This window comes from Acetobacter estunensis (assembly GCF_019083805.1).
GTDB lineage: Bacteria > Pseudomonadota > Alphaproteobacteria > Acetobacterales > Acetobacteraceae > Acetobacter > Acetobacter estunensis_A.
This window is the reverse complement of record NZ_JAHRDV010000001.1, coordinates 456,875-513,159: the sequence shown is the minus strand read 5'-3', so window position 1 is coordinate 513,159 and position 56,285 is coordinate 456,875. Positions and strand designations below refer to the sequence as shown.

At 58.9% G+C, this 56,285-nt stretch carries 60 protein-coding genes, 2 tRNA genes and 2 pseudogenes (2 of these 64 running past the window's edge); 47 read left to right on the top strand and 17 right to left on the bottom strand.

Features of this window, described 5'->3' with window-relative positions:
* From KUA11_RS02590 to KUA11_RS17975, 37 genes and pseudogenes are all read left to right on the top strand, one after another.
* Positions 1-312 carry the final stretch of a terminase gpA endonuclease subunit gene (locus KUA11_RS02590; protein ID WP_217408688.1) on the top strand. The gene continues 1,842 nt to the left of window position 1, outside the view, so only the last 312 of its 2,154 coding nucleotides appear in the window; its start codon lies beyond the left edge, outside the window; it ends in the stop codon at positions 310-312.
* A gap of 12 nt (positions 313-324) precedes the next feature.
* Positions 325-1,086, top strand: a complete 762-nt coding sequence (locus KUA11_RS02585; RefSeq protein ID WP_217408689.1) for a hypothetical protein — start codon at positions 325-327, stop codon at positions 1,084-1,086.
* Positions 1,083-1,367: a gpW family head-tail joining protein gene (gpW, locus tag KUA11_RS02580; protein WP_368040891.1), complete on the top strand. Its 285-nt coding sequence runs from the start codon at positions 1,083-1,085 to the stop codon at positions 1,365-1,367. The genes KUA11_RS02585 and gpW overlap by 4 nt, the downstream gene beginning before the upstream one ends.
* Entirely contained in the window at positions 1,367-3,049 is a 1,683-nt protein-coding gene (locus tag KUA11_RS02575; protein ID WP_217408690.1) for a phage portal protein, read from the top strand. Before gpW ends, KUA11_RS02575 begins: the two co-directional genes overlap by 1 nt.
* Positions 3,046-3,858 (top strand): S49 family peptidase, encoded by an 813-nt coding sequence (locus KUA11_RS02570; RefSeq protein WP_217408691.1) that lies wholly within the window; start codon positions 3,046-3,048, stop codon positions 3,856-3,858. Before KUA11_RS02575 ends, KUA11_RS02570 begins: the two co-directional genes overlap by 4 nt.
* Before the next feature lie 23 nt (positions 3,859-3,881).
* On the top strand, positions 3,882-4,466 hold the full coding sequence (locus KUA11_RS02565; protein ID WP_217408692.1) for a hypothetical protein: 585 nt from the start codon (positions 3,882-3,884) through the stop codon (positions 4,464-4,466).
* Positions 4,466-4,873 (top strand): head decoration protein, encoded by a 408-nt coding sequence (locus KUA11_RS02560; protein WP_217408693.1) that lies wholly within the window; start codon positions 4,466-4,468, stop codon positions 4,871-4,873. The genes KUA11_RS02565 and KUA11_RS02560 overlap by 1 nt, the downstream gene beginning before the upstream one ends.
* A 7-nt stretch (positions 4,874-4,880) precedes the next feature.
* Positions 4,881-5,993, top strand: coding sequence for a major capsid protein (locus KUA11_RS02555; protein ID WP_254454580.1), 1,113 nt, complete (start codon positions 4,881-4,883; stop codon positions 5,991-5,993).
* Positions 5,994-6,000: 7 nt separating this feature from the next.
* A complete protein-coding gene (locus KUA11_RS02550) occupies positions 6,001-6,291 on the top strand; it encodes a hypothetical protein (RefSeq protein WP_217408694.1) in 291 nt (96 codons plus the stop codon).
* Complete coding sequence (locus KUA11_RS02545; protein WP_217408695.1) at positions 6,288-6,662, top strand: head-tail joining protein; 375 nt, start codon at positions 6,288-6,290, stop codon at positions 6,660-6,662. Before KUA11_RS02550 ends, KUA11_RS02545 begins: the two co-directional genes overlap by 4 nt.
* Positions 6,643-7,170: a hypothetical protein gene (locus KUA11_RS02540; RefSeq protein ID WP_217408696.1), complete on the top strand. Its 528-nt coding sequence runs from the start codon at positions 6,643-6,645 to the stop codon at positions 7,168-7,170. The genes KUA11_RS02545 and KUA11_RS02540 overlap by 20 nt, the downstream gene beginning before the upstream one ends.
* On the top strand, positions 7,170-7,361 hold the full coding sequence (locus tag KUA11_RS02535; RefSeq protein WP_254454581.1) for a DUF2635 domain-containing protein: 192 nt from the start codon (positions 7,170-7,172) through the stop codon (positions 7,359-7,361). The genes KUA11_RS02540 and KUA11_RS02535 overlap by 1 nt, the downstream gene beginning before the upstream one ends.
* Positions 7,358-8,839, top strand: a complete 1,482-nt coding sequence (locus KUA11_RS02530; protein ID WP_217408697.1) for a phage tail sheath subtilisin-like domain-containing protein — start codon at positions 7,358-7,360, stop codon at positions 8,837-8,839. Before KUA11_RS02535 ends, KUA11_RS02530 begins: the two co-directional genes overlap by 4 nt.
* Positions 8,840-8,848: 9 nt before the next feature.
* Positions 8,849-9,232: a phage tail tube protein gene (locus KUA11_RS02525; protein ID WP_217408698.1), complete on the top strand. Its 384-nt coding sequence runs from the start codon at positions 8,849-8,851 to the stop codon at positions 9,230-9,232.
* Positions 9,229-9,867, top strand: coding sequence for a phage tail assembly protein (locus KUA11_RS02520; protein ID WP_217408699.1), 639 nt, complete (start codon positions 9,229-9,231; stop codon positions 9,865-9,867). The genes KUA11_RS02525 and KUA11_RS02520 overlap by 4 nt, the downstream gene beginning before the upstream one ends.
* Entirely contained in the window at positions 9,864-10,037 is a 174-nt protein-coding gene (locus tag KUA11_RS02515; protein ID WP_217408700.1) for a hypothetical protein, read from the top strand. The genes KUA11_RS02520 and KUA11_RS02515 overlap by 4 nt, the downstream gene beginning before the upstream one ends.
* A 15-nt stretch (positions 10,038-10,052) precedes the next feature.
* Complete coding sequence (locus tag KUA11_RS02510) at positions 10,053-12,113, top strand: phage tail tape measure protein (protein ID WP_217408701.1); 2,061 nt, start codon at positions 10,053-10,055, stop codon at positions 12,111-12,113.
* A 6-nt stretch (positions 12,114-12,119) separates the two neighbouring features.
* Positions 12,120-13,418, top strand: a complete 1,299-nt coding sequence (locus tag KUA11_RS02505; protein WP_217408702.1) for a DNA circularization protein — start codon at positions 12,120-12,122, stop codon at positions 13,416-13,418.
* A complete protein-coding gene (locus KUA11_RS02500; RefSeq protein WP_217408703.1) occupies positions 13,415-14,554 on the top strand; it encodes a phage baseplate assembly protein in 1,140 nt (379 codons plus the stop codon). The genes KUA11_RS02505 and KUA11_RS02500 overlap by 4 nt, the downstream gene beginning before the upstream one ends.
* A gap of 6 nt (positions 14,555-14,560) precedes the next feature.
* Positions 14,561-15,073, top strand: a complete 513-nt coding sequence (locus KUA11_RS02495; protein WP_217408704.1) for a phage baseplate assembly protein — start codon at positions 14,561-14,563, stop codon at positions 15,071-15,073.
* A gap of 6 nt (positions 15,074-15,079) precedes the next feature.
* Positions 15,080-15,577 (top strand): phage GP46 family protein, encoded by a 498-nt coding sequence (locus KUA11_RS02490; protein ID WP_217408705.1) that lies wholly within the window; start codon positions 15,080-15,082, stop codon positions 15,575-15,577.
* Positions 15,577-16,689: a baseplate J/gp47 family protein gene (locus tag KUA11_RS02485; RefSeq protein ID WP_217408706.1), complete on the top strand. Its 1,113-nt coding sequence runs from the start codon at positions 15,577-15,579 to the stop codon at positions 16,687-16,689. Before KUA11_RS02490 ends, KUA11_RS02485 begins: the two co-directional genes overlap by 1 nt.
* Positions 16,686-17,279: a YmfQ family protein gene (locus KUA11_RS02480; RefSeq protein WP_217408707.1), complete on the top strand. Its 594-nt coding sequence runs from the start codon at positions 16,686-16,688 to the stop codon at positions 17,277-17,279. Before KUA11_RS02485 ends, KUA11_RS02480 begins: the two co-directional genes overlap by 4 nt.
* Before the next feature lie 3 nt (positions 17,280-17,282).
* Positions 17,283-18,179 carry a hypothetical protein gene (locus KUA11_RS02475; protein WP_217408708.1) on the top strand — a complete coding sequence of 299 codons (897 nt, stop codon included), beginning with the start codon at positions 17,283-17,285 and terminating at the stop codon, positions 18,177-18,179.
* 7 nt (positions 18,180-18,186) lie between these two features.
* Positions 18,187-18,384 carry a hypothetical protein gene (locus KUA11_RS02470; RefSeq protein WP_217408709.1) on the top strand — a complete coding sequence of 66 codons (198 nt, stop codon included), beginning with the start codon at positions 18,187-18,189 and terminating at the stop codon, positions 18,382-18,384.
* A 68-nt stretch (positions 18,385-18,452) separates the two neighbouring features.
* Entirely contained in the window at positions 18,453-18,722 is a 270-nt protein-coding gene (locus KUA11_RS02465; protein WP_217408710.1) for a hypothetical protein, read from the top strand.
* On the top strand, positions 18,719-19,351 hold the full coding sequence (locus KUA11_RS02460; RefSeq protein WP_217408711.1) for a glycosyl hydrolase 108 family protein: 633 nt from the start codon (positions 18,719-18,721) through the stop codon (positions 19,349-19,351). The genes KUA11_RS02465 and KUA11_RS02460 overlap by 4 nt, the downstream gene beginning before the upstream one ends.
* Positions 19,338-19,961, top strand: a complete 624-nt coding sequence (locus tag KUA11_RS02455) for a phage fiber-tail adaptor protein (protein WP_217408712.1) — start codon at positions 19,338-19,340, stop codon at positions 19,959-19,961. Before KUA11_RS02460 ends, KUA11_RS02455 begins: the two co-directional genes overlap by 14 nt.
* The gene (locus tag KUA11_RS02450; RefSeq protein ID WP_217408713.1) at positions 19,961-23,770 is read left to right on the top strand and encodes a hypothetical protein; all 3,810 of its coding nucleotides are present in this window, start codon (positions 19,961-19,963) and stop codon (positions 23,768-23,770) included. Before KUA11_RS02455 ends, KUA11_RS02450 begins: the two co-directional genes overlap by 1 nt.
* Positions 23,771-24,731: 961 nt before the next feature.
* Positions 24,732-25,025, top strand: coding sequence for a hypothetical protein (locus KUA11_RS02445; RefSeq protein ID WP_217408714.1), 294 nt, complete (start codon positions 24,732-24,734; stop codon positions 25,023-25,025).
* Positions 25,026-25,134: 109 nt separating this feature from the next.
* Entirely contained in the window at positions 25,135-25,689 is a 555-nt protein-coding gene (locus KUA11_RS02440; protein WP_217408715.1) for a twin-arginine translocation signal domain-containing protein, read from the top strand.
* A 76-nt stretch (positions 25,690-25,765) separates the two neighbouring features.
* On the top strand, positions 25,766-26,677 hold the full coding sequence (locus KUA11_RS02435; RefSeq protein ID WP_217408716.1) for a hypothetical protein: 912 nt from the start codon (positions 25,766-25,768) through the stop codon (positions 26,675-26,677).
* Positions 26,671-27,462 (top strand): hypothetical protein, encoded by a 792-nt coding sequence (locus KUA11_RS02430; RefSeq protein WP_217408717.1) that lies wholly within the window; start codon positions 26,671-26,673, stop codon positions 27,460-27,462. The genes KUA11_RS02435 and KUA11_RS02430 overlap by 7 nt, the downstream gene beginning before the upstream one ends.
* Entirely contained in the window at positions 27,455-27,604 is a 150-nt protein-coding gene (locus tag KUA11_RS02425) for a hypothetical protein (protein ID WP_217408718.1), read from the top strand. The genes KUA11_RS02430 and KUA11_RS02425 overlap by 8 nt, the downstream gene beginning before the upstream one ends.
* Positions 27,601-28,035 (top strand): hypothetical protein, encoded by a 435-nt coding sequence (locus KUA11_RS02420; protein ID WP_254454582.1) that lies wholly within the window; start codon positions 27,601-27,603, stop codon positions 28,033-28,035. Before KUA11_RS02425 ends, KUA11_RS02420 begins: the two co-directional genes overlap by 4 nt.
* A 251-nt stretch (positions 28,036-28,286) precedes the next feature.
* Positions 28,287-28,351 (top strand) — tRNA-Glu (locus KUA11_RS02415).
* An 80-nt stretch (positions 28,352-28,431) separates the two neighbouring features.
* A pseudogene (locus tag KUA11_RS17975) lies at positions 28,432-29,631 on the top strand (tyrosine-type recombinase/integrase).
* A 35-nt stretch (positions 29,632-29,666) separates the two neighbouring features.
* Here KUA11_RS17975 and KUA11_RS02405 read toward each other — a convergent pair.
* A pseudogene (locus KUA11_RS02405) lies at positions 29,667-29,880 on the bottom strand (IS701 family transposase); the annotation flags it as partial.
* A 124-nt stretch (positions 29,881-30,004) separates the two neighbouring features.
* Here KUA11_RS02405 and KUA11_RS02400 point away from each other — a divergent pair.
* The 4 genes from KUA11_RS02400 (at position 30,005) to sodC (ending at position 34,382) form a co-directional block, all read left to right on the top strand.
* On the top strand, positions 30,005-30,292 hold the full coding sequence (locus KUA11_RS02400; protein WP_217408719.1) for a hypothetical protein: 288 nt from the start codon (positions 30,005-30,007) through the stop codon (positions 30,290-30,292).
* On the top strand, positions 30,289-32,985 hold the full coding sequence (locus KUA11_RS02395; protein WP_217408720.1) for a CotH kinase family protein: 2,697 nt from the start codon (positions 30,289-30,291) through the stop codon (positions 32,983-32,985). The genes KUA11_RS02400 and KUA11_RS02395 overlap by 4 nt, the downstream gene beginning before the upstream one ends.
* A gap of 456 nt (positions 32,986-33,441) precedes the next feature.
* Entirely contained in the window at positions 33,442-33,579 is a 138-nt protein-coding gene (locus KUA11_RS02390) for a hypothetical protein (protein ID WP_217408721.1), read from the top strand.
* A 269-nt stretch (positions 33,580-33,848) separates the two neighbouring features.
* Entirely contained in the window at positions 33,849-34,382 is a 534-nt protein-coding gene (gene sodC, locus KUA11_RS02385; protein WP_217408722.1) for a superoxide dismutase[Cu-Zn], read from the top strand.
* 129 nt (positions 34,383-34,511) lie between these two features.
* Here the strand turns inward: sodC and KUA11_RS02380 are convergent, their stop codons facing one another.
* Positions 34,512-34,703, bottom strand: a complete 192-nt coding sequence (locus KUA11_RS02380) for a hypothetical protein (RefSeq protein WP_217408723.1) — start codon at positions 34,701-34,703, stop codon at positions 34,512-34,514.
* On the opposite strand from KUA11_RS02380, the gene KUA11_RS02375 reads away from it, so the two are divergent.
* On the top strand, positions 34,702-36,111 hold the full coding sequence (locus KUA11_RS02375; RefSeq protein ID WP_217408724.1) for an MFS transporter: 1,410 nt from the start codon (positions 34,702-34,704) through the stop codon (positions 36,109-36,111). The two genes, KUA11_RS02380 and KUA11_RS02375, sit on opposite strands and share 2 nt — an antisense overlap.
* Before the next feature lie 100 nt (positions 36,112-36,211).
* On the top strand, positions 36,212-37,030 hold the full coding sequence (gene cysE, locus KUA11_RS02370; protein WP_217408725.1) for a serine O-acetyltransferase: 819 nt from the start codon (positions 36,212-36,214) through the stop codon (positions 37,028-37,030).
* Here the strand turns inward: cysE and folP are convergent.
* From folP to ruvC, 13 genes are all read right to left on the bottom strand, one after another.
* Positions 37,018-38,064: a dihydropteroate synthase gene (gene folP / locus KUA11_RS02365; protein ID WP_217408726.1), complete on the bottom strand. Its 1,047-nt coding sequence runs from the start codon at positions 38,062-38,064 to the stop codon at positions 37,018-37,020. The genes cysE and folP overlap by 13 nt on opposite strands.
* Positions 38,065-38,151: 87 nt before the next feature.
* Entirely contained in the window at positions 38,152-40,086 is a 1,935-nt protein-coding gene (gene ftsH, locus KUA11_RS02360) for an ATP-dependent zinc metalloprotease FtsH (RefSeq protein ID WP_217408874.1), read from the bottom strand.
* 169 nt (positions 40,087-40,255) lie between these two features.
* Positions 40,256-41,497 carry a tRNA lysidine(34) synthetase TilS gene (gene tilS / locus KUA11_RS02355; protein WP_368040895.1) on the bottom strand — a complete coding sequence of 414 codons (1,242 nt, stop codon included), beginning with the start codon at positions 41,495-41,497 and terminating at the stop codon, positions 40,256-40,258.
* A 24-nt stretch (positions 41,498-41,521) separates the two neighbouring features.
* Positions 41,522-42,397: a tol-pal system YbgF family protein gene (locus KUA11_RS02350; RefSeq protein ID WP_254454583.1), complete on the bottom strand. Its 876-nt coding sequence runs from the start codon at positions 42,395-42,397 to the stop codon at positions 41,522-41,524.
* Positions 42,398-42,620: 223 nt separating this feature from the next.
* Entirely contained in the window at positions 42,621-43,100 is a 480-nt protein-coding gene (pal, locus tag KUA11_RS02345) for a peptidoglycan-associated lipoprotein Pal (protein WP_166318018.1), read from the bottom strand.
* A 239-nt stretch (positions 43,101-43,339) separates the two neighbouring features.
* On the bottom strand, positions 43,340-44,710 hold the full coding sequence (gene tolB / locus KUA11_RS02340) for a Tol-Pal system protein TolB (RefSeq protein ID WP_217408728.1): 1,371 nt from the start codon (positions 44,708-44,710) through the stop codon (positions 43,340-43,342).
* Positions 44,711-44,736: 26 nt separating this feature from the next.
* Positions 44,737-45,780 (bottom strand): energy transducer TonB, encoded by a 1,044-nt coding sequence (locus tag KUA11_RS02335; protein WP_217408729.1) that lies wholly within the window; start codon positions 45,778-45,780, stop codon positions 44,737-44,739.
* 102 nt (positions 45,781-45,882) lie between these two features.
* Entirely contained in the window at positions 45,883-46,320 is a 438-nt protein-coding gene (gene tolR, locus KUA11_RS02330) for a protein TolR (RefSeq protein ID WP_166318009.1), read from the bottom strand.
* Positions 46,321-46,323: 3 nt separating this feature from the next.
* Positions 46,324-47,043 (bottom strand): protein TolQ, encoded by a 720-nt coding sequence (gene tolQ, locus KUA11_RS02325; protein ID WP_217408730.1) that lies wholly within the window; start codon positions 47,041-47,043, stop codon positions 46,324-46,326.
* Positions 47,044-47,198: 155 nt separating this feature from the next.
* Positions 47,199-47,618 (bottom strand): tol-pal system-associated acyl-CoA thioesterase, encoded by a 420-nt coding sequence (gene ybgC, locus KUA11_RS02320; RefSeq protein WP_166318003.1) that lies wholly within the window; start codon positions 47,616-47,618, stop codon positions 47,199-47,201.
* Positions 47,619-47,635: 17 nt separating this feature from the next.
* Positions 47,636-48,679: a Holliday junction branch migration DNA helicase RuvB gene (ruvB, locus tag KUA11_RS02315; protein WP_217408731.1), complete on the bottom strand. Its 1,044-nt coding sequence runs from the start codon at positions 48,677-48,679 to the stop codon at positions 47,636-47,638.
* Positions 48,676-49,293 (bottom strand): Holliday junction branch migration protein RuvA, encoded by a 618-nt coding sequence (gene ruvA, locus KUA11_RS02310; protein ID WP_217408732.1) that lies wholly within the window; start codon positions 49,291-49,293, stop codon positions 48,676-48,678. The genes ruvB and ruvA overlap by 4 nt, the downstream gene beginning before the upstream one ends.
* On the bottom strand, positions 49,293-49,832 hold the full coding sequence (gene ruvC / locus KUA11_RS02305) for a crossover junction endodeoxyribonuclease RuvC (protein WP_217408733.1): 540 nt from the start codon (positions 49,830-49,832) through the stop codon (positions 49,293-49,295). Before ruvC ends, ruvA begins: the two co-directional genes overlap by 1 nt.
* A gap of 161 nt (positions 49,833-49,993) precedes the next feature.
* Between ruvC and KUA11_RS02300 the strand changes: the two genes are divergently transcribed.
* Both KUA11_RS02300 and KUA11_RS02295 read left to right on the top strand, forming a co-directional pair.
* Complete coding sequence (locus KUA11_RS02300; protein ID WP_217408734.1) at positions 49,994-51,103, top strand: glycosyltransferase family 2 protein; 1,110 nt, start codon at positions 49,994-49,996, stop codon at positions 51,101-51,103.
* A 63-nt stretch (positions 51,104-51,166) separates the two neighbouring features.
* Positions 51,167-52,180, top strand: a complete 1,014-nt coding sequence (locus tag KUA11_RS02295; RefSeq protein WP_217408735.1) for a glycosyltransferase family 2 protein — start codon at positions 51,167-51,169, stop codon at positions 52,178-52,180.
* A gap of 52 nt (positions 52,181-52,232) precedes the next feature.
* Here the strand turns inward: KUA11_RS02295 and KUA11_RS02290 are convergent, their stop codons facing one another.
* Positions 52,233-52,904 carry a hypothetical protein gene (locus tag KUA11_RS02290; protein ID WP_217408736.1) on the bottom strand — a complete coding sequence of 224 codons (672 nt, stop codon included), beginning with the start codon at positions 52,902-52,904 and terminating at the stop codon, positions 52,233-52,235.
* 437 nt (positions 52,905-53,341) lie between these two features.
* Here KUA11_RS02290 and KUA11_RS02285 point away from each other — a divergent pair, with 437 nt between their 5' ends.
* Positions 53,342-54,466, top strand: a complete 1,125-nt coding sequence (locus KUA11_RS02285; RefSeq protein ID WP_217408737.1) for an acyltransferase family protein — start codon at positions 53,342-53,344, stop codon at positions 54,464-54,466.
* Positions 54,467-54,661: 195 nt separating this feature from the next.
* On the opposite strand, the gene KUA11_RS02280 is transcribed toward KUA11_RS02285, so the two are convergent.
* Positions 54,662-54,738, bottom strand: a tRNA-Arg gene (locus KUA11_RS02280).
* A gap of 173 nt (positions 54,739-54,911) precedes the next feature.
* Between KUA11_RS02280 and KUA11_RS02275 the strand changes: the two genes are divergently transcribed.
* Positions 54,912-56,285 carry the 5' portion of an amino acid permease gene (locus KUA11_RS02275; protein WP_217408738.1) on the top strand. 81 nt of this gene lie beyond the right edge of the window, so the window shows 1,374 of its 1,455 coding nt (coding positions 1-1,374); it begins with the start codon at positions 54,912-54,914; its stop codon lies off the right edge, out of view.

Here is a 56,285-nt window from a genome sequence, read left to right as displayed (position 1 = left end):
CGGCGGGACGATGGTCGATGGGAGAAACTGACGTCGTCCTCACGTAACGAGGTCCTCGACCTTCTGGTCATGACCGACGTGATGGCCAGCCTACATGGGCTGCGTCGGATCGACTGGACACGACCGCCCGCCTGGGCAGCACCGTGGGATCAAAACGTGCTGGTGAAGCAGATCATTGCGGACGCCGAGGTGCCCAAGCCGAACCAGACAACGGACAGCCGTCCTGCGGCTCTCCCTGTTGCCGCTCCACAGGCCAAGAGCACGGCTGAGCGAATGGCGGAACTTGCCCGAAAGTATGGGTCGAACGGTTAGAGGAGAACGGACATGGCGCTCGATCTCAAGGTCGGCCTCGATGCGAAGAAGCTAATGCGAGATCTGAGCGCCCTGTCGGAGAAGGAGATACCGAGGGCTGCCGCGAGCGCGCTCAATCGTCTGGCAATTGGAGCCCGACTGAAAATCCGGGATCGAATGGAAGAAGTATTCGATCGACCCAAGACCTTCACGCTGAATAGTTTCTGGATTCAAACAGCAACGCCAAAAAATTTGGAAGCTGCTGTCATGACGAAAGACATGGCTCCCAAAGGAACTGCCGCCGTTAAATATCTTGGCCCTGAAATTCACGGAGGGCGACGGGATATGAAGAAATTCGAGCGTGATTTAGCTCCATTGTCACAAGGCCAATACGCAGTTCCAGGCAAAGATGCACCGCTGGATCGCCACGGAAACATTCCGAGAAGTGTTCTGCTCCAGATACTCAGCCGTTTTAATTTGATGTCGGGCACGTCCGCTTACATGAACATGGGCGACCGAACTGCACGTCGCCTTCAAAAGCAAAGGAAAAATGCAGCCGGCCAACGAAGTGAATACTTTATCGCGCGTGAGCGTGGAGGTGGTCTCCCAACGGGCATTTATAAGTTGGTTGGCCCTGGAAAAGTGGCACAAATCATTCGCTTCACCCCGAGAATTCCAACTTACAAAGCAATTCTGCCTGTTGAGCAGATTGTCGAACAGACCATTGCGCGCCGGCAGGACCGGATCGTGCAGGAAGAAGTCATCAAAGCGTTCCGACGCAGGGGGTTGAAGTGACATATCCAGTCTTCCCCGTCGGGAAGCTCTACAATCCGGACACCAGCATTCTCGCCGGGATGAGCCGCGATCAGCTGCAGGCTGCCCTCGCGTCAGCCCAGAATGCTCTGATGCAGCTGACCACAGGCGGTAAGCCCGTCAGTGTTTCGTATGCTCAGGGCGATGGATCACGTTCGGTGACCTACACGGCCGCCAGCATTCCGTCGCTCACCGCCCTGATCATGCAGATCCAGCGCCAGTTGGGTATCGGTCGCCGGCGTGCCCTGAGGCCGTTCTTCTGATGGCAGGATTTCTTTCTCGGATCGCCTCGGTCGTTCGCGGTGACTCGCCCGGAACGGGAGTGGCGCGCACTGAGCCGAAGGCCCCGGATCCTCGGCGCGCTCATGCGCTCAATGCGCCCATGGGTATTCCCTACGATGCGGCGGATTACTGGGGGCAGCATCTCTCGACTTGGCAGCCGATCCTGTATTCCGCCGATACGGAGATCAATCCGTATCGCGACACGATCGTCAGCCGTATCCGCGATCTGGTGCGCAATGATGGCTGGGCCTCGGGCGCCATCACCCGCACCCTGGACAACGCTGTCGGCGTCAATCTGCGTCCGGTTGCCAAGCCTGACTACCGAGCACTTGCTCAGATCAGCGGCAACAATGCCTTCGACGCTCATTGGGCACGCGAGTTCGGCGCGGCTATCGATGCCCGGTGGCGGCTATGGGCGAACTGTCCGGACAACTGGAACGACGCGGAACGCATGCAGACCTTCGGTCAGCAGATGCACCTCGCCTTTCGACACCTGCTCATCGATGGAGATGCTCTGGCCATTCTGCCCTGGGACGAAGACGCGGTCGGTTATGGCCGCGCGCGCTACGCGACTACGGTCCAGATCATCGATCCGGATCGTCTGAGCAATCCACAGATGATGATGGATCTGCGGCTGATGCGTGGCGGGGTCGAGATCGACGATCGCGGCCGTCCGATCGCCTATCATATCCGTCGAGCGCATCAGTCGGACTGGTATAGCGCGGCGCAGAGCGTCGAGTGGGAGCGTATTCCGCGCGAGACCAGCTGGGGACGCCGACAGGTCGTTCACATGTTCGAACACCATCGGGCGGCGCAGCACCGGGGCGGAGCGGGTATGCTCGCTCCTGTGGTCCAGCGCCTGAAGATGCTGATCAAGTATGATGGGACCGAACTGGATGCCGCAATCATCAACAGCGTCTTCGCGGCGTATGTCGAGAGTCCTTTCGACCACCAGATGACGGCCGAAGCCCTCGATCCGGGCATGCCGAACGAAGGCATGTTCAATGCGCGATGGGAGCAGCAGCTTGCCTGGAATCATGGGCGGAACCTGAGCATTCAGGGATCGCGCATTCCGATGCTGTTCCCAGGCGAAAAGATCGGAACCGTCAGCGCAGCACGTCCCACCAGCAATTTCCGTGATTTTGAAAAGGCGGTGTTGGGGAACGTCGCGACAGGAGCCGGCATGGCCTCCTTCCAGCTGAGCAACGACTGGTCCGACGTGAACTATTCGTCAGCGCGCGGCGCCCTGTTGGAGGCCTGGAAGACGCTTGCCCGGCGACGGGAGGATTTCCAAATCGGGTTCGCATCACCCGTCAGGGCCGCGGTCATCGAAGAGATGATGGAGGTCGATGACCTTCCTCTTCCCCGCAACGCACCGGACTTCGTGGAGGCCAAATATGCTTATTCCCGCTGCAAATGGCTTGCGCCTGGTCGTGGTTGGATCGACCCGGTCGCTGAAAAGCAGGGTGCGATACTCGGGATGGACGCCGGTCTCTCCACCCTGGAAACCGAATGCGCGGTCAATGAGGGCGCGGATTGGGAAGAGCACCTCGACCAGCGCGCGATCGAAATCGCGGCGTTCAACGAACGCAACATCCCGCTCCCCGAGTGGAGTGGGGCTGAGCCTGCATCACAAACCGCAACGAAACCGGAGGAAAAATGAGGCGTGTCCAGGCAGACGCGGTTCTGAACCGCCCTCTGGCGTTGTCCGACGCGCGCGCAGCCGTTCTGCAGCACATGCTGCGGACGGCGGGTGTGACAGCCCTGTTCGACGACGATGGGGACTTCTGGTCGGGCGCACCGCTCTGGAATGAGGGCGGGATTGCCGTCATCGGGATCGGGGGCATGCTGATCGCCGGCAAGGTCGGCTGGGGCTATCCCTACGTGACCGGCTACGGAGATATCGCGGAGCGGCTTGAGGAAGCGCTCAACGATCAATCCGTCCAGGCGATCGTCCTCTATATCGACAGCCCAGGCGGTATGGTCTCGGGCCTGTTCGATATCGCCGACAGGATCTACCAGGCGCGGGCAATCAAGCCGATCGTCGCCATTCTGGCCGATGAGGCCTATTCGGCAGCCTACGCGCTGGCGAGTTCGGCGCAGACGATCACGGTGCCCCGCACAGGCGGCACCGGATCCATCGGCGTCCTGATGCTCCATACGGACGTCAGCAGGATGCTAGATGAGGCCGGCATCAACGTCACCGTGTTCCGCTATGGCGAACACAAGGCGGAAATGCTCGAGGTCGAGCCTCTTACCGATGGCGCGAAGACCCGTGCGCAGGACACGATCGACCGGCTCGGTGAGATGTTCGTCGAACTGGTCGCGCGTAACCGAGGTCTCGATCCCCAGAAAATCCGCGACATGAAAGCGGAGACATTCCTTGGTGAAGACGGCGTCAAGCTCGGTCTGGCTGATGCCGTGATGAGCCCCGATGCGGCGCTGCTGGATCTGCAGGCCAATCTGAACTGACATTTTCCGAAATGGAGAAAAGTATGAGCGCACCGCGCACCGCGGCGGCGAAGAGCCCGTTCGCGCATCTCAATGGTGTCCGTGCCGAAGATCCTGACGATAACAAGGATCCGAAGAACGACGGCGACGCCACAGGAGCAGACGGCGATCCCGATCCTGAGGACGACGAAACCGATCCGAAAGACGGCAAGAAGGGCAAGAAAGCCCGGAAGGCCGACGATACCGGCGGTGATCCTGACGAAGATGGTGACGACGATACCGACGCCGAGGACGAAAAGGACGATGACAAGGCCAAGGCACGCGCCCGTGAGCGTGGGCGTTGCGCCGCGATCTTCGCGTCCGAAGGGGCTGGTCGCAATCCAGCTGCGGCCGCCGAGATTGCCTTCAACACCACCCTCGGCCGTTCTGCCGCTGTTCGGCTGCTGAGCGCGATGCCGGCAGCGGCTCCCGCTGTGGCGCAGGAACAGCCTCGCCGGGCGCCTGCCCTGCGGGACCGCATGGCCACCGAAGGGCGACAGGCTGTGCCTGCTCCTGGCGCCCAGACTGAAAATCGGCCCGGTTCGCGGCTGGCGGCTGCAATCAGTGGCCGACGTGGAGGAACAAACTGATGTCGGGAAGCAACGGCAACGCTTACGGGTTCTACCCTTCGGCCCAGCAGGACACCTTCGTCCCGGATCAGCTGATTGCGGGCAATCTCAAGCTCGTGACGGCCGATGTCACCATTGGCGAAAATCAGACGCTGGTGCGCGGCTCAGCCATGGGCAAGGTGACGGCGACCGGCGTCTACATCCTGTCGGTCGCCACAGCGACGGACGGCAGCCAGACGCCTGTGGCCGTGATGGTTGACGCTGTGACGACCAGCGCCAGCGCGACGGGAAGCGGGTCGATTTACAAGATGGGCGAGTTCAACTCGAACTATCTCACCTTCGATTCCAGCTGGACCGCTCAGACGCTCGCGGCCGCCATGGCTCCCCCGGTCTTCGTCAAGACCGCCCTCTCTAACGATATCGTCTGAGGTCCTCATGCCTGCTACCACCGCTGCGCCCATGCAGGGCGAGATCGGAACATTGGGCGCTGCGCTCAGCGTCTACACGACTGCTGAGCTGGTCTACTTCGTCCGCAACCTCAAGCTTGCCCAGACCTTTCTTCTGGACAGCTTTTTTCCCAACATCGTCGAGTCCGACGCGCCGGAAGTGGCGATCGACGTCGATGTCGGTAAGCGTCGCATGGCGCCGTTCTGCTCGCCTCTGGTCGAAGGCAAGCCGGTGGAAAGTCGGCGCTGGCAGACCAACCTGTTCAAGCCTGCCTACATCAAGGACTTCCGCAATCCGGATCTCCTCAAGCCGGTGCGTCGTAATATCGGCGAGCGGCTGATGGGCGCCATGAGCCCGCAGGAACGGCTGGAAGCCAATCTCGCCTGGGAAATGGCGGACCAGATCGACATGATCCAACGCCGCCTTGAGTGGATGGCGGCACAGGCACTCGTCAACGGATCTGTCACGATCACGGGTGAAGGTTTTCCCGAGCCGATCCTGGTGGATTTCCAGCGCGACAGCGCCCTGACCATTGCACTCTCCGGCAGTGCTCAGTGGGGTCAGACGGGCATCTATCCGTCTGACTACCTCACCTCTTGGGCGGCGACGATGCTGCAGAAATCCGGCGCAGCCCCGACGGATATCATCTTCACGAACAGCACCTGGAACGCGTTCAAGAACGACATCAAGGTGCTCAACGCAATCTGGATGGACCGCTCAGGCGACAGCAGTGCCAATCTCGGTGGCGCCATGAAGCAGGGCGCCATCGAAATGGGCCGCTGGGGGCAGTTCCGCCTCTGGCTCTACAATGACTGGTACGTCGATCCGGACACCGATGAAGAAAGTCCGATGATCCCGGATGGCACGGTCATCATGACCTCGCCTGCCCTTGAGGGAACACGGGCCTTTGGTCTGATCTTCGATCCCGAGTTCAATTATCAGAGCCTCGCCTATGCGCCGAAGCTCTGGTTCTCCAAGAACCCGGCGGCGATCAATCTGCTGATGCAGTCCGCACCGATCGTCATTCCCTCGCGAGTGAACGCATCGTTCGCCGCCACCGTCATGGCCGCCGGCTCTGACGTTCCCGCTCCCGGCATCTGAGGTCATCATGGCAGCCAATGAGAAAACAGACGAGAAGGTCGCCGTCATTACGAAGCGGCTGATCTACCCCACCGCAGGCGCTGCGCCGCATCCCATCGGTACGCGCCTGGAGGTTTCCAAGGCGCTGGCCACTTGGTGGGAGGGGCGTGGTATTGCTCGCGTCGCCAGTGAAAATGAGGCGGTGGCGGTGGTTAAGGCGGCGGGAGCCGATGGTGTGAAAACGGCTCCGCCTCCCAAGGCGCCCGAGATGACGCCGCCTCCCGAGCAGAACGGGCCGAACGCCGGCGCTGGCGCATGAGCGGCAGCACGGGGCCGTTCGACTGGAGCGGTCTCGTGCTGGGGCCGTGTCAGGACACGTTCGGCGAGACCGTCGTCTGGCGTGGGCAGTCTTCCAATGGTGACGTGCAGATCCGGGGAATCTTCGATGAAGGCTTTCGCGCGATCGATACCTTTGGGGCGGATGACGGCGTCACGCCCGTCCATGTGACGACGTCCTCTCCAGTTCTCGGAATTCGACTAGCGGATTTCGCGACCGATCCGGTCCAAGGCGATCTCTTCCAGATCCGGGGCCTCTGGTACCGGTTGCAGGATATGCGCCCGGACAGCCACGGCGCCGCCTCTCTCATCCTCAATAAGGCGGACAGCGAAAATGACCCTCTACCGCGCTGAACTGCGGGAGTTGGCAGCGCAGGCACTCGTCGGGCGCACGTTCGCCGGCGAAAAGGTCTTTACGGCCCGCAGCTGGCCGACCACGAAACCTGAGCTTCCGGTCGTGTATCTACAGGTTCCTGACGATCAGGCTACCAGTAACGGGCGTAATGCTCCGGACTTCACCCGCGTGGCGACCTTGGCCTTGCGCGGGATCGTGGCACCCGGAACGCCGGGGAAATGCCAGCTGCAACTTGAGGCTTTTGCGGAACAGATTGAGCTGGCGCTCATGACGGACGTCGCACTCCAAAGTGCGATCACACAGGTCACCGAAATACGCACATCGATCACTGTGTCGAGTGAAGGCGCCGATCACGTCGGTGAACTGCAGATGCTGCTCGGTCTTGAATATATCGAGGAGTTTCCGGCTGCCGGAACGCCTCTCGTGGAAATCGACGGCACGATGAGTGCCAATGGCAATAGTGATTTCGCCGATTTTTCGGTGAACACACTTCAGGAAACAAGCTGATGATGCGTGTGAAACCGGCTGAGGGTCGCGCAGTGCGCTGGCCGGACAGCCGTCGGCTGCTCGCTACCGATGGTGAGAACGTGCCTGAGACCGATTTCTGGCGGCGCCGCCTGCGGAGTGGAGACGTCGTGAAAGTGGCGGATGCTGCCCCGCAGTTGCCGCCTGCAACCGAGGAGACTCATGCGGAATGAGCGGATCCATCACTGTTCCCGGCTATTCGGACAGCAACCGCGTTCCGGGCTTCTACTTCTCTCTCGATAATTCGAAGGCGAACACCGCAACCGTCACGCGCCGTGTGCTGATCATGGCGCAGATGATCTCAGGGACCGGAACACCCGGCGTTGCGACGATCTCAGCCGGCTACTCGGATGCGGTCGCCAAATATGGCGCGGGCTCCCAGTGCGCTGCCATGGTCAAGGCCTACCGCTCGATCGATACAACGGGCGAAGTGTGGGTGCTGCCCCTCTCCGACGACACATCCGCACAACCTGCGACCGGCGGGTTCGTTATTTCGGGCACCGCAACTGAGGCAGGCACCCTGCCGCTCTACATTGGAGATCAGCTTGTCTCGGTTGGTGTTTCGGCAGGCGATACGGCAGCCACGGTCATCGCATCCGCTGTCACGGCTGTGGGGAATGTCGCGGGCATCCCAGTCAACGCAAGTGCCGGCCCGTCGAGCAATCTTCTGCTCACGGCCAAGAACAAGGGCATGGCGGGCAATGATGTCCTGCTGGGCGTGGCTCTTCTCGGACCGGCCGGTGGCCAGTCAGTTCCGGCAGGCCTCACGGTCACGACAAATGCCTTTGCCGGCGGCACGACAAACCCGACGAATATCGCGGATGTCCTCGCCGATCAGGGCGAGCGCATCTACGATCTGATCCTCCATCCCTACACGGATACGGGTTCTCTCACCGCGCTGAAAGAATGGCTCAGCACATCGACGGGGCGCTGGGCTGCCATGGTGCAGCTCTACGGGCATGCGATCACCGCCTATCGCGGCACGTTTGGGCAGGCCACGGCCTTTGGGATCACGCTCAACGATGAGCACGCGACGATCATGCCGATCGCCGACAGTCCGTCGTCTCCGCTGATCTGGGCAGCCCAGATCGGTGCCCAGGTGGCCGTAAGCATGCGGACCAATCCGGCGCTTCCGGTGACGGGTGTTTCGCTCACGGTCCTGCCGCCCACGGATGCCAACCGCTTTACGCTCACTGAGCGCAACAGCCTTCTCTATGACGGCATGTCGACCTTTACGGTCGATGACAGCGGCACGGTGACCCTTGAGCGTCTGGTGACCACATACCAGACAGATTCCGCAGGTCTTCCGGACAACAGCTACCTCGACATCGAGACACTGCTCACGGCCGAGATCTGCCTGCAGGATATGCGGATCTTCCTTGGTTCGCAGTTCACCGGTTCGATCCTGGTCGCTGATGGCACGAAGATCGGCGCTGGCATGAAAGCCACTACGGCCGCTCTGATCGGAAAGGCCTGTGCGTCACGTTACCGTTATCAGTGCACACAGTTGTGGTGTCAGAACGCCGATACCTTCGCGGCCAACATCGTGGCCGAGAACATCGGTGGCGGCGTCGTGAAGCTGCTGATGCCCTACGACTTCGCAAACCAGTTGTGGGTCATCGCGGGCAATGCCCAGTTCGTGAAATCGTAAGGGGGACGCATGTCCGGAACAGTCTATCGCGGACCTCTTGGAGGTACCGCGACGGCCACCATCAATGGCGTCGCCTGGAACGTCGTGGGTGAGTGCCAGTATCAGGCCGCTGGCACGCAGAACGAAACCGCCAAGGGCCAGTCTGCTGTCGAGGGTTTCACCACGATGCCCGTCGAGGGCTATGTCCAGATGACATTGCGGGACCGGCGGGATCTCAACCCTCTTGATTATCAGGGGTCCAGTGGTCTCACCGTCGTGGTCGAGCAGGCCAATGGCAAGGTGATCACGGTCGATGATGGCTGGCAGGTCGAAACCATTGTCGTCAACACGCAGGAAGGCACCTGGGAACTCAAGGTCGAGAGTGCAAGCGTGCATGTGGATACCGTGTCATGAATGACCCCACGGACGAATATCTCGACGAACTGATGGGGGGCGTTGATGACGCACCTGCATCGGCAGTGGATGAGGCGCAGGGCGTGATCCGGCTGGATCCTCCCGTTCATGATGTCGAACGTCTCGAACTGAAAGAGCCCAGTGTCTTTCAGGTCCTTGAGGCCGCGCGGGTCATGGGGTATCGACCGACTGTCGAAAGCATCTATGACTCCCAGATCGAACTGGTGGCAAAGGTGGCGGGTTGCAGCACAGAACTTCTGCGGAAAGTTCCTACCCGTAAGCTGGACCGAGCGGTCAGTTTCATTACGGCTTTCGAAGCAAACGCGAGACGACGCCCTGATCAACTGATCGACGGCCTGGATCTCTCGCCTTCATGTGAGATCTCGTTCAAGGAGCCGATCAAGGGCGGCGGTCGCTCGTTTACGCTCATGACGCTTCGTGAGCCACGCGTAGAAGAACGGCGCCGCTACAAAGCCGGGGAAAGCCTTGGATCGCCCGAAGCCATCTTTCGTGCAGAGATCCGTCTCGTTGAAGACGTGAGCGAATGGACCCGCGCGGCCGTGCTTCGCATGCCGATCAGTCAGTTTGCGAAGGCGGCGGATTATCTGACGGGTTTTTTCATCGATGGCCAGTGAATTGGGAAACCCTCCCTGCTGACCTGAGCCAGTTCTACACCGGCTGGACGCGCACCGAACTCGAGGGGCTGACAGGTTCGGAACTCATCCAGGTGACAGAAGACGCCAATCGCATCTCGGCACATCAAAAACGAGAAGCTGAAAAGGCACGTCAGGCGCAGCGCTGCTGACGTCAAAGGAAAACCATGGCCAATAGCGGCGTAAAGGTCACGATCAGCGCGGTCGATCGCGCTTCGATGACGCTCGAGCGGATCAATGCGCGGATCGCAGCGATCCAGGCACCCGTTCGGCGCCTGCAGGCTGCCTTCGGGCGCTTCGCCAGCGTCACGGGTCTGCGTTATCTGCGCACCGGCCTCGATGGGGTCCGGCGCGTGGCAACGGGCGCGTTTCGCTCACTGGGTCAGATCGTGCCAGTTCTGGGGACGATCACGGGCGCGACGACGGTTGCCGGTATCTATCGACTGACCAGCGCCTGGGCGCAGATGGGCACGCAGCTGCGGACGACAGCCCGCTCCATGGGTATGGCGCCAGCTCGGCTTATGGCCATGCAGAACGCTGCGCGCCTGTCTGGCGGATCCGCCAATGCCATGACCGATGCATTGGGAAATCTCGCCAATACGGGCTGGGAGGCTGCCCATGGCTTTGCGCCCGAGGCCGTCGTCCAATTCAAGGCGCTCGGGGTCAGCCTTGAAGAGCTGCAAAAACTCTCACCGGACGCGTTGTTTGAGCGCGTTGCAAAGCGACTGCGCGCGATCCGAGATCCAGCTGCTCGCACCATTGCCGCGACGAAGATCTTCGGGGGCGCAGCGGCAGGCCTTCTGCCGATCTTCCAGCAGACAGATGAAGCGTTTCGACAGAATATCCGACAGGCCGAACGGCTCGGGCTGATCAACAAGCAGGGCGCCGATGCAGCTGCTCGGCTTCAGCAGGCTCAGGTCGGGTTGCAGGAAGCTGTGGAGGGTTTCGGGTATTCTGTCGCTCAGTCACTGGAACCAGTGATCACGCCGGTCATTGCCCAGATGCGCGACTGGATCGCAGCAAACCGGGAGTGGATTTCACAGGATATCGCCCGCTATGTCGGGCAATTCGTGACATGGCTGCGAACGGGCGGATGGGACACCATCAAGACAGACATTCGTGGGGTGTACGATGAAGTCCTGCGGGTCGTGGACGGCCTCGGCGGCTGGAAACGAACCGGAGAAATAGCGCTCGGTGCCATCGCGGCAATCTACGCGGCGCCTGTCATTGCGGGTGTCATGTCTCTGACTGGCGGCGTGTTGGCGCTGGGAGCGGCATTCGCATCCGTTGCTCGCAATGCAGCGGCGGCCAATGTCGCGGTCAACGCTGGAAGCGCTTCTGGAGCACTCTCGTTTCTGGGGCGTGCCGGTCTTGCGGGGGCTGCGGGATATGCCGCTAACGCCGGGCTGAATGCGGGCGACCCAAATGACCGCACGGGAAGCTGGATGGATCGGAATGTTCCGGGCGCATCCTATCTCGACAATCTGGCGTCACACGTAGGACTGGGACGCTCCTATGCCGAGCAGGCCCGCGTCGAGACTGGCGCGCCTTACAACGCCGGAATGCTGCTGCGCGATACCGGGGCAAATCAGGGGCAATTCGACATTTTCCGGAATTCCATCGCTGGAATTGAAGGAAATGATTATTCGAAAATGGGCGGCTGGCGCGGTCGAATGGCCGGTCGCTACCAAATGTCACCGACTGCAATTGCAGAAACAGCAAGATATCTGGGCGTAACTGCCCCGACGCAGGCCCAGTTCCTTAGCAACCCCAACATGCAAGATCGGTTCTTCGAGGCGTATTCCGACCTTGAGCACCGGTATCTGATGGCACACAGCGCTGTTTACCGAAATTCAAATCCGGGGCAGCGCTTGGCTTATCTTGGATACGCACACAATGCGGGCATGGGCGCTGCCGCCAACTGGCTGGAGCACGGTGGCCCTGCTCGCCGAGACAGCAATGGCACATCAGCCGCGCTCTACACCGATACCATCACCTCCAACCTGTCCGCTGGCGGTCCGCCCCTAAGCGTGCCAACGCGGCCATCCGCCGACACAGACGGTCTGGCAGCCACGATCGGCAAACTTCGACTGGCCATCGATATCGACCATCGCAATGCGCCACCCGGATCTCGGGTGAGCGTCAAAAGCGGATCGCCGCAGCTTGCGGTTCACACAACCCAGCAGGTCCGCGCGATGGACCCTGCCAACACCTCGACGGGAAACTGACCTCACATGAGCGGAACGCTGATTACAACGGCTGCGGAATATCTGCAGTGCTCCTTTCGGGGCGTTCCGTTCGTGGTGGTCGGAAGTGGTGGCACCAATGGGCGCAAACAGGCTGCCCATGATTATCCAGGTAAGGACGGCGTCTGGGTCGAAGATCTGGGCCGCGCGGCACGTTCATGGCGCATTCGCGGCTTTACAATCGGAGCCCTGGCCTACACTCAGCGAGATCTGCTTTCCCAAGCTGCAGAGCAAGCGGGATCAGGGCTGCTGATGCATCCAAGCATCGGTCTGGTCGAAGCCTACTGCATGCAATTCGAATGGCAGGAGCCGGATGGACGCGGAAATATCGTCTCCGTCGAATTTCTGTTTGTCGAAGATGTGGATCTGCTTTCCACACTGATTGTCACGGCTCTGCATGCTGCGGTGGCGGCATCCGCCATCGCGCTGAGCGCCGCGTCGAGTTCGAGTTACCAATCCCGCACGGCGTCTGCCTTTGACCAGGGCTCGTCCGTCGAAAACGCGGCGCGCTCGACAGCCTCTTCATGGGCTGCTGGCGCCGTAACCGCTATGCGGTCTCCCCGCGCCCAGACTGCCGCCATCTCCGTTCTGGACGGCTCGTATGGACGGTTTGTCGGCGGAAATGGTGCCGAGACCGATAGTTCCGCAACGGTCGAAAGCGTCCTTGCGAGCCTGACAACTGGACGGGCAGCGGTTTCCTCGGCTGTGGCCAGCTTCTCTGCTTTAACTGGCGCGTCGGATATCGCGACAGCCGCCCAGACGCTCACCGAAACGCTGCGAAGCAATATCTCGGATCCGGGAACGCAGATTGCTCTTCTGTGGCCTCTGGCATCTTGTGAACCAGAGATTGTTCCGTCCGAGGCGCCCATTGGCGCTGCCATTGCAACAGTTCAGACCGAGACCGCAGCCCTTTGCCGGCGTGCGGCTCTGGCTTCCATTGCTGAAGCCTCCTCGGAGTGGAGTGCATCGTCTTCGACAGAGGCGCAGACAATGGCAGCCCGTATCGTCGCTCTGATCGCGGCCGAAGAGGAGATTGCGGGGGATGCGGGAGATGATGCCAGTTACGAGGCTCTCCACGATCTGCGTTGTCAGGTGGCGCAGGATCTCACGGATCGGGCAGCGCGACTGCCTGACGTCATCACAGTGACGCGCAATGCCTGCCTCCCCGCCCTCGTTCTTGGGCAGCAGCTCTACGCCGATGCTACGCGCGCCGACGAATTGATCCAGTGGGCCGATCCTGTCCATCCGGCGTTCATGCCCACTGAATTCGAAGCGCTTTCAGCATGAGTGGCGTCATTTCCCAGATCGCCTCCATTCTGGGCTACGGGGTGCAAAGTGCCGCGCAGGTTGTGGCCGTGATTGGCAGCCAGATTGTTACCGGCTGGACAGAGGCCACAATCCGAGTGGGCGTGGAGATCATGCCGTGGACAGCCGATCTCGGGATTACGTATCGGCAGCCACAGGGTGGCCTGCCGCTCAAAGTGAATGAGGGAGACACGGCACAGATCTATATCGGCACGACACCGTTGATCACCGGCTATGTCGTTGGTGTGGTGGACAGCAAAGGGCCGGACAGTCACGAGGTCCGCCTGCAGATCGCCAGCAAAAGCATGGATCTGGTCGATTGCTCGGCTGAGTTCTCGACCTATCAGATGAACAGCACGAACGCGCTGGCAGTTGCCCAGCGGGTGGCTGCTTTTGCCGGGATTAACGTCATTGCCGTAGGCGACGCAGGTAATACCGATATCCAGCAGTTCTCCGTTATCCTGACGGAAACCGCCTACGAAGTGATCGAACGGCTCGCGCGGCTGGCGGGCGTGCTTTTCTACGATCGACCAGATGGAAATGTGACGATGTCTCGCGTTGGATCGACGCGTATGGCGTCCGGTTTCGTGATGGGTGGGAATGTTGAGCACTGCACTCGGGCGCGCTCAATGGCGGGACGATACTCCACGATCACGGCCGTGCTTCAGAACACCGTCATGCTATTCACCAGTCCGAACGAGGCCGATTACGTTGGGCAGATGGAGGCGATTTCCAGTCCAGCCAAGGCAACGGATGTGACGATCACCCGCAACCGACCGCTCCTGATTCCGGTCGAGTTGGGAGACGCCAACGCCGCGGTGGCTCAACAGCGGGTTCTCTGGGAGGCGGCACGTCGCTGGGGGCGTAGCAGGCCCATTACCGTGACCTGCGATAGCTGGGTGGACAGCGAGGGCAAGATCTGGTGCCCGAACACGCTCGCACCCTTCACCGATGAGGCTGGCTCATCGATCGATTATGTGATCGGCGAAATTACCTTCCGTAAAGGCTCCGAGGGGACACGTGCCGACGTGGTGCTCATGCCGCCAGCTGCCTTCCAGCCGGAACCTATTCTCTTGCCGGCACAATCGAATGAGGCCGTGCAGGCCATTAACAGCTGAGGCGACATGGCCACTCCTTTCTCGCGGCTCGCACGTCGGGTCGCCATGGCCTTCGGTCTTGCGCGCCAGACTGCCGACACAGACGAAACAAAAGCCACGCCGACGCTGCAGGTCGCGTTGCCGGGCGGAGAGATACGCTCAGACGTGCCGCTGATGCAGCTCTACGGGTTTGCCAGCCGGCCGGTGCCGGGTAGCGACATCGTAGTGGCGTTTCTCTCCGGCGACCGAACCCGCGGCGTCGCCGTCGCGGCCGGAGACCAAAGAGGACGGCCCACGGATCTCCAGCCGGGAGAGGTGACTGTTTATCATCCCCGCACTGGAAGCCGCATCGATCTTAAGGCGGACGGATCCGTTGCGATTTCGCCCGCCAACAAAAAGCTCACGATCGCTGCCGACATCGCAGTCTCGGGAAAGATCACCGCAACCGGTGATGTCGTCGCCAATGGCGTATCGCTCGACACCCACAAACATAGCGGCGTGAAAAGCGGATCCGACACGTCCGGCGCACCCGTTTCCTGAGGTACCATGGATATCGCAATCGTCTGGAACGTCGCGCAGGCTCGCGGCGATTGGCCCATCGTGAGCGGCGATCTGGGGCTGGATAATCCGTTGCGCTCAGCCGTGATGGTCAGCCTTTTCACTGATCGGGTGGCGCCGGACCAGCCATCGGCACAGGACGCCGCCGTCGGCATCCAGGCGCCCGGCAACGCGGCGACAAGTGCGATGTCCGATCGCCGGGGTTGGTGGGGGGATGCTTACGCTGACCGTCCGATTGGGTCACGTTTGTGGCAGTTGCGACGGGCCATCAAGGCTGGCGAGACGGCCGTGCTCCTCGAGCTCGAGCAGATCGTGCGTGAATCGCTCCAGTGGCTCATCGATGACGGGATCGTGGACACCATCACTGTGACGACGGCCTGGAGCGCGACAAGTGCATCAACGGCCGAGTTTGCCGTGTCTCTGCTGGAGCCCGGAGCGGCCCAGCCTCAGACCTTTCTTTTCTCATGGGCATGGGAGGGCCTGTAATGGCCTACGCACGACCGACGCTGACCGAATTGCGCCAACAAGCGCTGCAGGATGTCCAGAATGGCGGCATTCCAGGCGTGACGAAACTGCTGCGCTTCTCCGTGCTCTACGTTCTGTCCATGGTGCTCGCAGGCCTCACCCACCTGACCTACGGTTACCTCGACTGGATCGCGAAACAGGCGGTCCCGTGGACAGCCACCGACGAATGGCTGGAAGCCTGGGGCGCTCTGAAGAGTGTCTATCGCAAAGCCGCGACCACATCTTCGGGACAGATCGCGTTTCCGGTCTCAGGAAATGCGGACATTCCTGTGGGCACGGAGATCGTCGCCGATGGCGTCGCAGTCGTGACGACCTCTGACAGCGTGATCTCGAATGGTATTGCGACCGTCAGCTGCGCTGCCCAGAGCGCTGGGGCGAATGGCAATATTGCGGCAGGAGCTATCGCCACGCTATCCAGTCCTGTGCCGGGCGTGCAGACCTCTGGAACGGTCACTGTCGCCTTTACGGGCGGGGCTGACGAAGAGGCGGACGAGGATCTGCGGACGCGTATCATGGCGGCCTACGCCAAAGGCGGTGAGAGCGGCGATGAGGCCGATTACATCGGCTGGGCTGAAGACGTGGCCGGCGTTACCCGCGCCTGGGTCAACCCGTTAGGCGCAGGCGCCGGATCCGTTGTTGTCTACGTCATGTTCGATACGGTTCGGGCAGCAGATGGTGGTTTCCCCCAGGGAGCAGACGGAGCCGCGACGGCCGAGATGCGCTACACCACTGCGGCTGGCGATCAGTTGCTTGTGGCCAATGCCCTCTATGACGTGCGCCCCGTAACAGCCCTGGTCGTTGTGTGTTCGCCAATTGCCCAGCCCGTCAGTTTTGTGATTGCCGATCTGGGAGATGACAACACGTCTGACAATCAGGCGGCCATCACTGACGCTCTGACCGATATGTTCCGCCGCCTTTCGGCGCCAGGCGGCACGATCCACCCAAATTACTGGAACGAGGCACTGGCGGCGATCGGGTTGTCCACCTTCAACGTCACCAGCCCTTCCGCGCCAGTGGTCGCCGATAATGTCGGATCAATGCCTATTCTCGGCACGGTGAGTTTTTCCGCATGAGCCTGCCATCATTCTCAGCGGACGCTTTTCGTCGTGCGCTTCTGACGCTGTTGCCGAGAGGGCGGGTATGGTCCCGCGAGCCGGACGGGATACCGTCCCAGATCGCCTCGGTCTGGGCGCCCACCTATGAGCGGCAGAGCGATCGCGCAGCCAATCTTCTCGTCGATGCCTTCCCGGCCACCACGACGGAACTGCTGACCGAATGGCAGGAAACTCTGGGGCTTCCGGATCCCTGTGCGGGTGACAACCCCACGCTGGCCCAGCAGCGCCTGCAGATCGTGTCACGTCTGACGAATACGGGAGGCTGCTCGATCCCCTACTTTGTCGCATTTGCGGCGTCGCTGGGATACGCGATCACCATTACGGAGTTCACGCCGTCTCGCTTCGGGAACAAGTTCGGCATGACCTTTGGAGGTGATGACCTAGCCTACACCTGGCAGGTCAATGTTCCGAACTTTTCAATCACACGCCTGACGTTTGGCGACCAGTTCGGAAAGCCATTCGCCTCGTGGGGTGACACGGTCCTCCAATGCGAACTCACGCGCGTCAAGCCCGCGCATACCGTCCTTCTTTTCAATTACGAGAGCTGACCCATGGATCTTTTGATAGCATCCAATTCAGTTGCCATTGCAGACCGCGATACCGCGCCTGCGTCGGGGACGGCGCAATGGGCGACCGATGGCAATGCTGCTGCCGGCGTCGGTGCCACCACTTTCCCTGCGTACCACTACAACATGGTCATGGGAGAATTGTATAATCTGGTTGAAAAATCCGGCATTACGCCGTCAGCAGGCGACTGGACACAGGTTGCTCAGGCCGTACAGTCCTTGGTGAAAGCTGCACCGGGACGGCTGCTGAATGTCCAGACTTTCACCTCATCGGGCACGTACACGCCGACCGCTGGCACCAATACCATCATCGTTGAAGTCCAGGGCGGCGGTGGTTCGGGTTATGGTTGCACCGGGCAGGCCGGGACAGGAACATGCTCGGTTGGATCAGGCGGAAACGCAGGAAGCTATCTGAAGGGCAAGATTACATCCCCCGTTTCCTGCGAGGTAACGATCGGAGCCCAAACCGGGAATGGCTATAACGGGACAAGTATAGTCGGTAATTCTTCGTCGTTCGGTTCCTATATTACCTGTCCAGGCGGTGCGGCGGGAACCGGCTTAAATCAGGTGAGCGCCCCGTCTGCCACGGGAGGTCACTCCTATCTGGCACCAACATATTCTGCATCGGTCGTGCCGCTCGAAATTATCAGGGATTTCACCGGAGGTGAGGGTGTCGCGTTGTCACAGACAATTGGCTTTGGGGCGAACGGCGGTAACTCACGGTTTGGCGCGGGCGGTGGAAACGGCGCGCCAAACGTGAATGGTGATGATGGCACCGGATACGGATCCGGCGGCAGCGGCACCTATTCACCCGAAGGTGGCGAAGCCTTGACCGGTGGAAAAGGGGCGCCTGGCCTCGTCATTGTTTACGAATACTCGTGAGGACGTCATGACCGCATCCATTTCCACATACGCTGTCTATCGAACTGTGGCGGCAGATTCCGAAGCGGTTGGGTCTGTTGTGAATCGCATCAACTGGGATGGATCATCGCCCTACTCTCCGGGAGATGGTCTTGCCCTCATTGCCGATCCAGACGGAAAATATCCGATAGGGAGTATCTATTCTCCGCCTGCTGCGAGCAGCTGATCTTCCGTTCTTCAGCACCACCTTCCCTGCCCCGCCGCGTGCGGGGTTTTTCGTATCTGGAACACTGAATGCCTGAGACCAACACAGTCGTCACCCGGCCCGAATTCGATGCGCTGCGTGGCGACGTCAAGCGCGTTGAGGCCGATGTGGTGGAAATCCGAACATTGCAGAGCGTCCAGCAGACCTCCCTCACTGGAATTGAGAAAACGCAGGACGCTATCCTCAACAAGCTGAATGCGCTGGGCAGTCGTCGCGAGATGATCATTGCCGGCGCATCGGGTCTTGGCGGCGGGATCGCCGCCGGCGTCGTGTACGTATTGCACTGGATGATGCCATGACCGCCGCAAACTGGAACGCTTGCGCCGCATTCACCGTGAATGAGGAACGCGGATATCAGGCCAACCCAAACGATCCCGGCAACTGGGCCAATGGCCAGTTGATCGGCACCAATATGGGAATCACCCCCTGGATGCTGGCACGCTGGCTGGGTCGCGACGTGACCGTCGATGACATGCTCCATCTGGCACGCCAGACAACTTTTGCCATCTACCGCGCCAAATACTGGGACGTTGTGGGAGGTGACGGCCTGAACCCGGGCCTTGATCTGATGGGGTTTGATCATGGAATACTGGTCGGTGCCGAGCGCTCTCGCGAAACGCTTGCTTCTGCTCAGGCAGTTGGCGTGGGCCTTAAAGCGACGCGACTTACAAAAGCGCGTGCGGAAATCCTCCAGGGGATACTCGGCGTCAGGGTCGACGGAATCATCGGCCCCCTCACGAAAGCCGTCCTGAACGTCAGCCTCGTGGGGCAGGCTTCTGCCGCCATTCTCTATGTGGCGGATCTGCAGGAAGTCTATTACCGAAGCTGCGGCGCCTTCCCCACATTCGGAATAGGCTGGCTCAACAGGCTGGATCGTCGGACGAAGACCGCGATTGGCATGATGGAGGCGGCTCATGTCTCTTCCTGACGGCCTGTCGCCGTGGCCTGGGCGAATGGTCACCATTGATCCGCTGGAAGCATCCAGGCGTCCTCCCCGCATAGGAGAGCGCGGCCTGTGGATTGGGCCGCTGATCGACCATGAACCGGATGGACCGGTCTGGCCGGAGAAAAGCTCAGCGGCTCAGCTGGACTACACTCTGAACCTTCGTCTTTGGTTATTGGGAACAGGCGATCAGCTGAAATCCGCAGTTGCTTCTTTCCCGGACGCTCAGGGGTATTCGTATGACCTCACCTCTCTCTGGGCCAAAGTCTATCAGGGGACGCAGGTCGTCCTGATGCTGGCATCAGGGAGTCCGGGCTACCGGCAACGTGTTCTGGTCACTGTGACGACGCTCCAAGGCCGCACAGAGAGTTTTGTGGTGTGGATCCGCATCGGCGACGCGGGTGCCGCCACGGATCCGCCGACCAACGCCATTCCTTCTGACTGGACCCTCAATAACGGGGTCTTCCAGGTGGGCGCCACCAGTCTTCCCTACGGCACGGGCAGCAACGGCGGCATCGCCTACACCACCAATCCCGATAATCCGCCCGCCGGCTCAAAGAGCAACGGTGGGATCCTTATTTCAGCGAGCGCGTAATGTCTGGAACCACATCTTCGACGAACAAGATGCGTACCTGCACGCCTTCTTTCGAAAGCGTGGACGCCGCTACCGGCACGATCGACCAGCTGTCCATTCTGGGCGCCGACGGCAAAGAACTCGACGTTCTGCAGGGACTGCAGGACGCGTCTAAATCCGGCGCATGGAACCCGCGCGGTGCATGGGCCGCGAACACGGCCTACGCTGTCGGCGACTACGTGACCTATGAGGGCACCGGGTATGTCGTGGCCACGGCGTTTATGTCCGGTGCTACGTTCGACGCGACCAATCTGACGCTGGCTCTGCCCGCAGCCGATCCCGGAACTCCGGGAAAGGATGGCCTATCTGTTGGCGCGATTTCTGTGACTCAGGGTGCTGTTGTCGCTGGCCAGCCTAGCACTGTGACGGCTACCCCGTCCTTGTCTGACGGGACCGCGCTGGCCCCATTCACGTTTCAGGCTCCCCCGGGCGCGGTTGGAGCGGGTGGCTCAGGCGGATCGTCGGAAATTACGCACGGCATGGTTATTCAGCCGACACTCACAACAACGGATTTGGGGCTGACGGCACCGATTGCGGAACAGGAAATCGGTGCGTTTTCTGTCCCCGAGAACAATGGCGGCTCGAATCAAATCGTTGTTGACCCCCGCACATTACTTCAGGAGTGGATCGGCGTTGGCTGCGCTATCACGGACAGTGTGGCCTATAATCTGCTCACGTATTTTCCCAACAAGTCCGACCGCCTCGCGCTCTATGACAAAATTTGGGGCGCTGGCGGACAGAATACGATGCGGACGGAGATTGGTCCGTGCGATTACCGCGCTGTTGATTGGCCTCCCTATATCGCAGACGACGTAACCGACGACTGGACATGCAGCACGTTTGCTCTCGGTCGTGATGAACTGTTTAAATTGAAAGTAATTCGTGAGGTTTTTGAAGTAAATCCGAACGTAAAAGTCATCGGCTCCGCATGGACTCCGCCTTTGATGTTTAAGACGTCCTACTCCGGAAAAGGGCCGTCATGGGACGCCGGTTCTCTGATTGGGACCTCTCAGGTTTACGCGGCCTACGCCCTCTATATCTCCAAATTCTGCCTTGCCTATCAGGCGCACGGTGTCCCGATCTGGGCCGTCACAATGGGCAACGAGAATAATTTTGGCAGCGGTAGTTGGCCGTCCACTTACCTGTCTGCTGCAAATCTTGCTGCGTTTGCTCCCATCCTTGGCGCTCAGCTTCTCGCATCCGGTCTCGATACGCGTGTTATGGGAGGAGACGTTTCGTGGGGCTATGCACTGGATGGCTCCAAACAGAACCGGTTCACACAGACGCTGCTGAACAGCGCTGCGTGGGTGCAGGACTACGCATTTCACAACTATGAGGGGAGCGTTTCTGAGCAGATCGGCCTACTGGCCGGATATACGGACAAACCAGTCCGCGCCCATATGACGGAATACTGCGCGGACAAACGCTACACGGCTGTGCTGCGCGCGCAGATGATGATCCCTGAGATGTTCATCGGCAACGCATGGGCTTGGGGTTGCAGCATCACGCTGTGGAACATGCTGCTTGATGATATCGGCGGCCCGTGGCAGGCGAGCCTGACGAAGGGGAACACATTTGACGGTGTGCTGAACTTCAACCGGTCCACATTGGCCGTCACCGAAACTCCGGAATACTATTACCTCACGCACATCGCGGAGAAATTTCCGCCGGGGACACGGATCATCAAATCAACCTGCCCCGGCTACGGCATCAATTACGCGGGAATCCAGAATATCTGCGGGATGCGCCCTGATGGGTCGATTGTTGTTGCCCTATTCAATAATCAGACGGTGTCGGATACAGCTGTAGTGCGTGACGGTATTACCGGGACGGCCCGTCAGGTATCGCTCGCGCCCTACGAGTTCGGAACGCTGGAGTGGTCTGCGGCTGACATCGTGACGACGCCGGGCACATTCACGACGCCGAGCACGCTGACCAATCTGGCTGCTGTCTCAACGAACGGAAATCCTGTTTTCTCATGGGTGCTCCCCTCGACCGCGACCAGCGATATTGCTGGCATCCGCGTCACGGGCGGCACATCAGCGTCAGATACGTCGTTCTCTGCCGTGATCCCCGGAAATGCGACCAGCTACATCCCCGAGGGTTTCAGTGTCGGAGAGACGGTGTATCTCACGTTCACGCCGTTCAGTGTCGGTGGTGATGGACCGACCTCTGCGCAGGTCTCCGTTGTTGTCACCGAGCCTGCTGCCGACGCCCCCACAGTCTCGGCGGTCGCAACAGTCGGTGGCGCGTCGATCACGGTGACGCCGTCGAGCGCTGGAACAGCCGCTGCGTCGTTCGACGTTTACGCCGGAGCAACAGCGGCTACGATGACAAAAATCGGCGACGTGGCTGCGAACGGGACATCCGCTGTGACCTACGCTGCAACGGGGCTGACTGCTGGCACGCTCTATTATATCGCCGCCACCCCCATCGATGCGGACGGCACATCGGGGGCGCAGTCTGATCCGGTCACAGTGACGCCACTCTCCAGCACAGTCCCAGATGCCCCGTCGATCTCACTCACGCCGGGAGACGCGCAGGTAACGATTGATATCACGCCGCCAGCAAATAATGGCGGTCAGACGGTCACGTCCTATACGATCTATTCCGGCACAAGCGCATCGGCGTTGTCGAAAGTTGGCACTGTGGCGGCCAACGGTTCATCAGCGGTGTCCTATGTGCAGTCGCCGGAGCCGAATGGAACGCTGGTCTATTTCGCGGCAACGGCAACGAACAGCGTTGGTGAGGGCGCGCAGTGTTCCCCTGCGAGCACCACACCAGCCGCGTCCGCTACAGTGTCGTCCGCACCGACGTTCACGCTGACGGCGGGCGACGGACAGATCACTGTCTCTGTCGTGGCTCCCTCCAATAACGGCGGGGCCACGATCACGGGATACCCGATTGTAGTCAACGATGCGTCCAGCCCCGTGACGACACTGACGGCACCGGGGAACTATGTGATCACCGGATTGACCAACGGAACGGCCACGACTGTCAAAGTCGGCGCGACCAACAGTGTCGGCACCACCTATGCGACAGACGCGAGCGCCACACCAGAGGCAGCGTCCACTCTGCACGAAATGGAAATCGAAGGCGGCTCCGGGTCGGCGTGGACAAATGCCCCAGCACCGTTGGGGATCACCAACGCTGTTGAGATTCGTGTTGATATGGATGTTCCGACGCTGACCTACACAGACTCCTCTACGTCGAACAACGTGATCCTGTTCGGCTGCAATTCGGGCGGCAATTCGAACGGCGCTAATTCCATGACCACCAAAGCGGGCGCATCACTGGTTTGGGGGCAAGGCGGCGCATTCGGGTTTGCGTGGGGAAATGGTGCGGCACAATCGTGCTGGATGGCGGCGAAAAGCTTGTCGGATACCGCGATTATCGGCGGACGGTTTGTTGGCGGGGGGCTGCTGAACCTCTCAGGTGCAGCGATCACTACGACAGGCGGTCTATCCTGCGCGACGGGCGGTGCCAGTTTCTTCTACAACAACGGGACAACTGACGTTCTGATCAATTTCGTCTCGACGACGATAACCACAATCTCCGACGTGGCGGCGTCCAATGCCATCGCCGCCGGGACGAACGGCAGCGCCAATACTGGGGCAAAAATGCGGTCTGGGAAGCTCTTCGACGGCACAGGCAAGGAACTCTGCGGTGTCGATTTCACGACCGCTACGTCCGCTGGGCAGACCACGTTTGCAGACGAGGTGTTGTCTGGCACGACTTGGACGATTGCCTCTCCGAACGTGATCATTTGATGGGACGGGCTTCGGCCCTCATCGCGCAGCGTCTTGGAGTTGACCGGAACAGTGATTGTTCCCGTCAAAAACAGATGCGCGACAGGACATAGTCCCTCTTGGCTAGGTGGCTGCTGCTGTCTTACGATTGGCTAAGAGCGCGCTATTCCTCAACCATGGGAAATAATGCGTTCTTAGCCTTCATACGCTTGATGTTGTGAAGGGTCGTTCTAGTGTAATATGAGGTTGAAACTTATGACTAACATAACACCTGCAATATTCTCCATAAAGAGCATTCACGAAAAAAAAGGAGACGGAAATACATGCTCGAGGTGCTTTTCTGTTAAAGTGACCTTTACCGTGCATAAAGATTATAATTTTGACTTGGATTTAAATGTTACTGCCGATAATTACGCTTGCGTTCCTAGTGCTGTTAAGCTTGAACTAAAAAAGATCAGTAAATCCATTCAAGAAGGCACTATGTATTTGAGCGATTCACTATAAGAATACGGTAAATTTCATACGTGTTATAGCAGCATAAATAAAAGTTTTTTGGCTATAATTTTTCGTTCTCTATCTGGGGCAATTGGATGGAATGCTTCCGCCTAACCGCTCCCACCCAATAGACTGCTCCTACACCGGGACGGCCTTAACCTCTGGGCACCGAGGCACTTCTACCAATTGCCCCGCTCCATATCCTCGCGGGCCTGCCATCCGCTCCGCCATGCATCGCGGACGTCTGGAGGCCAGCGAGGGCCTTCTTCGTCCGCTTTAAAATCCCATTCTTTCCAGCCCTCATCCCACGCCGCAGCAAGCTCGGGTTGAGTGGGACGTTGAGTGGCACGCTTTCGCGGGAATAGGGCGCGATGAAGACGGCCATAAAGTTTGCGAAGCCAAGACATAGGCTGAGCTTACCAAATTGTCTCAAAAACTATGCATTTAATATTGAGACAACAAACAATAAACAAAACAGGAGCCAGAAATGGACCCCTCAAACAGTGCGCCGCCAAGTGCACGGCAGGCGGTCGTGCAGACGACGAAAGCGGCTTCCCTTGGTGGAGCGCTCCTCGTCGGAATCACCCAACTTCCTCCACCCTACGCAGGATGGCTCGGCTCTGCGCTGATTGGCGTCGGCATTGTCGGCATTGTCGCCACACAGATCCCCGCCCCTCCTCAGGGATCGAAGCTGTGGCCCCTGTATCGCGTGCTGAATTACCTCGGCGCCAACTGGGGGCAGGCAATCAATGCCGGCATGATGATGCGGCAGAAGAAGTAACCGCTCGCGCCACTCCCCACGTCCTGCCGGATAGCCACCGGCCCCGTGAAGACACGTAATCTGACAGCCGCCCCAACCGGGCGGCTTTTTTTATGCCCGGAGCAATCCCATGAAAAATCTCTCCCGCCGCAATTTCCTCCGCTCTTCCGCGCTCGGCGTCGGCGCGATCGGTCTGGCGGCCTGCACGTCCAGCACCACGAACGGCGTGACCACGATCACGCTCAACGTCACGAAGGTGAAAGACTACGGACAGGCCGGGCTCAATGCCGCCGCGACGGTGGCCTCATTCCTCTCTGCCTATCCCGCGCTCTCGCTCTACATGGCCGCGATCACCGTGGCGGATACCGCCCTGTCCGGCGCCCTGACCGCGTTCTCCGATGCCGCCGGATCCACGCTGACGATCAGCTACAACGACACGAACTGGAAGACCCGCGTGGACAGTATCCTCGCGGACATCGAACAGGTCGGGAACAGCATCGAGGCCGCGATCAGCGGGGCCGGCACGTCGCTCTCCGCGTCTGTTCTGGCCGATGCCAAAACCGCGTCCAGCGCGCTCGACACCATCATCTCCGTGTTCCGTGGGCTGCTCGGCGTGTCGTCGGCTGCGCGCGCGACGCCGAGCATGACCGAGGCGCAGGCGCTGGCCGTGCTGGGGGTCTCATGACCCTCATCATCGGCATTGCGGCCGTCCTCATCGCCTTCTGGCTGATCTCCATTCCCCTTCGAGCTTGGTATCTTTAATGCACGCCCATCAGCTTCACGTCATTACCGCCCGTGCCAACCCTCTGCGTTGGCAGGTTCCTGACCAGATCTATCGTCGCTGGGCCGAACACGTCATGGACAGTGGGGCACGCCTCACGGTCGTTGAATGTCAGTACGGCGACCGTCCGTTCGTGTGCGACATTCCTGGTGTTAATCATGTCGGGGTTCGCGCAAACTCTCTCGTATGGGAGAAGGAACGCTGCCTCAATATCGGCATTTCGCGTCTGCCTCAGGACTGGCAGTACGCGGCCTGGATCGACAGCGACATCTTCTTCCGCCGCGCCGATTGGGCGCGTGAAACGGTCGAGGCGCTTCAGCTCTTCGATGTGATCCAACCCTGGTCGGATTGCTATGACCTTGGGCCGAATGGCGAGCACATGCAGTTGCATCGTTCGTTCTGCCGCATGTGGATGGACGACGAGCCGATCCGGCAGGCCGGTCCGTACAAGTTCTCTCACCCGGGCTACGCCTGGGCCGCTACCCGTCGTGCCATGGAAAGCGTCGGCGGCCTACTCGATATCGGCGCGCTGGGATCGGGCGATCACCATATGGCGCTTGGCCTAATCGGTCGGGCAGCGGAGAGTTATCCGGGGAATGTCTCGGAAAGCTACAAGCGGCACGTGTTGCGCTGGCAGAACCGCGCACTGGCGTCGATCAATGGCAATATCGGCGCACTCTACGGCACGATCGAACATCATTTCCACGGCTCCAAGACAAACCGCGCCTATCAGAGCCGATGGGACATCCTGACGAGCAACGATTTCGATCCTGATGAGGATCTGAAGCGCAACGTCTGGCAGGCATGGGAACTGGCCGGAAACAAGCCGCGACTGAAGCGCGAGATGGAGCGCTATTTCCGTGCCCGCAACGAGGATGCCAACGTATGGTGACCCGCGCCCTTGGCAAACGCCCTGCGCGGCACGATCCGCGCGCGCCCAAGCTCACACGCCTATCGTTCATGCAGCGAGCTGCGCCGCTTCGCCTGATCCGTGACCACATTGATCCAGCGCCGCTGCTCCTGGGCAACGGAACGATCGGCGATTGCACGTCTGTTGGCCTGGCCAACTCGTTCCGTGCCCAGTCGGCCTGCGGCGGTTTTCAGGTGGACGTGACCACGGACGAAGCGGTCGCGTTCTACTCGCTCAGCACCGGCTATGTGCCGGACAATCCTTCGACCGATCAGGGCGGTGTGGAACTGGATGTTCTGGCGACGGCTGCTCGCGATGGCTATGCGCTGGCCACGCAGACCCTGTTCCCGCTCTGGGGGACGATGGAGGTGGCGGATCTGAACGCCGCTCGCCTCTGCATGGCCGCGTTCGGACCGGTCTATTGCGGCTTCCTGCTGTCGGAATCCGATATGTGGACCACGGAACTCGGGGCGCTTGCCTCGGTCTGGGACACGGACGTGCCTGCAGGCCGGGGCGACACGACGCCGGGCAGCGCGGGCGGCCATTGTGCGCTGCTGTGGGATTACACCGGCACCGGCGACACGGATCTGGTCTCCATCCTCACATGGGGCACGATCCAGAAGGCCACATGGCGATGGGTACGCTCGCGGATGGATGAAGTGCATGCGATCGCGTGGCCGCAGCTCAAGCCAGCGTCAGGAATGCTCAACGGGCAGGATTGGGAGACGTTGCGCGCGGAGAACGCGGCGTATCTCGCCAATGCCTGAACTGTTCACGCACTGGTGGTTCTGGATCGGGACCGGTGTGGCTTCGATTGCCGCGTCGTTCGGGATGGCGCTGGCCATGCTGCGGGCGAAGCGGCGGGCGGATCCGTTCGCCGCCGACAGCACAAAGGATACGGGGCGATGAGGAAACTTGCGCCTTTACGCAAGTTGGCAGGTTTACGAAACGGTCGGTCTGCTTGTCAGATCGGCCGATTATGCGTGATGTCGGCGCTTCTCGGTTTACAGGCGGGTTGCTCTTCCCTGCCCTCTCGTGCCCGGCATGATCTGATCGGCCACACGCGGGCAGACCTTGTCTCATGCGCCGGTGTGCCAGACCAGGACGAGATCCGCGATGGACAGGAGGTTCTGGTCTGGCGGCAGGATCAGCCGGTTCAGGGGCCTCTGGATCTGAAAACGCCGTTTTCGTTTGAGCTGTCATTAGGCGGTCACGGAACGTGCCATGTCACAGCCACGGTGCAGGACGGAGTAGTGACGCGGATCGCCTATTCTGGCCCTAGTGCTACCCTCGAAGGGCCAAATGCCGCGTGTGGGCCAGTTGTGAGAGGATGCGTCTAAAATACAGTTTGCATCGATGAGGAAATTCCGCGTCTATTTTCGCTCATCACATGCAAACTATATCTTTGTTTTGCAATATAAACCACGGTCCTTCTAAGCTGCGGGTGATTGGCTCTAAGCAACCTATCGCCGAATAGTCATTCGTTCGCAAAAACGTTGATGTTCATATGACCATCAATGGACCTGCATCCCGTGTCTAACCGCGCTTTTAGATATCACGCTTTCCGCGCATGGATCGCACAACTCATTGAAACTCAAAGATAGGTTGTGCCCTTTCACGGCGGCAACACGGGTTCGAATCCCGTACGGGACGCCAATTTTATTTGGCAATGCTATCAGCAGCTTACAGGCAAAGCGCTCTATCCCACCCAAAAATTAAGTGGCGATTCTGGACCAATGGCGATTCCGTCCTCCTTCGGAGTTCGTCTCATGGCCCGTACAAAATCCGCCGAGAATGTCAACGATCCTGCGACAGGACGTCCGCGGCCCGATGGCGTGAGTTGCCGGGGGCCAAAGCAGTATCGGGCACGCAAACTGGTCAATGGCCAGCGGATCGTCAGAACATTCGATACAGCCCGTTTCGCCCGTGCATGGCTTGAAGAGACCTCGGTCAAGGTTCGCGAGGGCCGCAATATCGACGTTCGGGCTCTGGACGGTGTCGTGCTGTGAACGCTGATCGAGCGATATTGAGATGAGTGCAGAGCTCATCGCGAGCGCGATCGCACTGATCATATCCCTTCGCTGCTCCGCGACACGATCGCTGGCCTGAAACTCTCCCGTCTGACGATCGCGGCTGTCAGAGGTTTCCGGGACAGGCAGGCGAAAGATATGCCCCCCGCGACCGTTGTGAAACGCCTCAACCTTCTCGCATCTATTCTGCAACATGCAATGTCTGAGTGGGACGTGCCGCTGCCGTAAAATCCAGCTTCAGGACGTTTGATCAAACGACCGGCCGGAGCCGACCGGAAGCGCAATCGCAGGCTGGAAGAGACAGCCTGTCCCGTAGGGAGTGTCTCGCCAGAGGAGCGCGAGCCTGCCGGAGAGTATGAGCGTCTGCTGGACGCTGTGAGATCAGACACCCATCCTGATGATGTGTGGCTCGTCAGGTGGTCCGTCGAGCAGGCCACTCGCCTGAGTCAAGCGGCTTCCTTGCGTTGGTGTGACGTCGACCTCACAGCAAGAACCATCAGTCTGGCTCACACCAAGACCATCCATCTCGCGGAAGAGCGAGGATCCGAAATCCGGCGCCTGATGCCCGGCGCGTAGGCTTTGCTTCGTGAGAAACTCGTTTCGTTCGACGCTCCGCCATCACCCGAGGATCTGATTTTCGATGTTGGCGACGAACGTGCTTTTTCAGTAAGGGACGGCCGGATGGTGAAGCGGGCCGGTCTTCACGACCTGAGGCACGAAGCGACCTCGCGACTGGCCCATCTGTTTCCAAATCCGCTCGATTTATGCCGCGTGACCGGCCACCGCGACCTCAAAAGCCTGAACCGCTACTACCAGCCCGTGCTGACGCCCCTTGCGGAGAATGCGGAAGAGCGCGCTCGTGTGCTTGGCTTCATTTATGACAGCGATGAAAGCGCGGCCAAGTAGATCCGGGCCACAGGATACAATACATATGTGAGCCTAGGACTAGGATCTCCTTGCAGCTTCCGCACGCATCCATCCCGTCTTGCGCGGTTCGTTGCCAATCAGGACATCAAGAAAGGCACATGCAAAAGACGCAACACGATTCTGCGTAAACAGCGGCGTGATCCGCTCCTTTGCTGCCAGAAGCGCGAACACCCACAATTCCAGCGTCTCTTCAACTGACGCTCCACCAGTCATTATATCCTGAATCATGGTGATCCATAGATTCAGAACTCACCATAAAACGCAACTGTAGAGCTAGTGCGTATCCGCAACGACGCGGCTAATCTGGATCTGTTCGTCCCCTACATCTCGAATGCAGGCGATCAGATCTTCCATGCCGACGATCAAGGCAACGGGTTCCACCTCAGTCTTCACCAATACCGCCCTGCGCAACGGCACAATCAACACAGATAGAAAGAACCAGAAGGGGAAAGCCAGTTTCGACATTGAGGGCAACCCGATGGCCGAGGGCTACGGCACCTTCGCGATTTTTCGTCTGAATAATGTCGCAACGGGCGCAGGGACAGATACTGATACTGATACTGATACTGATACTGATACTGACGCTCTCCAGGTGAACGGAGAGAACGTAACAGTAAATCAAGAAAAGATCACACCATGACAGAAATTAGCGAGACTGATGTGACAGTACCGCAAAGCGGCGACTTAATTCCCGTCGTACGAAATGTGGATGGCCTGTCTGTATTGATGCATTATGATGGCGAAGATATCGCAAATGCGGGCATTCCTTCGTTCGTGTCTTCTCTTTTGTCCACTGAAACTACAGTGCCTGTTGGCCGCCCCAAATCGGGCTGTCTTCGTTTTGTGGCAATTGGCTCTGCTCTACCGACTGTGGGAACGGATGAACAGGTAACGCTGGCAATCCTTGATGGTAATTCGGTGCTCTATGCGGATCAAGGAACCGGTTTGACCAACATGTCCGTACAGGGCCAGACCTCGGCAAACGCCACCAAGCACAACTGGAAATTCAAACCGAAAAATCCGGCTGGTTCCAAAGTGTCAATCCGTTTTGGTGATTGGCCAGATAGCACGTCCATTGATCTCAAGGCCTACGGGACAATCCCCAACGGTGACACAGGTGGCGGCACCGCAATGGATCGCACAATGATCCGCGAAGCAGTCTGCCTCGAACTGTGGCGTCAAATCCGACGTGCCTACGATTATCCAGAAAATCTCATTGCGCCTGAAAGCGCATACGAGGATGCGTCCACGACCAATTTCGGTAATCCTCTGTTTTCATGTGACGAAATTCCTGTTGAACTCTACTGGACCACTGACGCCGCGACGGCTCCTACATTCCTCGGTCAGTATATGTGGCGCTCGAACAATTCGAACGACACCTATCTTATGGATGACAGCAACGCGGCGCATTATCTGCTGCAGCCGCAGCATGGTCCTACCGATCTGTGGTCAAATGGCTCCAGCAGCTATTTTTCAAAGTATTGGGAATACTCCTCGCCATCGTCACCAAACAATGCAGTTCCGGCGCGACTTCTGACGTGGTTAGCCTCCTGCAAGACGACATCGTCAAACTGGGCTAGTTATGCGCAGTATATCGATCTGAACTCATGGATCGACTATGCGATTTTCTGCTGGGCTGTTGGATCTTTCGATAGCGTCTCCAACAATGTCATGCTGGGCTCGCATAACGCCACCGCTACCACGGGCATATGGTCACTGTATGCTTACGATCTGGATGAAAGTCTTGGCGTTTACTGGGACACGACGGGCCAGTCTCCAACGCAGGAAGGCAATCCTTTCGCACAGGATGCTGTCTTTCAGTCATTCTGGACATATTTTGCGCCGCAGATTGGTGCGCGCTGGCTGGAACTGCGTAAGAACAGCGTGCTGACAACGGACAATTTTCGCAAAATTGTCAGCAGATATCTCAAGTCCATGCGGCCCGCTGCCATCGCTGCAGACCAGTCTGCATGGGGAACAAACTCCATCTCGACCATTCCTTATCTGATTGAATGGTTCGACGGTCGTCTGACATACGGCGATACGGTGATGGCGGCCACTACAGCGACCACCTACACGGTCTCGGCAGACAGTCAGACGGTTCTTGTCAACAGCGCGGTAACGCTCACGGTGGCACCGGATCATCCCCCAGCCAAAGACGTGAATATCATGCTTACGAGTAGTCTTGCGGGAGTGTTCTCTCAAAATCCGGTTGTCCTGAGCGCAGGTTCGGGAAACGCCGTGGAGACAACGTTTACGCCATCTGCGGAAGGAACGGCGCAGATCACGTCAACCAATGATGATGGTCTGAATGACCCGTCCTCCACCAACGTGATCGCCACTGCTACAGCTCAGGCTCCGGGAGCACCGACATTCACGCTGACAGCGGGCGACGGATATGTCCAGGTCGATGTCTCCGCTCCCAGTGACAATGGTGGCGCCGCGATTACTGAACATCCGATCACGTACGGTGCCACGTCAGGTGGTGAGACTGCGACATTCTCTCCAGCAATCACTGCACCTGGATCGGTGCAGATCACTGGAACCAATGGAACGGCGATTTTCGTAAAGGTAGGAGCGACTAATTCGGTGGGCACTACATGGGCCACCGAACAGTCGGCAACACCGAAAGCCGATACCATTCCTGAACATGCTCTTGTCGGAAACGGCAATTCGGGATCAGCCTGGGGACAAACGCCAGGCCCATTAGGGATCACTACGGGAACAGAAATCCGCGTGGATATGGCAGTTTCCACACTGAGTTGGAGCGATAAGACAGGCTCGAATGTTGTCCTGTTTGGATCCAACAAAGCATGGAATACCAATGCATCGGTGGGACGTGGCGTTTCTTTAATCTACGGCCAAGGAGGAGCGTTCGGCGTATCCTACGGCGATGGTTCGAAAACGCAGTCTGCGTGGACTTCCAGCGGAGCAGTAACGGATAACCTGCTTGTAAACGGTCGTTTTCGTGGTGGTGTATTCCTCAATAACGGCACAGCAGCCGTTACGGGAGCGAACGGCCTGACCTATCCCGCAGGAACGGCCACTTTCTTCTCGAATGACGGCACGAAAGACGCCATTATCGGCACACCCGTGACGCTTTCCAGCAGTTCAGTGGCAGATAACATCGCCAATGACGTCGTGGTGGCAAACAGCGTCAAGACCAATCCTGCGACACAGGTGGTCAATCTGTTCTCCGCCAAGATGCTCGACGGCACTGGCAAGGAACTCATGGGGGTCAACTTTGGAAATGGTCCGACAGGTGCCACGACCTTCCCCGATGATGTGCAGTCGTTCACATGGACTGTCGCATCGCCCAATACGGTGAGTTGATCACCATATCCTCGTTCATTTGACCGAAAGCCGCTCCATTTTGGAGCGGCTTTTTTTACGGAGAAAATCCAGTGCGCGTAATCTCAAACCTCAAGGTCGACAGCACCGTGGTTCGTACCCCTTTCACAGACCACGGACACAAAGGGGGATTTATTCGGAGGCTTTGGGTCGATCACGCAGCGGCTTTACGAACAAGGTCCATGTCCGATGTGACAATCAGGGACGTCCTTTTGGTTTTATTTTCACCGGATGACAGGTTTCGGACTACAAGACTGTGGGTGCCCTGATGGAATTGTTTGTCCCAAACGCCGGAGTCATGCTGGCCGAGCGGAGTATGACAGCGACAGTTTCCGCCAGAGTCTGCTGATTCATGGGATCCTGCCGGTCATTCCATCATGCACAGGCCACAGTGTTCCTCAGCAAACAGATTGAAGACGCTACTAGGACCGAAGCCATATGTTCAACCGCCTCAAGCAGATGCGCCTTATCGCAACCCTCTACGACAAGACCGTCTTGTCCTTCATGAGCTTCCTCAATCTCACCGCCGTAAGGCTCTGGATCAGATATTTCGTCAACGTGACCCAATTACCTTAAGTGATTATTTCCGTCTATAGAGTTGCATCATCTTGTAGCATACTCTATTAATATAAAAAGATTATTACATTAAGAAATTCTATTTGTTCAATATTTACTGGTAGGGTTATCCATTTCAAAGCGCGTTTTTTTTGCACTTTACACCCTCTGTAGTAAATATCTTCCGTTTATCACGAAGCCGAGATAGCACCACATCATCGTATTGCGACTCGTTCTAGATTACGCCATTCTTCTGTCCGCTGAAATCATCGTCAGTAAGGACGCTCCGAATGACCCTGTTCCGTCCCTCTTTTTTGCTTGCCGCCTTCACCCTCGGCCTGACGGTCCTCGGACCGTTTGCTCACGCCGCGGACGAAGCTTCCGCTTCTCTCATCGGAACAGATGGCGCTAATCATGGAACCGCACATCTAACGGAAACGCCGACCGGCGTCCTCCTGCGCATCGAAGCCACGCATCTTCCGGCGGGGTGGCATGGCCTGCATTTCCATGAAAAAGGTGTCTGCACACCACCGAAATTCACAAGCGCCGGTTCACACGTTCACGCAGCTTCGCCAGTGGTGCACGGATTACTGAACCCCACAGCAAACGACGATGGCGATCTCCCCAATCTGTTCGTGGCATCCGATGGAACGGCCACCGTCGAACTCCACACAACTCTTGTCTCGCTGCATGGGAAAGATAACCGCCCTGCCCTCCTTGATGCGGACGGATCGTCTCTGGTTATTCATGCCAAACCAGATGACTACACCACCCAGCCAATCGGCGGAGCAGGCGACCGCATTGCCTGCGGTGTCATTCACTGATCTTCATACCCCCACTCGCCTGCAACCGCTTTCTGGGGCATGGTCTCTCCAATTATCACTCGGAGGCCTGAATCGGACATGAAGCGCGTTGCCTGGGTCGTTCTCTGCGGATTTTCTCTCGCCGGATGCTCATGGTTCGGCGATGACACTACCACCGCCAACCGGCATCTCAGTCAAAAGGAACAGTGGGAAACGCTGGGCTACAAGGACGGCCTGAAAAGCGTTCGAACGCAGCCCTGATCGTTCCTCATCTTTCCTCTCCCGTGCCTGTCCGGGTGAATCCACGTCATCCCGAGACATGGCCGGAGATATGACAAGCATGAGCGCCATTTCTTCCGAACCTACTGACGGCATGCCGAAGCCCGGCCGTCAGAGGGCTATTATCGCCGTATGCCTGGCCGTTCTCCTCGCTCAGATCGACTACGCCATTGCAAATGTCGCCCTCCCGGCAATGGGAACCGATCTTCACGCCTCCGCGTCCGATACTGTCTGGATCGTCAACGCCTACCAACTTGCCAGTCTGTCCTCCATCCTGCCGCTCGCCGCAGCCGGCGCATGGCTCGGTTATGAACGCGTCTGCATGGGCGGCGTCGTAATCTTCATGCTCGCGTCGTGCGGCTGTGCTCTTGCCCCTTCTCTGCCGGTCCTGACCTGCGCTCGCGCCTTCCAGGGCTTCGGTGCCGCCTGCATGCTGGGGGTCACCTCAGCCTTGATCCGCTTTATTTACCCCCGCAAGGAACTCGGAAAAGGCGTCGCCCTCAACACACTGATCGTAGGATTGGGAATGGCGCTCGGTCCCACGGTGGCAGGGCTCATTCTGGCCGTAGCGGACTGGCCATGGCTCTTCTGGATCAACCTGCCGCTTGGACTGCTTACCCTGTTCCTTGCCGCCACGTCGCTGCCGCGTACTCCGCGACAGGGCGACATGCCCGATCCGTGGGGCGCCCTGTTATGCATGCTGTCATTCTTCGGACTGGGGCTGGCCGGCAATGGTGTGGCTCATGCCGATGGCATCACCCTCACGATAGCCTTTCTTGTTGGGGGGCTCTTCACGCTGCTGATGCTTATCCGCCGTGAACATGGCCGCGCACTCCCGATCCTCCCTGTCGATCTTCTTCGCGGGCGCAGTTTCCGCACGGCTTTTCTCGTCGGCCTGTGCGGCTATGTCAGTTCCAACTTTTTCATCATTTCCTTCCCTTTCGCGCTGCACGATCACTACAATTGGAGCGCCACAACCATTGGCCTCATGATGCTGCCATGGGCGTTTGGCCTGATCGCTTCAGCCTCGGTCACACGCCCTCTCGCCGATCGCATTCCAGCCGGCATTCTCTCTTCCCTTGGTCTGTTGTGCACGATGACCGGTTTCATCCTGCTGCGCCTGCTGCCCGACACACCAAGCGCGTTCGACGTTCTCTGGAGAGTGGGATTGGCCGGACTGGGGTTCGGCATTTTTCAGGTTCCCAACAATCGGGCCATGCTGCTTTCAGCCGCAGCCGGACGCGAAGGGGGAGCGAGCGGAATGGTGCAGGTCTCGCGGCAGGGGGGGCAGACGCTCGGGGGTATCGGAACCGCCCTTACGTTGCGTCTCACCGCCAACGGAACACAGGATTGCCTCAACATCGCCGCTCTCTGCGCAGCCTTTGCGGCGGCCCTCAGTGCATCCCGTCTGACACACGGAAACGAAGGAAACCCACGCAACATCCGGACGGCACCCAATCCGAACCGGTAATTGCGCTCTTTCAGAGAAACGATCTAGACACACATTTGTTGATTACCCCACCTACCCCGCGGATGGGGTTTTTGTCCTCATCGCCAGGAAACACGCCCGCATGACACAGCCTGACCTCACCACGTCAGCCGTGAATCTGACCACTCTTTGGGAACGGATGATCGTCGAGGCTCGCGTTTGCTGCGATCCGCTGGTCATGGGGCTGCTGGCCACCGGAATTTCCAATCACGCCAGTTTCGCTGATGCGCTCTCCGCACTGATCGGACGCAAGCTGGGCGATCATTACGTGTCGTCACAAAATCTCACCGATCTGGTGCTGGCCTGTTATGCGGATACACCCGATGCCCTCGCAGCAGGTGCGGCCGATCTCGTCGCCATTCGCGAGCGCGATCCCGCCTGCCCCGACTACGTGACGCCGTTCCTGTTTTTCAAAGGCTTTCTTTCCATCCAGTGCTATCGGGTGGCGCATTGGCTCTGGAACTGCGACCGTCGCCATCTGGCTCTCCATCTCCAAAGCCGGGCCTCAGAACTGTTTGCCGTGGACATCCACCCCGCCGCCTGCCTCGGCCGACGTCTGCTGTTCGATCACGGAACCGGAATCGTCGTGGGCGAAACAAGCATCATTGAGAACGACGTCTCCCTGCTTCAGGGCGTGACCCTTGGTGGAACTGGCAAACATGCCGGAGACCGTCATCCGAAGATCCGCCGCGGGGTGCTGATTGGAGCTGGCGCCAAGGTACTTGGGGCAATCGAGGTGGGTGAAGGCGCGAAGATCGGCGCAGGTTCGATCGTTTTGGAAGCGGTGCCTCCTTATACCACCGTGGTCGGCAATCCTGCCCGCAAGGTCGGCACCCGCCTGAAAGGCATGCCGTCGCTGACAATGGATCAGACGCTCCCACCGATCGACTACATCATCTGAACAGCACCACCAGCCATTGCTTCCCACACACGCATGGCCTGCACCATCCCCGCTCCGTCATGGACCCGGAGCAGCGTCCCGGGCAGATCAAGCCCGGGCAAAGATGTAACGATGGTGCCCGGATCGCGCGCCATCGGCTCAGCCACGCCAGCCCAAGTGCCGATCATGCGCTTGCGTGAGGTACCCAGAACGACGCGACAGCCAAGATTGGCAAGGATAGGCAACCGCCGCAGAAGCTCCGCATTCTGCTCGGCCGTCTTGGCAAACCCGATCCCCGGGTCGATCAGGATACGGGAGCGCTCAATTCCTGCCTGCTCCGCCTGTGCAATTCGATCGCGCAGTTCCCGTACCACATCTACGGCTACGTCCCTGTAGTCCGTCAGCGCCTTCATCGTCTCCGGAGTACCCCGCATATGCATCAGCACGACCGGGCAGGTGCGTCGCGCCAACAGCGGCAACGCCTCGGGATCATGAGCCAACGCACTCACATCGTTGATAAGCATCACCCCCATATCCAGCGCCGCTTCCATGGTGCGGGCGTTACGGGTGTCCACTGAAACAAGAATCCCTTTACCGACCAGTTCGGCCAGCACAGGTTCCAGCCGCGACCATTCTTCGGAGGGAGACACGACCACAGCGCCCGGCCGTGTGCTTTCCGCCCCCACATCGAGAATGGCCACACCGGCCTGCTGCATCTGCTGCGCCCGTGCTACGGCCCGTTCCGGAGTGCGATGCTGATCTCCATCGCTGAAACTGTCCGGCGTGACATTAAGGATCCCCATCACCATCGCCCCTGAAGGCAATCCCGCCTGCGAAGGAGGCGCTGTTACGATCTCCAGTTCCGGCAACCACGAAGCGGGAATCCGGTCCACCGGCCTCGGTGCGCTTTTTGTTCCATCCCGCTCGATCAGGGACACCAGCGAGAAAGCTGTCTTTCCACCCGCCAGCGGTAAGGCCACACCTGCGGTGATTGCCTCGGCCGCCTCCGTCCCCCTTAGCAGCCCAGCCGGTTCCACCAGACGCAGATCGTTCATTCCTGTTCATCCCAACCAAGCGACACGGAAACGAAAAAAGGCCGGAACGGGACACATCCCACTCCGGCCTTTTCAGAAACTGCCCCTTTAACCCGGCTGGGGAGATGCATCCCCGACCGAAGCCGGAGGCGCACCGCCCGCTCCCGGCTGATTGATAACCGGCGGCACCGAAGCGCGCCGATTTTCCGGCATGGTGTCATCCACCTCGACACGCTCGATCGCCTCGCCACGCAGAATCTGACGGATTTCCTCGCCGCTCAGCGTCTCGTATTCAAGGAGTGCTTCCGCCAGGCGGTGCAATTCCTCAATATGCTCAATCAACAGATTACGTGCCCGATCATAGGCGGCGTCGATCAACTTCTTGACCTCGGCATCGATCTCTCGCGCCGTCTCTTCCGAGATGTTCTTGTTCTGCGTGACCGAATGTCCAAGGAACACTTCCTGACCATTATCGCCATAGGCGATCATGCCCATCTTCTCGCTCATGCCCCATTCCGTCACCATCCGGCGGGCCTGATCGGTCGCCATCTTGATGTCGCCGGAAGCACCACTGGTTACATTGTCAGGGCCAAAGATGATTTCTTCCGCGGCGCGACCGCCCATGGCGAGATCAAGTTCGGCCACGCATTTGGCACGACTCTTGGAGTAACGGTCCCCTTCCGGCAGGCTCATCACCATACCCAGCGCACGACCGCGCGGAATGATCGTGGCCTTATGGACCGGGTCCGTGCCGTGCGTCAGGATCGAGACCAGCGCATGACCGCCTTCGTGATAAGCGGTCATCTTCTTCTCGGAATCGCTCATCACCAGTGAGCGACGCTCGGTGCCCATCAGCACCTTGTCCTTGGCGTTCTCGAACTCGCTCATGGCCACCGTACGCTTGCCTGCACGCGCCGCCAGCAAAGCGGCCTCATTGACGAGGTTGGCCAGATCCGCACCCGAGAAACCCGGTGTGCCGCGCGCAATCACCTTCGGATCAACATCAGACGCCAACGGCACCTTGCGCATGTGGACACGCAGAATCTGCTCACGCCCATTCACATCCGGGTTCGGCACCACGACCTGACGATCGAAACGACCCGGACGCAGCAAAGCAGGATCGAGCACGTCAGGACGGTTGGTCGCGGCAATAAGGATCACGCCTTCATTGCTCTCGAAGCCGTCCATCTCCACCAGCATCTGGTTGAGCGTCTGCTCACGCTCATCGTTGCCACCACCCAGGCCGGCGCCACGATGGCGGCCCACCGCGTCGATCTCGTCAATGAAAATGATGCATGGCGCAGCCTTCTTGCCCTGCTCAAACATGTCGCGGACACGGGACGCACCCACACCAACGAACATCTCAACAAAATCCGAACCGGAAATAGTGAAGAACGGGACGTTCGCCTCACCTGCAATGGCACGCGCAAGCAGCGTCTTACCGGTACCGGGAGGACCGACGAGCAGCACGCCCTTGGGAATCTTGCCGCCCAGACGGGTGAATTTCTGCGGATCCTTGAGGAACTCAACGATTTCTTCGAGTTCGCCCTTGGCTTCATCAATGCCCGCAACATCGGCGAAGGTCACACGTCCCTGCTTCTCGGTCAGCATACGGGCACGGGATTTGCCAAAGCCCATGGCTCGGCCGCCACCCGACTGCATCTGCCGCATCATGAAGATCCACACCGCACCGATGAGGATGAACGGGAACCAGTTCAGTGCATAGCGCAGGAAAGGATTGCCCTCGGCCTCCAGCGGTTTGGCCACAACCTCCACGCCCTTGCCCGTCAGACGGGACACGAGACCCGGATCCTGCGGAGCATAGGTGTCGAACGACGTGCCGTCAGACAACGTGCCGGAAATGTTGTGCTCCTGAATGGTCACGGAACGCACACGTCCATGATCCACGTCCGCTACGAAGTCGGAATAGGCAAGTTGCTGAGCCGCATGCTGAACGTTGCCCGGCTGGAACATGTTGAACAGGAACAGCAGGAGAACGATGATGCACACCCACAGGGCGAGATTGCGTCCGAAATTGTTGATCACTTTGTCCGTTCCATATTGTTCCTGCGTGAGGAGAACGCCCCTGAAAGCCTTTATCAGACCGGTTTCGGGCGGCGATTGCAATCCCGTGCCTTAGAGATTGGGGGCGCACGTCCTGCATGGAAGTGGCGCGGGTATTAAATATGTGTTCATGCGCCCTTGTCCGCCATCAATCCCAGCGCGTTGTCACGGTCACTGGCACAGGCGGAACGAGGTCGAATGTCACGTTTTTCAGACTCTCCTCCTCGCACACCCCCAGATGCGGCACACACACGCGCCGCCCCTCCCGCCATAATGCCGGAAGCGTCGCACAGGCCACTGCGGGCCACCCCCTACGCAACGACCGAGGCAGTCCCCATCCTGCTGCCGCCACAAATAGATCTGACGGTATGGCCCCTGCGCGCAACGTAAACCGCCGATCCCAGCAAACACCATCCCGGGCAGGTAGAGCAGCCTCCATGGCGGCCTCTTCGCGCACCATAAGCCATTCCTCCTCCAATCCCGGCAGAGGACGTGCGCGGAGCAATCTTATCCCCGCTAGGGTTACCGGTCGGTTTGCAGCAATCGCAGCCTCCACCGACGCACGGGAAGGCGCATAGGGACGCGCCCCGATCGTGCGGATAAGGGCCGCCAGCGTAGAAAAAGACGGCAAGATCTCCCCAAGCGCCACCCATCCGGGGAACGGCAAACACCCAGTTGCAGCAAGCCATGCCGCACTCTCTCCGGCCTGCTGCATCCGTCTGATCGCGATTTTTCTGGAAAGTCCGATGGCCTCAGTCCGTGCCTGCTCCGTCAGATTCTGCCTTACCCTTACTCGCTCGGCCTTGCGGTTGGCGTTCGAAGGATCCTCGCACCAGTTGACCCCGGCACGCCTCAATGTAGCACGTAGAGCCATGCGAGAGACTCCCAGCAACGGGCGCACCAGCCGAATATCCGCCAGTTCCGTAATGCGGGCCATACCCGCCAGTCCCAGTCCCTCGCCGCGTCTTTGCCGCATGACAACCGTTTCAGCCTGGTCGTCTTCCTGATGCGCAACGAGAAGATCGACGCACCCTGCTTTCCGGCACGCCGCGATCAGAGCCTCATATCGTGCATCCCGCGCCCGCTTCGCGATTCCGGGGCCAGCTTGCAGGTCTGTCAGTTGCAAGACGCATGTCGTAATCCCGAATCCTTCAAGCGTCTGACGCGCAATTTCAGCTTCACGAGCCGATTCTTCACGCAGGCCATGATCCACCACCAGCGCAAGCAAATGCCTGCGCCAATGGCTGGCCAACCATGCCATCGCGAGGGAATCGCTTCCACCGGACACGGCGAGAGCAACGGGAGGCGCATCCGACGTGTCGGGAAGCCACGGCCCAAGGCCGCGCATGACATCACGAAACTGTTCGGGAGTAACAGGTTGCTCTGTCACCCCGTCACACATCTCCCACACATATCAGGAACAGGACGCCTTCTTGCGAAAGACGCTGGCTGAATGAGACACCTGCTCGCTGGCCGACGGAAACTCCGTCTTCAGCTTGTCCAGCGCCTGACAGGCTGCTTTCTTGTCGCCAAGCGATATCAGAGAAGCGCTCACGCCAAGCAGCGCGAACGGTGCCTTGCTGCCTTTGGGAGAGGAGCGATAGGCATCGTAATAAGCAACAGCGGACTGCCGATACTGCTTCTGGCCCGCAAGGGACTGTCCCAGCAGATACTGACCTTCGACTTTCGTGGCTCCCTTGCCATGCGCAATCGCGGATTCCGCATTCTCCTGCGCGCCAGCGTAATCGCGCTTGAGCAGCGCATCGTGGCCGGCCTTGAGATAATTCGCAGGCGTGCTGGCAGCCGCTTCATCATGAGACGACGAAGAAGACGCCGCGTGTGAAGAAGCTGCCGCAGCAGCAGCGCCTCCAGCGACAGCACCACCGCCATTCTGTGCCGCGAACTGCATGTCGCTCATTTGCTTGGAAAGAGACGCGCTCTTTTCCTTGAGCTGATTGGTCAGATCTTCAATCTGTCCCCGCATTTCACGCTGCTGCTCCTCCAGCGTATTCACACGATCCACAAGCTGAGCGACCAGATCACCACTCGCACCACTTGTCTGGGACGCACCCTGCGCCACGGGAGGCGCCAGAACCGAAGACGAGCCTCCCCCGCTCTGGACCTGAGAAAGCTGCTGCTTCAGATCCATGATCTGATTCTGCAGTTCGATCCCTTCGCGGCTCGTCATCTGGGCGTGTGCCGTCAGAGGAAGCAACCCGAGAAGGGCTGTAGCGGCCAACAGACCGGACATGCGGCGGAAACGACAAAAAGACTGAACGAGTGCTGTCATCACGAGCATTGTGCGGCCTTTAAGCCGTCTCCTCTGGCATTGTTCCGGCCAACAGGATGTCAGCATTGAACTGCATCCATCTGCGATCTCTCGGGTTTAGCCCATCCAGCAAAGGCGTCAAACATGTGAGGGATGAACGCCATCCCACAAAAAGGAAAGGCCGGACGGACGCTTTCGCATCCGTCCGGCCATCAACCTGATGAAACAAGCCGTCCCGAAAAAATTACTGAACCGACGTGATCGCGTTACGGTTCTGGGCCCAGACATCTTCGCCTTCACCCGTCGCCGTCGGACGATCCTTGCCATAAGAGATCGTGGTCATGCGCGAGCTGGTCGTGCCTTTGGCTGCGAGATAATCGCGAGCCGCATTCGCACGACGCTGGCCGAGTGCAAGGTTGTATTCTTCCGTGCCACGATCATCGCAGTTACCGGCGATCTGAACGGAAACCTGCGGATACTTGGCAAGCCAGTCAGACTGCTTGTCCAGAGTCGCTTTCGCATCGCTCGTCAGGCCGCTCTGGTTCAGAGCAAAAAAGACGCGATCGCCAACATTGGCAACCAGATCTGCCTCACTGCCCGGAACCGGACCGCTCGGCTGCACCGCTGCACCTTCGCCTGTCGCGATGCCTGTATTGGGATGATCGTTGGCACAGCCAGCCAGAAGGGCTGCTACGCCGAGTGCACCGAGAAGCTTCAGTCGCATTGTCTTGATCCTGAGATCAGTCCCGCTGTGCGGAACACTGAAAAGTGAATGATACGCGGAAAACAGGCCGGTTTTTCACCACTTCCGGCGACTGGACGAGGTAGCGTCCGGCAACCAGAGGTTACCATCTCGTAAGCCATAACGCCGAAAGAAGGTCAAGCGCCCTCCCTTCGGCAGAAGTGTTTTTCCAATCACAACATTGCAAACCTGCACTGTTGCAGGATCGCGACAGACTGCAATCAGACGTTCAGCGGTGACCATGTCGGGCTGGAACCGCCTTCAGGCGTGGGGATTCCGCGCTCATGGAACCCGGTGATATCGATGGTCCGGATTCCATAGGCAGCCCCACCACTGGCGCTACGGCAGAAGGCCAGCACGCGACCGTTCGGACAAAAACTGGGCGACTCGACAGTGTAGCCCTGCGTCATGATCCGCTCGCCGGTGCCATCCGGATTCATGACACCCAGCGAGAACGCGCCACCCGAGATACGGGTGAACCCGATCAGGTCACCGCGCGGCGACCAGACCGAATCTCCATAATGCCCACTGCCGTAGGACAGACGCCGTGCGTTCCCGCCGCCTGCGCTCATGATATAAAGTTCCGGAGCACCGCCGCGATCAGAGTTGAAGACGATCTGCGATCCATCCGGGCTGAAGCTCGGACTGACGTTAATGGCCCCACCGCTGGAGGTAAGCTGCCGCTTGGCGCCGGAAGCGATATTGACGCTGTAGAGTTCAGACCCGCTGCCACGCGCGACCGGCACCAGCAATGTGTTTCCATCCGGCGAATAATGCGGACCAAGCGGCACGCCGTTGAAATCGCTGATAATATGCTGACGACCCGTAGCAAGATCGAACACATAAATACGCGGCACGGTTGAGCTGTAAGACAGGAACGCGATCTGATCGCGCACCGGACTGAACGCTGGCAGCTTCGTCTGGCTGCTGCTCAGAATGCGGCAGTTCGCCCCATCCTGATCCATGACCGCCAGACGCATGCGCGGCTGGTGAACCGAGCCGGAACGGGAAATAAACCCGATGCGCGTGTCGAAATAGCCCTTCTCACCCAACATCCGCTGGTAGATCACGTCGCCGATGATATGCGCGATGCGGCGCCAGTTGGCTTCACTGGTGGTGTAAGCCGTACCCTGAATCTGCTTGCCCGCCAGAACATCCCACAAACGGAATTCCAGCCGGATGGTGCCACTCCCCGAAGCCGTGCCCGTCACAGCCGCATGTGCGCCCATCGCCTTGTAAGGCGCAAAATCGGGCGTGCCCGACATGGAAGAACCCGGCAACACCTTGAACAGACCGGTGCCCGACAGATCGTTGGTCAGGACTTGGGTGATGTTCTGCCCCACACCGCCGCCAAAGGACGGGATGGCTATGGGGATCGGAGCCGTGCGCGCCTGATCGACCGTAATTTCGGCTGCGGGAGCATCGGCCGCCCGTGCGGCAAGTGGCGCCACCGACAGACCGCCCACCAGTCCGGCACCAGCCACCACGCCGCCTTCCAGCAAGGCGCGACGGTTGAGACGACGCGGAACGTAGGCCTCTGCGAGCGCTTCCGCCGCACGGTCTCCGATGTAATGCTCATGAGTCGAAACCATGGTTCCTGTCCTCTCGGTTGTGTGGCCTATGGCCGGAAGATGAATTTTAACTGATGGGTCTGACCCAGCAGGTTTTTCGGAATCGGCAGCTTGGCGCAGGTGGGACTGAGCACCGCTGCCCGCGCGCGTTCGGCAAGGGCGCGATAGGACGCATCGGAATTCATCCGTGCCTGCGTCTCCGGCGCGAAGCTGACCATGCGGGCCTCGCCAGTCGCGTCCACCGTGACAATCAAATGAGCGACGAAACTGGCGTAATCCTTGGCCGCTGTGTCCTCGGTGTAGCAGCGACGCACGGAAGCCCCGATGGCCTTCTGCTCCCCCGAACTCATCTTGCCCGTAATGTCGCCGTTCGGGGTGCCACCGCCCTTGGGAGATCCTCCGGAATGGGCACTCGCCTCAGACTTGGGGGCATGCGTCTGCTTCGTGTCAGCCCGGAACGAATCCAAGGTTTCCAGAAGCGAATGCGAATCCGCCTGCGTCTTCTTTGCCGGATTGGGCTGCGTGATGTGCGAGGGCACAGGCAGGTCCGGCAGTGTGTCCGTCGGCTGCGGTGACGGCGTCGGAGGTGCCACAACATGCGACGTTTCCAACGGCTTGGAGAGCGACGGAGGCACTTCAGCGTGACTCGGCTGCGCCTTCACCGGTGGCGTGGGCGGGGTCTTTTCCGCATCCGGTGACGGCTCTTCCACTTTGGGCGGAATCGGCGTGTCAGGCAGCGGAGGCGCTTCCTGCGCGGGCGGAGGTGGCACGGGTGGTGGCGGTGGAGGTGGTGGAGGCGTCTCCTCAGGCGGCAACGGCTTGGGCGGTTCCGGCGTTGGCGGAGCCTCAGACTTCTCCGGGGCTGCGGGCGCAGGTTCGCTCGCAGCCTTGTCGGCTTTGGCGGGTGAGCCAGTCTCCCCTGACGCCTCTTCGAACTCCATCTCGACCGGAGGGGGTTCTTTCGGCTCCTCAGGCGGTTTCGGCTGAGGAATGACGATCAGGAACGCCGCCAGCCCAAGAAAATGCAGCATGGCAGACGCTATGGTCGAGCGCCGCATGAGAATTGTTTCGGAACGGCGAGGCCGTACCATGCGAAAGATTCCCGACGTCAGCCAGCACTCCGGCCAGCCGCCATGCGACTGCCGGAGCGCTGGAACAGGAAAGAAGTGAAAAAGCGGATCATCGGGGCGGACTCACTGCCCCGAAGCAGCGGGCTGCTGCGCCAGAAGCGCAACATGCGTAAAGCCACCGGCCGTGATCTGCCCCATCACCTGCATCACCTTGCCGTAGTCGATATGAGCATCGCCGCGCACGAAGATGCGATGCTCCGAATCGTTCTGGGCCGCAGCCTTGAGCTGCTCCACCAGTTGATCGGACGAAACCGGATTGTCCCCAAGATAGATCGAACCGTCCGCCTTGATGGAGACGGTGATCGGCTTGGTGTCGGTGTTCACCGGCTTGGCATCGGTCTTGGGCAGATCGACATTCACGCCGCTCGTCATCATGGGCGATGTGACCATGAAGATGATGAGCAGGACGAGCATCACGTCTACCAACGGCGTGACGTTGATGTCCGACATCGGCCGACGACGCCTGCGCGGACCTCTCCCTCCTCCGAGCGACACGCCCATGACTTACGCCCTTTCCTCGGACTGACGTGACAGGATCGCGGCAAACTCGGTGCCGAAACCTTCCAGGCGGTCCTGAAAATGCGCCAGCGAATTACTGATGACGTTATAGCCAATCACAGCGGGAATGGCGGTCACGAGACCGATGGCGGTCGCGAACAGCGCTTCTGAAATGCCCGGCGCCACAACACTGAGATTGGTGTTGTGCATTGCGGCAATCGAGCTGAACGAATGCATGATACCCCACACGGTGCCGAAGAGACCGATGAACGGCGCAACCGGACCAATGGTGGCCAGAAAGATCATCCAGCGTTCCAGACGGTCCATCTCGCGGGTGATGGTGATCGACATGGCCCTGTCAACGCGCTCCTGCACGCCGCCATGCACGAGATCCACGCCCGGAATCCGCGAAGACCGGCGCCATTCGCCCATAGCTGCGCCAAAAATGGCTGCCATCGGATGAGTGGGCTTGGCACCTTCGCTTTCATATAGATCGTCAAGACTCCCACCGGACCAGAAACGGTCTTCAAAAGCCGTTGCCTGACGCTCCACGCGGCGAAGAGTCACAATCTTGTCGAAGATGATCGCCCACACCCAGATGCTGCACCCGATCAGGCCAAGCATCACCAGCTTGACGACCAGGGACGCCTGCACGAACAGACCCCATAGGGACAAATTCCCGGCCGCCGCCGCGCCGAGATTTGCCGCGTCTACCGCATGATCCAAAAATGCCTCCTGTCCTTGCGGACGTACTTATGTCTCGTCCCAGCGGGACCCTCATCCACCGCAATGGAGGACAGCAACGATCCCGACTCGATCCATCATCGAATCACGCCGCGATCCTTAATGACTTCCCGACCAAAGCAGAAGATGCCTTGAGATCACGACAACCGGTTAACCGCGAGCCGATCGAGAAGAGCACGCCACAAAGGCGGAAATCGGGCAGGACGTCCATCCGTCACACGGATGCAGGCCAGTCGCACATCGACATGCACGCACAGCGTCTCACCTCGAAAAATATCCTGCACCAGCCGACAGCTTGCCCCGCCCTGCTCAGCAAGGTGCGTGCGCACGGTCAGAATATCGTCAAGCCGGGCCGGCACATGGAAATCCATCGACGCCTGCCGCACGACAAAGGCCAACCCATGATCGTTGAGCAATTCGATGGGAGCCATGCCCTGACTGCGGATGGCCTCCGTCCGGGCGCGCTCGGCGAACGCGAGGTAACGAGCGTGATAAACCACTCCTCCAGCATCGGTATCCTCGTAATACACCCGGAAATCGATGCTGTGCGTGATCATCGCCCTGCCCTCCTGCCTCAGTCCTCGGCAAGCAGATCGTACTGCCCACCCTGTGCTGATGGTGGTGGCACAAGCCCGAGGTGACGCCAACCTCGCTCCCCGAGAACACGCCCCCGGCTGGTGCGCAGAACCAGTCCTTCCTGAATGAGATACGGCTCGATCACGTCTTCAAGCGTATCGCGTGCCTCGGCCAAGGCGGCCGCAAGTGTCTCGACACCGACCGGCCCACCATTGTGAAACTCCGCAATCCGTCGCAGATAGCGGCGATCCATTGCATCCAGTCCCAGACTGTCCACTTCCAGACGGGTCAAAGCCGCATCCGCCAGTTCGGCTCCAACAGGTGCGCTGTCTGGATTGCCTACTGACGCAAAATCCCGCACCCGTCGCAAAAGACGCCCAGCGATACGGGGAGTGCCGCGCGAACGCCGCGCGATTTCTCCAGCTCCGGCATCCGTAAGAGCGAAACCCAGCTTGCGCGCGCCGCGTGCGACAATGAGCTGAAGTTCCTCCGGCGTGTAGAAAACGAGTCTCAGCGGAATCCCGAAACGATCCCGCAAAGGTGTGGCGAGCAGACCAGCGCGCGTGGTGGCAGCGACAAGGGTAAACGGCGCGAGATCGATCCGCACGGAACGGGCCGCCGGCCCTTCTCCTATAATAAGATCGAGCTGGAAATCCTCCATGGCCGGATAGAGAATTTCCTCAATGGCCGGCTGAAGGCGATGAATCTCATCGATGAACAGCACATCACGCGGCTGAAGATTGGTCAGAATGGCCGCGAGATCACCGGCGCGCTGGATGACCGGACCAGACGTCGCCCGAAACCCCACCCCCAGTTCACGTGCCACAATCTGCGCCAACGTGGTCTTGCCCAAACCCGGTGGCCCATGCAGCAGGACATGATCCAGAGCCTCGTCACGATTGCGGGCGGCTTCAATGAAAATGGAAAGATTCTCACGACTGGTCTTCTGACCTGTGAAATCGGCAAGAGTCTGCGGCCGCAACGCACCTTCGCCAAGATCCTCCTCCATGCGGGCAGGATCGAGCGCCCCACGCTCCGTCATTGGGCCAATTCCTTCAGCGCATCGCGGATGATGACATCAAGAGAAGCTGCCTTCCCCGCATCAGCGATCAGACGCGACACCACAGGCCAAGCCTCCGCGCGCCGGAACCCCAACCCGGCAAGCGCCAGAAGAGCATCCCCCTCGATGGATCCTGCCGAATCAGCCGAGGCAATGATAGCCGCAGCAGCCGTGCCACTCCCTCCGCCCGGCATTTTTGCGGCCCTGTCGCGCAGTTCGGTCAACAACCGGTCGGCCAGCCGCGCCCCCACACCGGGCGCACGCGTAAGACTCGCCTTGTCTCCACTTGCGACTGCCGCGATCAACTCTCCAGGCGACAAGGTGGACAGTAAGCCAAGAGCCACTTTCGCCCCAACGCCCTGAATGGAAGTGAGCACCCGAAACCATTCCCGCTCGGCTCCATCCGCAAAGCCGTAAAGGAGAATTGCGTCCTCGCGCACCACGGTTTCCACGAGAACGCGCGCAAGCTCCGGTGGCTGCGGCAATGCGGAAAGCGTGCGTGTGGAAGCCTGAACCAGATATCCCACGCCATTCACGTCGATGACGCAGCGATCCGCCTCGACCTGCGCCAGCAACCCGGCAAGAGAGGCAATCATCAGCGCCCTCCCCGTGCACGAGCGGAAGCGCTACGCTGCCCCTGCGCCACGCGAAGCGTGCTGGCGCGGTGATGGGCATGGCAGATGACAACCGCCAGCGCATCGGAAGCGTCCGCTCGAGAGATTGTCGCGGTGGGCAGCAGACGACGGACCATCATCTCGACCTGATCTTTCGTGGCCGCTCCCGTTCCCACGACCGCGCGTTTGACAGCCATCGCGCCATATTCCGCGACGGTGAGGTTTTCCAACGCGGGAGCAAGCAAAGCCACGCCACGGGCATATCCCAGTTTCAGCGTGGAAGAGCCGTTGCGGTTTACATAGGTCTCCTCAACAGCGGCCTCCGTAGGCTTGTGAGTCTGGATGAGAGCCGTCAGCGCATCGTACAAAGCGCACAGACGAGCGGGAACCGGCTCGTCTCCATCGGTCGCAATCACGCCGTCCGCCACATGCATCAGACGATTTCCCTCTACGTCGATGACCCCCCAGCCAGTAAAGCGAAGGCCAGGGTCGATACCAATCAGGCGGGTGCGTTCGATCATGTTTCGTTCTTACCTGCTGGATGTTGGAAGCGCCAGAGGCGTGGGCCCGCACCCACACTATCCGCAGCCCGAACTCCGAAAGATCACTTTAACCCAATCGTGCTAGAGGCTCTCGAAACGCGTATTCTTCATGTCCGCGAAAACAGGAGACCGACAGACCTATGGCACGTGTCCGATGTCTGATGATGCAGCGCGACGAACCCCTGCTGCTGGAAGCATGGTTCCGTCATCACGGCTATCTGTTCGGTTTCGAGAATCTGACTGTTTTCGACAACGGGTCCATCGATCCCGCGATTCCGGGCATTCTCGACACCTATGAGCGCGCAGGCGCGACAATCCACCGTGGTCATGATCGCCCTGATGATTTCATTGGCCGGGCCCAGCACTTCGAAAATGTGATCCGTCATTGGGATGCCGAGGGAGATTACGATTTCGCCCTGATGCTCAATTGCGATGATTTTCTCGCAACGTTCACAGATGCGGGCCTTTCCTGCGCACGCAGCGCCATCGACAAGGCATTCGACGCTTTTCTTGGCGAAAAGAGCACTCTTGTCATGCCGACAAGTCTGATGAACGTTCCGGAACGACCAGGTTGTTTCATGCTGGAGGATCGCCGCAGGAATTTTATTGCCGCAGGAACGCTGGGGCACATCGATCAGGGACTGGCTGGCACAATGTCGGGCAAATCCGAAGAATGGTGTGATACGCCCTTCACCTGCCTGCACATGAGCAACCGGCCCATCGAAGCAAGAGCCGAACAGGCACGTCAACGCCTTGGAGTGGCCGAAAAAGCGCCTGCCGATTCCCGTCGCACGCTTGCCCAACTCGATCCTTATGCACGTGAAAACCGGCATCTCACGATGACGGCTGCTCGTCAGCTTGCCGCTTTTTCAAAGGGCGTGTTTGTCCAGTTCCCTGCTTTTGTCGCCCAGCTTCGCGCACTCGGAATTACCACGCCTTTTCTGGTGGGCGATGCGGCACTCCCTACAGAGTCCACATTCGGTTTGTGGCAAGTGGCTCCACGCCGAAAAGACCGGTTCACGCCCTTCGATGGAAACATCTACACAGAGCATAATCCTGATGTTGCGGCTGTCGGCACGCCTCCTCTGCGTCATTATCTCAGTCACGGACATGCTGAAGGACGCCGAGTACGGACAGCGGAAGACGAAGAAACCTTCACCCCACTTGTTTCCGCAGAACTTCAGTCAAGCACCCAGCCCAAGCCAGCTCGCAAGCTACGCAATACCTTGAAAACACGCGCTAAGAACTAAGGCGGGAGCAACTCAACAATAGGAAAGATAGAGCCGGTATCTATGGCGCGTGTCAGATGCATCATGATGCAGCGCGATGAGCATCTTCTCCTCGACGCATGGGTTCGTCACTATGCCTATCTGTTCGGATTTGAAAATCTCCTGATATTCGACAATGGCTCCACCGATCCGGCTGTTCTGGATACTCTCACACAGTATGAAACCGCTGGGGTTTCCGTTCTGCGGGAACACAACCGGATTGAAGACTTTCACGGAAAAAACGATCATTTCCGCAATGTGATTTCCAATTGGGACGCTCGAGGAGATTACGACTTTGTTCTTCCATTGGACTGCGATGAATTCTTGGGCGTTTGCACAAAGACCGGCGCAAGCTTTTCCCGGTCAGCTATTCACGCACATTTCAATGCTTTGCTGGGAGAGCGTCGCGCGTTGAAAATATCTCCCTGCCTTTTCAATATACCCGATATTCCCGCCGGGTTTCGCGCATGTCATTTCACCAAGACTTTTGTCGCAGCACGAACCTTGCAGACACTCGATCATGGTTTTCATGCCGCCACTTCACACGCAGAGACCGGCTGGCGGGAAACCGATTTTGTCTACATACACATGCACAACAAGCCTTTTGCGCTGCTCTGCGAACATGCGCGACGTAAACTGGCCTATTATGTTGACGTAACAGATCATAAGGCTCTGAGCACATATCGTGGACCAGGCCACCATCTCGCTCCCTACCTCCTGACAGATGAACAAACATGGCAGGAGAAGCTCAGGAAGGAGCACCTTTTCGGCATTCCGTCGTTCATTACGCACATGCAGGCGCTTGGAATTCGGTCTGCCTATTTTGGATGCGACAAACCCGCTTCCCATTCAGGAGATACAGTTCACCTGCTTGATATTGGTTCCAATGGATATATCCACGAAGAGATTTTCGATCCGCAGAAATGGCGACAAAACCATCCGGACTCACCGGATACATTCAAAGCCTGCCTGAAATTCCGCTCATGCAGACAGGGGTTTTCGTCTTTATTCTCTAAACCGCTCTGGAAACATCAGAAAAACGGTCTTCTAGGGACATGAACTTTCTCGTGCGTCAAAGGAAGGGAAGCGCTACTTCCCTTCCCTCCTGTCATCAGGGAGCAGGTGTTGCTGGCGATGAAGGAACACCACTGCCCGCAGCACCATCATGAACCACCACTGACGGCGTAGCTTCCCGGTTCAGGACAATGAACGATACGGCCTCCATCGTGGTGACATCCACGTTGTCGTTCGGCTTGAGCTGAGCCAGCAGAGGCAGAAAAACCTGCCGATGCACAACAACATCCCGTGTCGTTCCAGATGGATCCTGAACCGTCACCCTATTGTGGGGAAGATCCACAGCCACGACGCGGTCGCGCTTGCGTCGGAACGAAACGAGCATCCCGCGAGGATGACGATTGACATAGCTACGCGCGGTTGAAACCGTCGATTCAGGCGCTTCAGACCCCGGAGCCGCCAGTGCCGCATCCAATGTTTTCACAACATGCATGCGCACACGATCCCCCGGCTGAAGATGAGGTAGCGCATGCGCCTTGCGGGGGACGTCGATTGTAAACAGATCGCCGTCGACATCGCGCAACAGCACCTCTCCATTGCTGGCATCGATGGTCTCAACGGTCGCTGTCGTGGTTTCGGTGGTCGTAATCACACCTTGAGCCCGCGCATCCTCCATAATGGGAAGCGGCGTCATTCCGGCAAGCGCCAGGAAGACAAACAGGGAACTAGACGCAGGCGCCATCCGCCGGAACGAACTTCTGATCTTCATGGTTTCCGTCAAACTCATCGTGGTACAGATGGCGGGACGTTACAGCCTCCACCACATAAGCGCCATTCTTGTTTCTCGCAGGCGAGTTTCCCGATCCATGCAAGGACCCTTCCAACCTGTTTGAACATTACCTGTAGTCGAAGAGTCCTGGCCGAAAATCCAGGCTCCTGTTGATGAATACAGCAGCAATCGGCCCATTTCTCTATAACTAAATTATCACGTCGGCTCATTTTTTGGACGCTCCAACTACATCCTCGTCATTCTATATAAAGAGAATAACGGCCCCCACTTCAGCAATGCATTGAATGGATGCTTTTCTTTTTTGGCCTCTGACATATTTTGAAATAAATAACGAAAGCCAAAAACTTAAAAAGTTCCCCTTTGACGTAAATTTAACGATATGAGATTTTAACAAAAGTGAACTACGTCGAGATGTCATGCAATCTGGCCAAGAAATACGTGCTCTGACCGGTCTTCGAGGACTGGCCGCCTGTCTGGTGGTTCTCTACCATCAGGTCGAAGCGGGATCATTGCCCACTCTGCCATTGATTGGTCCTGTCGTTGCTCGCGGCTATCTCTCTGTCGATGTATTCTTTGTGTTGAGCGGCTTTGTGATGGGGTTATCCTCCACCCATCTATTCACAAAACGGCCGCTACAGGAAGCATACGCTGTCTTTCTTCTGCGACGAATGGCCCGCATTTATCCTCTCTATTTTTTTGTACTGATATTGGCGACCATTCAGGAGGTCCGTCATAACCTTCAGCACCATCAAGATATTGGCTGGCTGCAGACAAAATTACCCATAAACCTTTTTCCAGTACACGGACTGGGAATCGGAGAGCGCATTGTCGACACATCATGGTCTATTGGCGCCGAGTTTGCCGCCTATCTCGTCTTCCCGCTCCTGCTATGGCTGACGCTGGAAAAACGACGTGTCATGCTGTCGGTTATTCTTGCTGCCAGCGCGCTTATTGCGGCTGCCTATTACCCCACGTCTTTCCCTAAAAGCGGTCCGCTGGATGTATATTGGGTCGGCTCCCTCTGGCCAGCCATTCGGTGCCTTGCGGAGTTTACGCTCGGCCTGATCACATGCCGATCCGCACTTCGACTGCGTCCATTTTTCAGCCAGCCACTACCGGCTTTTGCCGTTCTGGCGGCTCTTGTGATCCTGTCCTTCATGACAGGTACCGATATCGCATTTGTCCTGTTTATCCCGCCATTCCTCCTTACTCTTCTCTCGCAGGACCGTTTCGCTGCGCGCATGCTCAGTTCTTCTCCACTCCTGTTTCTCGGGGAAGTCTCGTTTGCAGTCTATCTGTGCCATAAACTGCTTATGCCATTGCATGACGCCCTTCTGGCGCGGCTGCAGCCATCGTTCATGCCTGCATCGGCACAGATCGCATCCGAAATCCTATTCTGGTGCGCCTTGCTCGGGGCAGCATGGCTTTGTCATCGATTGATTGAGGTTCCGGGGCGGCGACAACTCCGTCGCTTCGAAAGCCGTCTCACGACCTCGAAGAACACCGCACCCGTCGCAACCAAGATTTCTCTCTCAAATTAATGGACGCAGCCGCACCAAAAAGTAACTACGATTTGGCTGCACCCACAAAGCTATTCATCACAATGGCAAAACCGCAACTAAGATAGATAGCTACAGCACATAGTGCCGCCAGAGACGAAATCAGGGATCGATAAATTACGCTGGCTGTCTAATAGCCGGCGAGAACGGCGTTATTCTGCGATTTCTCGATAATACTGGCGGACCCGAAAGGATTCGAACCTTCGACCTTCGCCTTCGGAGGGCGACGCTCTATCCAGCTGAGCTACGGGTCCATACCATTGTCTATGTAACCCAGAGCCATTCCCCTGCCAAGGGTGCCTTGGTCGGCCAATGAAAAAAGTTCACGAATAAACCTTTACCTAGCTGCCACTCGACACCGTTTCGGTATCGTTTCATTCTCTTCCTCCAGAATGATCTCCATCGAACCAAATAGGTCGAACCGTCTATGACCAACTCCCCCTCCCTGTCTTCCGAAGGCTACAAAAAGAATCTTGGCCGTCGCCAGATCCAGATGATCGCCGTCGGAGGTGCCATCGGAACGGGTCTTTTCCTTGGAGCCGGAAGCCGACTGGAGAGCGGCGGCCCTTCACTCGCTCTCGTTTACGCCGTCTGCGGCTTTTTCGGCTTCCTCATCCTCCGCGCGCTGGGTGAACTGGTTATGCACCGCCCCAGCAGCGGCAGCTTTGTGTCTTACGCTCAGGAGTTTCTCGGAGAAAAAGCCGCTTATGTCGCGGGCTGGACCTCATTCCTCAACTGGGTGATGACCGGCATCGCTGACATTACGGCCGTCGCCCTCTACATGCAGTTCTGGAGCAGTTTCTCATCTGTTCCACAGTGGGTTTTCGCCTTGCTCGCCCTGTGTCTCGTCACCGGCATGAACCTGCTGGGTGTGAAATATTTCGGCGAAATGGAGTTCTGGTTCTCCCTCATCAAAGTCGTAGCGCTCGTTCTGTTTCTTGTCGTCGGCACCATTATTCTGGCTTCAGGCATGCCTGTGGGCGGTCATGACACCGGCTTTCATCTCATTACGGAGAACGGTGGCTTTTTTCCTCATGGACTATTTGCAGCGCTTGCACTGACACAGGGCGTGGTCTTCGCCTATTCAGGCATCGAGCTCATAGGAACCGCCGCAGGCGAATGTGCAGATGCCCGGACCGTCATTCCACGCGCCATCAACAGCGTCATCTGGCGTATTGCCATCTTCTATGTCGGCTCTGTCGTCCTTCTGGTGTGTCTTCTGCCATGGAAAGCCTATCATGCGGGCACCAGCCCCTTCGTCACATTCTTCAACGCGCTTGGCGTGCCTTACGCCGACAGCGTGATGAATCTGGTTGTGTTGACCGCTGCTCTCTCCAGCCTCAACTCCGGTCTTTATTCCACCAGTCGTGTCATGCGGGCCATGGCGCTGGGGGGCGCCGCCCCCTCCTTTCTGGCCGCCATGAATCGGCAGTCCGTGCCCTATGGCGGAATATTGCTGACCGTCTCGCTCTATCTTGTTGGCGTTGCCCTCAACTACGTCGTGCCACAGCAAGTCTTCGAAATTGGAATCAGCTTCGCCGCCATCGGCATCATCGTCACCTGGAGCATGATCCTGCTCAGTCAGATAGCGTATCGCCGCGCAGTCGGTCGCGGCGAACTACCGCCTCCGACGTTCCGTATGCCGGGCGCGCCCTTCACATCGTGGCTGACATTGGCCTTCCTCGCGGGCGTGGTCGTCCTGATGGCCTTTGACTATCCAGCGGGCACATGGACCGTCGGCGCCACACCCGTCATCATGCTGCTGCTGGTCATCGGCTGGTATCGTATCCCCAAAAAGCCC

Excerpts from the sequence above, each read along its gene's own strand:
- KUA11_RS02555 (WP_254454580.1), top strand. The coding sequence starts at position 4,881 with ATGCCTGCTACCACCGCTGCGCCCATGCAGGGCGAGATCGGAACATTG.
- KUA11_RS02430 (WP_217408717.1), top strand. The coding sequence starts at position 26,671 with ATGGTGACCCGCGCCCTTGGCAAACGCCCTGCGCGGCACGATCCGCGC.
- KUA11_RS02530 (WP_217408697.1), top strand. The coding sequence starts at position 7,358 with ATGAGCGGATCCATCACTGTTCCCGGCTATTCGGACAGCAACCGCGTT.
- KUA11_RS02585 (WP_217408689.1), top strand. The coding sequence starts at position 325 with ATGGCGCTCGATCTCAAGGTCGGCCTCGATGCGAAGAAGCTAATGCGA.
- KUA11_RS02490 (WP_217408705.1), top strand. The coding sequence starts at position 15,080 with ATGGATATCGCAATCGTCTGGAACGTCGCGCAGGCTCGCGGCGATTGG.
- KUA11_RS02575 (WP_217408690.1), top strand. The coding sequence starts at position 1,367 with ATGGCAGGATTTCTTTCTCGGATCGCCTCGGTCGTTCGCGGTGACTCG.
- KUA11_RS02465 (WP_217408710.1), top strand. The coding sequence starts at position 18,453 with ATGCCTGAGACCAACACAGTCGTCACCCGGCCCGAATTCGATGCGCTG.
- KUA11_RS02295 (WP_217408735.1), top strand. The coding sequence starts at position 51,167 with ATGATGCAGCGCGATGAGCATCTTCTCCTCGACGCATGGGTTCGTCAC.
- KUA11_RS02550 (WP_217408694.1), top strand. The coding sequence starts at position 6,001 with ATGGCAGCCAATGAGAAAACAGACGAGAAGGTCGCCGTCATTACGAAG.
- KUA11_RS02445 (WP_217408714.1), top strand. The coding sequence starts at position 24,732 with ATGGACCCCTCAAACAGTGCGCCGCCAAGTGCACGGCAGGCGGTCGTG.
- KUA11_RS02520 (WP_217408699.1), top strand. The coding sequence starts at position 9,229 with ATGAATGACCCCACGGACGAATATCTCGACGAACTGATGGGGGGCGTT.
- KUA11_RS02540 (WP_217408696.1), top strand. The coding sequence starts at position 6,643 with ATGACCCTCTACCGCGCTGAACTGCGGGAGTTGGCAGCGCAGGCACTC.
- KUA11_RS02565 (WP_217408692.1), top strand. The coding sequence starts at position 3,882 with ATGAGCGCACCGCGCACCGCGGCGGCGAAGAGCCCGTTCGCGCATCTC.
- KUA11_RS02460 (WP_217408711.1), top strand. The coding sequence starts at position 18,719 with ATGACCGCCGCAAACTGGAACGCTTGCGCCGCATTCACCGTGAATGAG.
- KUA11_RS02335 (WP_217408729.1), bottom strand. The coding sequence starts at position 45,780 with ATGGTACGGCCTCGCCGTTCCGAAACAATTCTCATGCGGCGCTCGACC.
- KUA11_RS02290 (WP_217408736.1), bottom strand. The coding sequence starts at position 52,904 with ATGAAGATCAGAAGTTCGTTCCGGCGGATGGCGCCTGCGTCTAGTTCC.
- KUA11_RS02375 (WP_217408724.1), top strand. The coding sequence starts at position 34,702 with ATGAGCGCCATTTCTTCCGAACCTACTGACGGCATGCCGAAGCCCGGC.
- tolB (WP_217408728.1), bottom strand. The coding sequence starts at position 44,710 with ATGGTTTCGACTCATGAGCATTACATCGGAGACCGTGCGGCGGAAGCG.
- KUA11_RS02435 (WP_217408716.1), top strand. The coding sequence starts at position 25,766 with ATGCACGCCCATCAGCTTCACGTCATTACCGCCCGTGCCAACCCTCTG.
- ruvA (WP_217408732.1), bottom strand. The coding sequence starts at position 49,293 with ATGATTGCCTCTCTTGCCGGGTTGCTGGCGCAGGTCGAGGCGGATCGC.
- KUA11_RS02545 (WP_217408695.1), top strand. The coding sequence starts at position 6,288 with ATGAGCGGCAGCACGGGGCCGTTCGACTGGAGCGGTCTCGTGCTGGGG.
- KUA11_RS02480 (WP_217408707.1), top strand. The coding sequence starts at position 16,686 with ATGAGCCTGCCATCATTCTCAGCGGACGCTTTTCGTCGTGCGCTTCTG.
- KUA11_RS02285 (WP_217408737.1), top strand. The coding sequence starts at position 53,342 with ATGCAATCTGGCCAAGAAATACGTGCTCTGACCGGTCTTCGAGGACTG.
- KUA11_RS02525 (WP_217408698.1), top strand. The coding sequence starts at position 8,849 with ATGTCCGGAACAGTCTATCGCGGACCTCTTGGAGGTACCGCGACGGCC.
- KUA11_RS02470 (WP_217408709.1), top strand. The coding sequence starts at position 18,187 with ATGACCGCATCCATTTCCACATACGCTGTCTATCGAACTGTGGCGGCA.
- KUA11_RS02510 (WP_217408701.1), top strand. The coding sequence starts at position 10,053 with ATGGCCAATAGCGGCGTAAAGGTCACGATCAGCGCGGTCGATCGCGCT.
- folP (WP_217408726.1), bottom strand. The coding sequence starts at position 38,064 with ATGAACGATCTGCGTCTGGTGGAACCGGCTGGGCTGCTAAGGGGGACG.
- sodC (WP_217408722.1), top strand. The coding sequence starts at position 33,849 with ATGACCCTGTTCCGTCCCTCTTTTTTGCTTGCCGCCTTCACCCTCGGC.
- pal (WP_166318018.1), bottom strand. The coding sequence starts at position 43,100 with ATGCGACTGAAGCTTCTCGGTGCACTCGGCGTAGCAGCCCTTCTGGCT.
- KUA11_RS02395 (WP_217408720.1), top strand. The coding sequence starts at position 30,289 with ATGACAGAAATTAGCGAGACTGATGTGACAGTACCGCAAAGCGGCGAC.
- KUA11_RS02450 (WP_217408713.1), top strand. The coding sequence starts at position 19,961 with ATGTCTGGAACCACATCTTCGACGAACAAGATGCGTACCTGCACGCCT.
- cysE (WP_217408725.1), top strand. The coding sequence starts at position 36,212 with ATGACACAGCCTGACCTCACCACGTCAGCCGTGAATCTGACCACTCTT.
- KUA11_RS02560 (WP_217408693.1), top strand. The coding sequence starts at position 4,466 with ATGTCGGGAAGCAACGGCAACGCTTACGGGTTCTACCCTTCGGCCCAG.
- KUA11_RS02425 (WP_217408718.1), top strand. The coding sequence starts at position 27,455 with ATGCCTGAACTGTTCACGCACTGGTGGTTCTGGATCGGGACCGGTGTG.
- KUA11_RS02455 (WP_217408712.1), top strand. The coding sequence starts at position 19,338 with ATGTCTCTTCCTGACGGCCTGTCGCCGTGGCCTGGGCGAATGGTCACC.
- KUA11_RS02300 (WP_217408734.1), top strand. The coding sequence starts at position 49,994 with ATGGCACGTGTCCGATGTCTGATGATGCAGCGCGACGAACCCCTGCTG.
- tolR (WP_166318009.1), bottom strand. The coding sequence starts at position 46,320 with ATGGGCGTGTCGCTCGGAGGAGGGAGAGGTCCGCGCAGGCGTCGTCGG.
- KUA11_RS02570 (WP_217408691.1), top strand. The coding sequence starts at position 3,046 with ATGAGGCGTGTCCAGGCAGACGCGGTTCTGAACCGCCCTCTGGCGTTG.
- KUA11_RS02505 (WP_217408702.1), top strand. The coding sequence starts at position 12,120 with ATGAGCGGAACGCTGATTACAACGGCTGCGGAATATCTGCAGTGCTCC.
- KUA11_RS02440 (WP_217408715.1), top strand. The coding sequence starts at position 25,135 with ATGAAAAATCTCTCCCGCCGCAATTTCCTCCGCTCTTCCGCGCTCGGC.
- KUA11_RS02495 (WP_217408704.1), top strand. The coding sequence starts at position 14,561 with ATGGCCACTCCTTTCTCGCGGCTCGCACGTCGGGTCGCCATGGCCTTC.
- ruvC (WP_217408733.1), bottom strand. The coding sequence starts at position 49,832 with ATGATCGAACGCACCCGCCTGATTGGTATCGACCCTGGCCTTCGCTTT.
- ruvB (WP_217408731.1), bottom strand. The coding sequence starts at position 48,679 with ATGACGGAGCGTGGGGCGCTCGATCCTGCCCGCATGGAGGAGGATCTT.
- KUA11_RS02380 (WP_217408723.1), bottom strand. The coding sequence starts at position 34,703 with ATGCTTGTCATATCTCCGGCCATGTCTCGGGATGACGTGGATTCACCC.
- KUA11_RS02535 (WP_254454581.1), top strand. The coding sequence starts at position 7,170 with ATGATGCGTGTGAAACCGGCTGAGGGTCGCGCAGTGCGCTGGCCGGAC.
- KUA11_RS02485 (WP_217408706.1), top strand. The coding sequence starts at position 15,577 with ATGGCCTACGCACGACCGACGCTGACCGAATTGCGCCAACAAGCGCTG.
- ybgC (WP_166318003.1), bottom strand. The coding sequence starts at position 47,618 with ATGATCACGCACAGCATCGATTTCCGGGTGTATTACGAGGATACCGAT.
- KUA11_RS02475 (WP_217408708.1), top strand. The coding sequence starts at position 17,283 with ATGGATCTTTTGATAGCATCCAATTCAGTTGCCATTGCAGACCGCGAT.
- KUA11_RS02420 (WP_254454582.1), top strand. The coding sequence starts at position 27,601 with ATGAGGAAACTTGCGCCTTTACGCAAGTTGGCAGGTTTACGAAACGGT.
- KUA11_RS02500 (WP_217408703.1), top strand. The coding sequence starts at position 13,415 with ATGAGTGGCGTCATTTCCCAGATCGCCTCCATTCTGGGCTACGGGGTG.
- KUA11_RS02400 (WP_217408719.1), top strand. The coding sequence starts at position 30,005 with ATGCCGACGATCAAGGCAACGGGTTCCACCTCAGTCTTCACCAATACC.
- KUA11_RS02350 (WP_254454583.1), bottom strand. The coding sequence starts at position 42,397 with ATGACAGCACTCGTTCAGTCTTTTTGTCGTTTCCGCCGCATGTCCGGT.
- KUA11_RS02390 (WP_217408721.1), top strand. The coding sequence starts at position 33,442 with ATGTTCAACCGCCTCAAGCAGATGCGCCTTATCGCAACCCTCTACGAC.